Annotated in this window: 49 protein-coding genes (2 of these 49 cut by a window edge); 28 read left to right on the top strand and 21 right to left on the bottom strand. The window is 72.0% G+C overall.

Annotated features, from left to right (window positions below):
* The 4 genes from ACFVTC_RS19695 to ACFVTC_RS19680 form a co-directional block, all read left to right on the top strand.
* Nucleotides 1-594 carry the 3' portion of a LacI family DNA-binding transcriptional regulator gene (locus ACFVTC_RS19695; RefSeq protein ID WP_390128606.1) on the top strand. It extends 432 nt beyond the left edge of the window, so the window shows 594 of its 1,026 coding nt (coding positions 433-1,026); its start codon lies beyond the left edge, outside the window; its stop codon occupies nucleotides 592-594.
* Between the two features lie 121 nt (nucleotides 595-715).
* Nucleotides 716-2,017, top strand: coding sequence for an alpha/beta fold hydrolase (locus tag ACFVTC_RS19690; protein ID WP_390128603.1), 1,302 nt, complete (start codon nucleotides 716-718; stop codon nucleotides 2,015-2,017).
* 150 nt (nucleotides 2,018-2,167) lie between these two features.
* Nucleotides 2,168-3,061, top strand: a complete 894-nt coding sequence (gene sigJ, locus ACFVTC_RS19685; protein WP_390128601.1) for an RNA polymerase sigma factor SigJ — start codon at nucleotides 2,168-2,170, stop codon at nucleotides 3,059-3,061.
* Nucleotides 3,062-3,146: 85 nt separating this feature from the next.
* A complete protein-coding gene (locus ACFVTC_RS19680) occupies nucleotides 3,147-4,001 on the top strand; it encodes a pentapeptide repeat-containing protein (protein WP_390128600.1) in 855 nt (284 codons plus the stop codon).
* On the opposite strand, the gene ACFVTC_RS19675 is transcribed toward ACFVTC_RS19680, so the two are convergent.
* Nucleotides 3,963-5,447 carry a cytochrome P450 gene (locus ACFVTC_RS19675; protein WP_390128598.1) on the bottom strand — a complete coding sequence of 495 codons (1,485 nt, stop codon included), beginning with the start codon at nucleotides 5,445-5,447 and terminating at the stop codon, nucleotides 3,963-3,965. The genes ACFVTC_RS19680 and ACFVTC_RS19675 overlap by 39 nt on opposite strands.
* 108 nt (nucleotides 5,448-5,555) lie before the next feature.
* On the opposite strand from ACFVTC_RS19675, the gene ACFVTC_RS19670 reads away from it, so the two are divergent.
* Both ACFVTC_RS19670 and ACFVTC_RS19665 read left to right on the top strand, forming a co-directional pair.
* Entirely contained in the window at nucleotides 5,556-6,173 is a 618-nt protein-coding gene (locus ACFVTC_RS19670; RefSeq protein ID WP_390128596.1) for a TetR/AcrR family transcriptional regulator, read from the top strand.
* A gap of 98 nt (nucleotides 6,174-6,271) precedes the next feature.
* Nucleotides 6,272-6,997 carry a DUF2470 domain-containing protein gene (locus tag ACFVTC_RS19665; protein ID WP_390128880.1) on the top strand — a complete coding sequence of 242 codons (726 nt, stop codon included), beginning with the start codon at nucleotides 6,272-6,274 and terminating at the stop codon, nucleotides 6,995-6,997.
* On the opposite strand, the gene ACFVTC_RS19660 is transcribed toward ACFVTC_RS19665, so the two are convergent.
* The 4 genes from ACFVTC_RS19660 to ACFVTC_RS19645 form a co-directional block, all read right to left on the bottom strand.
* A complete protein-coding gene (locus tag ACFVTC_RS19660) occupies nucleotides 6,965-8,182 on the bottom strand; it encodes a lactonase family protein (RefSeq protein ID WP_390128594.1) in 1,218 nt (405 codons plus the stop codon). The genes ACFVTC_RS19665 and ACFVTC_RS19660 overlap by 33 nt on opposite strands.
* A gap of 112 nt (nucleotides 8,183-8,294) precedes the next feature.
* Nucleotides 8,295-9,341, bottom strand: coding sequence for a hypothetical protein (locus ACFVTC_RS19655; RefSeq protein ID WP_390128592.1), 1,047 nt, complete (start codon nucleotides 9,339-9,341; stop codon nucleotides 8,295-8,297).
* A gap of 86 nt (nucleotides 9,342-9,427) precedes the next feature.
* Nucleotides 9,428-10,687, bottom strand: a complete 1,260-nt coding sequence (locus tag ACFVTC_RS19650; protein ID WP_390128590.1) for an FUSC family protein — start codon at nucleotides 10,685-10,687, stop codon at nucleotides 9,428-9,430.
* A 240-nt stretch (nucleotides 10,688-10,927) separates the two neighbouring features.
* A complete protein-coding gene (locus ACFVTC_RS19645; protein WP_390128588.1) occupies nucleotides 10,928-11,542 on the bottom strand; it encodes a CGNR zinc finger domain-containing protein in 615 nt (204 codons plus the stop codon).
* 135 nt (nucleotides 11,543-11,677) lie between these two features.
* Here ACFVTC_RS19645 and ACFVTC_RS19640 point away from each other — a divergent pair, with 135 nt between their 5' ends.
* The 5 genes from ACFVTC_RS19640 (at nucleotide 11,678) to ACFVTC_RS19620 (ending at nucleotide 19,323) form a co-directional block, all read left to right on the top strand.
* Entirely contained in the window at nucleotides 11,678-12,679 is a 1,002-nt protein-coding gene (locus ACFVTC_RS19640; protein ID WP_390128586.1) for a zinc-binding alcohol dehydrogenase family protein, read from the top strand.
* A gap of 650 nt (nucleotides 12,680-13,329) precedes the next feature.
* Nucleotides 13,330-13,917, top strand: a complete 588-nt coding sequence (locus tag ACFVTC_RS19635; RefSeq protein ID WP_390128584.1) for a thioredoxin family protein — start codon at nucleotides 13,330-13,332, stop codon at nucleotides 13,915-13,917.
* Nucleotides 13,908-14,453 carry a hypothetical protein gene (locus ACFVTC_RS19630; protein WP_390128583.1) on the top strand — a complete coding sequence of 182 codons (546 nt, stop codon included), beginning with the start codon at nucleotides 13,908-13,910 and terminating at the stop codon, nucleotides 14,451-14,453. The genes ACFVTC_RS19635 and ACFVTC_RS19630 overlap by 10 nt, the downstream gene beginning before the upstream one ends.
* Before the next feature lie 259 nt (nucleotides 14,454-14,712).
* On the top strand, nucleotides 14,713-17,958 hold the full coding sequence (locus ACFVTC_RS19625; protein WP_390128581.1) for a Tat pathway signal protein: 3,246 nt from the start codon (nucleotides 14,713-14,715) through the stop codon (nucleotides 17,956-17,958).
* A 288-nt stretch (nucleotides 17,959-18,246) separates the two neighbouring features.
* Nucleotides 18,247-19,323 (top strand): hypothetical protein, encoded by a 1,077-nt coding sequence (locus ACFVTC_RS19620; RefSeq protein WP_390128579.1) that lies wholly within the window; start codon nucleotides 18,247-18,249, stop codon nucleotides 19,321-19,323.
* 64 nt (nucleotides 19,324-19,387) lie between these two features.
* Here the strand turns inward: ACFVTC_RS19620 and ACFVTC_RS19615 are convergent, their stop codons facing one another.
* The gene (locus ACFVTC_RS19615; RefSeq protein WP_390128576.1) at nucleotides 19,388-19,993 is read right to left on the bottom strand and encodes a TetR/AcrR family transcriptional regulator; all 606 of its coding nucleotides are present in this window, start codon (nucleotides 19,991-19,993) and stop codon (nucleotides 19,388-19,390) included.
* Nucleotides 19,994-20,115: 122 nt separating this feature from the next.
* Between ACFVTC_RS19615 and ACFVTC_RS19610 the strand changes: the two genes are divergently transcribed.
* Entirely contained in the window at nucleotides 20,116-21,153 is a 1,038-nt protein-coding gene (locus ACFVTC_RS19610) for an NAD-dependent epimerase/dehydratase family protein (protein WP_390128573.1), read from the top strand.
* Nucleotides 21,154-21,285: 132 nt separating this feature from the next.
* Here the strand turns inward: ACFVTC_RS19610 and ACFVTC_RS19605 are convergent, their stop codons facing one another.
* Both ACFVTC_RS19605 and ACFVTC_RS19600 read right to left on the bottom strand, forming a co-directional pair.
* Nucleotides 21,286-21,561 carry a hypothetical protein gene (locus tag ACFVTC_RS19605; RefSeq protein WP_390128571.1) on the bottom strand — a complete coding sequence of 92 codons (276 nt, stop codon included), beginning with the start codon at nucleotides 21,559-21,561 and terminating at the stop codon, nucleotides 21,286-21,288.
* 90 nt (nucleotides 21,562-21,651) lie between these two features.
* Nucleotides 21,652-22,419, bottom strand: coding sequence for a TNT domain-containing protein (locus ACFVTC_RS19600; protein WP_390128568.1), 768 nt, complete (start codon nucleotides 22,417-22,419; stop codon nucleotides 21,652-21,654).
* Between the two features lie 311 nt (nucleotides 22,420-22,730).
* Between ACFVTC_RS19600 and ACFVTC_RS19595 the strand changes: the two genes are divergently transcribed.
* The gene (locus tag ACFVTC_RS19595; RefSeq protein WP_390128566.1) at nucleotides 22,731-23,003 is read left to right on the top strand and encodes a hypothetical protein; all 273 of its coding nucleotides are present in this window, start codon (nucleotides 22,731-22,733) and stop codon (nucleotides 23,001-23,003) included.
* Nucleotides 23,004-23,046: 43 nt separating this feature from the next.
* Complete coding sequence (locus tag ACFVTC_RS19590; protein ID WP_390128879.1) at nucleotides 23,047-23,589, top strand: TIGR00730 family Rossman fold protein; 543 nt, start codon at nucleotides 23,047-23,049, stop codon at nucleotides 23,587-23,589.
* 109 nt (nucleotides 23,590-23,698) lie between these two features.
* Here the strand turns inward: ACFVTC_RS19590 and ACFVTC_RS19585 are convergent, their stop codons facing one another.
* Nucleotides 23,699-25,135 (bottom strand): PLP-dependent aminotransferase family protein, encoded by a 1,437-nt coding sequence (locus ACFVTC_RS19585; RefSeq protein ID WP_390128565.1) that lies wholly within the window; start codon nucleotides 25,133-25,135, stop codon nucleotides 23,699-23,701.
* 47 nt (nucleotides 25,136-25,182) lie between these two features.
* On the opposite strand from ACFVTC_RS19585, the gene ACFVTC_RS19580 reads away from it, so the two are divergent.
* The 4 genes from ACFVTC_RS19580 (at nucleotide 25,183) to ACFVTC_RS19565 (ending at nucleotide 28,578) form a co-directional block, all read left to right on the top strand.
* On the top strand, nucleotides 25,183-25,434 hold the full coding sequence (locus ACFVTC_RS19580; RefSeq protein WP_390128563.1) for a hypothetical protein: 252 nt from the start codon (nucleotides 25,183-25,185) through the stop codon (nucleotides 25,432-25,434).
* A gap of 28 nt (nucleotides 25,435-25,462) precedes the next feature.
* Nucleotides 25,463-26,359, top strand: a complete 897-nt coding sequence (locus ACFVTC_RS19575) for an MIP/aquaporin family protein (RefSeq protein ID WP_390128561.1) — start codon at nucleotides 25,463-25,465, stop codon at nucleotides 26,357-26,359.
* A gap of 7 nt (nucleotides 26,360-26,366) precedes the next feature.
* Nucleotides 26,367-27,239 carry an NAD-dependent epimerase/dehydratase family protein gene (locus ACFVTC_RS19570; protein WP_390128559.1) on the top strand — a complete coding sequence of 291 codons (873 nt, stop codon included), beginning with the start codon at nucleotides 26,367-26,369 and terminating at the stop codon, nucleotides 27,237-27,239.
* Between the two features lie 337 nt (nucleotides 27,240-27,576).
* Complete coding sequence (locus tag ACFVTC_RS19565; RefSeq protein ID WP_390128557.1) at nucleotides 27,577-28,578, top strand: hypothetical protein; 1,002 nt, start codon at nucleotides 27,577-27,579, stop codon at nucleotides 28,576-28,578.
* Between the two features lie 114 nt (nucleotides 28,579-28,692).
* On the opposite strand, the gene ACFVTC_RS19560 is transcribed toward ACFVTC_RS19565, so the two are convergent.
* Both ACFVTC_RS19560 and ACFVTC_RS19555 read right to left on the bottom strand, forming a co-directional pair.
* Nucleotides 28,693-29,433 carry a hypothetical protein gene (locus ACFVTC_RS19560; protein WP_390128555.1) on the bottom strand — a complete coding sequence of 247 codons (741 nt, stop codon included), beginning with the start codon at nucleotides 29,431-29,433 and terminating at the stop codon, nucleotides 28,693-28,695.
* Entirely contained in the window at nucleotides 29,430-30,674 is a 1,245-nt protein-coding gene (locus tag ACFVTC_RS19555; protein WP_390128553.1) for a 2-isopropylmalate synthase, read from the bottom strand. Before ACFVTC_RS19555 ends, ACFVTC_RS19560 begins: the two co-directional genes overlap by 4 nt.
* A 291-nt stretch (nucleotides 30,675-30,965) precedes the next feature.
* On the opposite strand from ACFVTC_RS19555, the gene ACFVTC_RS19550 reads away from it, so the two are divergent.
* The 6 genes from ACFVTC_RS19550 to ACFVTC_RS19525 all read left to right on the top strand — a co-directional run bounded on the left by ACFVTC_RS19550 (nucleotide 30,966) and on the right by ACFVTC_RS19525 (nucleotide 40,609).
* Nucleotides 30,966-31,904 (top strand): Ig-like domain-containing protein, encoded by a 939-nt coding sequence (locus ACFVTC_RS19550; protein ID WP_390128877.1) that lies wholly within the window; start codon nucleotides 30,966-30,968, stop codon nucleotides 31,902-31,904.
* Between the two features lie 429 nt (nucleotides 31,905-32,333).
* A complete protein-coding gene (locus ACFVTC_RS19545) occupies nucleotides 32,334-32,993 on the top strand; it encodes a hypothetical protein (RefSeq protein WP_390128552.1) in 660 nt (219 codons plus the stop codon).
* Nucleotides 32,994-32,999: 6 nt separating this feature from the next.
* Nucleotides 33,000-33,659 carry a DUF5987 family protein gene (locus tag ACFVTC_RS19540; RefSeq protein ID WP_390128550.1) on the top strand — a complete coding sequence of 220 codons (660 nt, stop codon included), beginning with the start codon at nucleotides 33,000-33,002 and terminating at the stop codon, nucleotides 33,657-33,659.
* Nucleotides 33,656-35,245 carry an FAD-dependent oxidoreductase gene (locus ACFVTC_RS19535; protein WP_390128548.1) on the top strand — a complete coding sequence of 530 codons (1,590 nt, stop codon included), beginning with the start codon at nucleotides 33,656-33,658 and terminating at the stop codon, nucleotides 35,243-35,245. The genes ACFVTC_RS19540 and ACFVTC_RS19535 overlap by 4 nt, the downstream gene beginning before the upstream one ends.
* 77 nt (nucleotides 35,246-35,322) lie before the next feature.
* Nucleotides 35,323-38,175: a TIGR03767 family metallophosphoesterase gene (locus ACFVTC_RS19530; protein WP_390128546.1), complete on the top strand. Its 2,853-nt coding sequence runs from the start codon at nucleotides 35,323-35,325 to the stop codon at nucleotides 38,173-38,175.
* 211 nt (nucleotides 38,176-38,386) lie between these two features.
* Entirely contained in the window at nucleotides 38,387-40,609 is a 2,223-nt protein-coding gene (locus ACFVTC_RS19525) for a TIGR03767 family metallophosphoesterase (protein ID WP_390128545.1), read from the top strand.
* A gap of 179 nt (nucleotides 40,610-40,788) precedes the next feature.
* On the opposite strand, the gene ACFVTC_RS19520 is transcribed toward ACFVTC_RS19525, so the two are convergent.
* Complete coding sequence (locus ACFVTC_RS19520) at nucleotides 40,789-42,825, bottom strand: hypothetical protein (protein WP_390128542.1); 2,037 nt, start codon at nucleotides 42,823-42,825, stop codon at nucleotides 40,789-40,791.
* A 413-nt stretch (nucleotides 42,826-43,238) separates the two neighbouring features.
* Nucleotides 43,239-44,222, bottom strand: coding sequence for a DUF5937 family protein (locus tag ACFVTC_RS19515; protein ID WP_390128539.1), 984 nt, complete (start codon nucleotides 44,220-44,222; stop codon nucleotides 43,239-43,241).
* Between the two features lie 81 nt (nucleotides 44,223-44,303).
* On the opposite strand from ACFVTC_RS19515, the gene ACFVTC_RS19510 reads away from it, so the two are divergent.
* A complete protein-coding gene (locus ACFVTC_RS19510) occupies nucleotides 44,304-45,584 on the top strand; it encodes an MFS transporter (protein WP_390128537.1) in 1,281 nt (426 codons plus the stop codon).
* On the opposite strand, the gene ACFVTC_RS19505 is transcribed toward ACFVTC_RS19510, so the two are convergent.
* The 3 genes from ACFVTC_RS19505 to ACFVTC_RS19495 are packed head-to-tail and all read right to left on the bottom strand — an operon-like array spanning nucleotide 45,575 to nucleotide 48,530.
* Nucleotides 45,575-46,162, bottom strand: coding sequence for a hypothetical protein (locus ACFVTC_RS19505; protein WP_390128535.1), 588 nt, complete (start codon nucleotides 46,160-46,162; stop codon nucleotides 45,575-45,577). The two genes, ACFVTC_RS19510 and ACFVTC_RS19505, sit on opposite strands and share 10 nt — an antisense overlap.
* Nucleotides 46,159-47,844 carry a sensor histidine kinase gene (locus tag ACFVTC_RS19500; protein ID WP_390128533.1) on the bottom strand — a complete coding sequence of 562 codons (1,686 nt, stop codon included), beginning with the start codon at nucleotides 47,842-47,844 and terminating at the stop codon, nucleotides 46,159-46,161. Before ACFVTC_RS19500 ends, ACFVTC_RS19505 begins: the two co-directional genes overlap by 4 nt.
* Nucleotides 47,841-48,530, bottom strand: a complete 690-nt coding sequence (locus ACFVTC_RS19495) for a response regulator (RefSeq protein ID WP_390128531.1) — start codon at nucleotides 48,528-48,530, stop codon at nucleotides 47,841-47,843. Before ACFVTC_RS19495 ends, ACFVTC_RS19500 begins: the two co-directional genes overlap by 4 nt.
* 213 nt (nucleotides 48,531-48,743) lie before the next feature.
* Here ACFVTC_RS19495 and ACFVTC_RS19490 point away from each other — a divergent pair, with 213 nt between their 5' ends.
* On the top strand, nucleotides 48,744-49,637 hold the full coding sequence (locus ACFVTC_RS19490; RefSeq protein WP_390128528.1) for a DUF3152 domain-containing protein: 894 nt from the start codon (nucleotides 48,744-48,746) through the stop codon (nucleotides 49,635-49,637).
* 3 nt (nucleotides 49,638-49,640) lie between these two features.
* Here ACFVTC_RS19490 and ACFVTC_RS19485 read toward each other — a convergent pair whose 3' ends face one another.
* Nucleotides 49,641-50,546: a helix-turn-helix transcriptional regulator gene (locus ACFVTC_RS19485; RefSeq protein WP_390128525.1), complete on the bottom strand. Its 906-nt coding sequence runs from the start codon at nucleotides 50,544-50,546 to the stop codon at nucleotides 49,641-49,643.
* A 223-nt stretch (nucleotides 50,547-50,769) separates the two neighbouring features.
* On the opposite strand from ACFVTC_RS19485, the gene ACFVTC_RS19480 reads away from it, so the two are divergent.
* Entirely contained in the window at nucleotides 50,770-51,204 is a 435-nt protein-coding gene (locus tag ACFVTC_RS19480) for a nuclear transport factor 2 family protein (protein ID WP_390128522.1), read from the top strand.
* Between the two features lie 147 nt (nucleotides 51,205-51,351).
* Here ACFVTC_RS19480 and ACFVTC_RS19475 read toward each other — a convergent pair whose 3' ends face one another.
* Nucleotides 51,352-52,686 (bottom strand): PLP-dependent aminotransferase family protein, encoded by a 1,335-nt coding sequence (locus tag ACFVTC_RS19475; protein WP_390128520.1) that lies wholly within the window; start codon nucleotides 52,684-52,686, stop codon nucleotides 51,352-51,354.
* Nucleotides 52,687-52,788: 102 nt separating this feature from the next.
* On the opposite strand from ACFVTC_RS19475, the gene ACFVTC_RS19470 reads away from it, so the two are divergent.
* The gene (locus tag ACFVTC_RS19470) at nucleotides 52,789-53,565 is read left to right on the top strand and encodes an enoyl-CoA hydratase-related protein (protein WP_390128518.1); all 777 of its coding nucleotides are present in this window, start codon (nucleotides 52,789-52,791) and stop codon (nucleotides 53,563-53,565) included.
* 126 nt (nucleotides 53,566-53,691) lie between these two features.
* Here ACFVTC_RS19470 and ACFVTC_RS19465 read toward each other — a convergent pair whose 3' ends face one another.
* The 3 genes in view from ACFVTC_RS19465 to ACFVTC_RS19455 are tightly spaced (at most 29 nt apart) and all read right to left on the bottom strand, a layout consistent with a single transcriptional unit that may run on beyond the window.
* Nucleotides 53,692-55,050: a GH1 family beta-glucosidase gene (locus ACFVTC_RS19465; RefSeq protein WP_390128516.1), complete on the bottom strand. Its 1,359-nt coding sequence runs from the start codon at nucleotides 55,048-55,050 to the stop codon at nucleotides 53,692-53,694.
* Between the two features lie 29 nt (nucleotides 55,051-55,079).
* Nucleotides 55,080-55,919, bottom strand: a complete 840-nt coding sequence (locus ACFVTC_RS19460) for a carbohydrate ABC transporter permease (RefSeq protein WP_153292733.1) — start codon at nucleotides 55,917-55,919, stop codon at nucleotides 55,080-55,082.
* Nucleotides 55,920-55,944: 25 nt separating this feature from the next.
* Nucleotides 55,945-56,749, bottom strand: the 3' portion of a protein-coding gene (locus tag ACFVTC_RS19455; protein WP_390128513.1) for a carbohydrate ABC transporter permease. The gene runs 197 nt beyond the window's last position; only the last 805 of its 1,002 coding nucleotides appear in the window; its start codon lies beyond the right edge, outside the window; the stop codon is at nucleotides 55,945-55,947.

Genomic DNA, 56,749 nt, shown 5'->3' with positions numbered 1-56,749 from the left:
GTACTGGTCGACCGGGTCGCCGAGGGCACCACCGAGTGCTCGGTCTCGGTCGACGACGTGGAGGGCGGCGCGCTGGCCGTACGCCACCTCGTGGACGCCGGTCACCGCTCGATCGCGTACGTCAGCGGACCACCGGGACTGAACCAGGTCACCGACCGGCGCACCGGCGCGCTGAACGCGCTGGCCGAGGCCGGGCTGCCGCCCAGCGCGCTCAGGGAGCTGCCGACCCAGCGCCTGGACGTCGCCGCGGGCCGTGACGCAGGCGCCCGGCTGCTCGGCCTGGCCGTGCGCCCGACCGCCGTCTTCTGCGCCAACGACCTGCTCGCACTCGGTGTCCTGCAGGCCATGTACGCGGCGGGCGTCGGCGTCCCCGACGACCTCGCGATCGTGGGCTACGACGACATCGAGTTCGCCGCCGCGGCGGCCGTCCCGCTCACCTCGGTGCGCCAGCCCGCCATGACGATGGGCGCCCTCGCCGCCGAACTGCTGCTGGAGGAGACGGAGGCCGAGACCGCTCCGGTGCCGCACGAACACCGGCGGGTGGTGCTCCAGCCGGAGCTGGTGGTACGCCGCTCCAGCCTCTCGGCACGCTGATCCTCCCCACCCGGTGCTGAGCGGCCATTCAGTACGGTTTCTTGATCCCCGGGCTCGGCCGGGCCGGGACCATGTGTTCAACTGGGACGCAGTCTGGAATCCGTACGCCTGGGGAGTCCCGTTGACCGTCAGCTACCGCCAGCCCGGTGTCGTCCTCACCGACCACCGCTTCACCGTGCCCCTCGACCACGACGAGCCGACGGGGGAGAGCATCCAGCTGTTCGCCCGCGCGGCCGTCGCGAGCGAGAAGGCGCACCAGGACCTCCCGTGGCTGGTCTACCTCCAAGGCGGCCCCGGCTTCGGCGCCAACCGCTTCGTCGGCAAGCAGGCCTGGCTCGGCCGCGCGCTCAAGGAGTTCCGGGTCCTGCTGCTGGACCAGCGCGGCACCGGCCACTCCACGCCGGCCAACCGCCAGACACTCCCGCTGCGCGGTGGCCCGCGCGCGCAGGCGGACTACCTCACCCACTTCCGCGGCGACTCCATCGTCCGCGACTGCGAGGCCATCCGCCCCCGGCTCACCGGCGGCGCGCCCTGGACCGTACTGGGCCAGAGCTTCGGCGGCTTCTGCGCGGTGAACTACCTCTCGACGGCACCCGAAGGACTGCGCGCGGTCCTGATCACCGGCGGACTGCCCTCGCTGGACGCGCACGCCGATGACATCTACCGGGCCGCGTATCCCCGAATCGAACGCAAAGTGGCGGCACACTACGCGCGTTACCCCCAGGACGTGGAGCGGGCCCGGCAGATCGCCGAGTACCTCCTGCGGCACGAACCGGTCCTGAGCGGCGGCTACCGCCTCACCGTCGAGGCCTTCCAGTCGCTCGGCATCCTCCTCGGCGGCGGCGAGGGCAGTCACCGGCTGCACTACCTCCTGGAGGATGCCTTCGTGCGCACCCCGCAGGGGCCGGCCCTCTCCGACGCCTTCCAGGAGGAGGTGCAGGGGCTGCTCTCGTACGCGGGCCACCCGCTGTACGCGCTGATCCACGAGGCGATCTACGGGCAGGACGACCGGCCCACCGCCTGGTCGGCCGAGCGGGTGCGCGGCGAGTTCCCGCAGTTCGACGCGGCCAAGACACTCGCCGACGACGGGCCCCTGCTGTTCACCGGTGAGTCCGTGCATCCCTGGATGTTCGACACCGACCCCGCGCTGCGGCCACTGCGCGAGACCGCCGCCGAACTGGCCGCCCGCACCGACTGGCGGCCGCTGTACGACCCCGCCCGGCTCGCCGCCAACGAGGTCCCGGTGGCCGCTGCCGTCTACCACGACGACATGTACGTCGACACCGGGCACGCGCTGCGCACCGCCCGCGCCATCGGTGGTCTGCGCACCTGGGTGACCGACGAGTTCGAGCACGACGGCGTACGGGCCGGCGGACCCCGCGTCCTGGACCGTCTGCTGGCGTTGACGCGCGACGAGGTCTGAGGACCCCGCGGTCGTGAGCCGCGTCCGGCCCGGCGGACGGCGGACCAGGCACGGTGATGGGGTCGACGCCGCGTCCGGCATCGGCTGACGTCCGGCCCGGCACGGCGTTCGGTTCCGCACGGTGTCGGGTCCGGTGGGGAAGGGGGACGGGTGAGGGACGACGAAGGGCTTCTCGCCGAGCGGTTCGAGGAGCACCGGGGCCGCCTGCGAGCGGTGGCCTACCGGATGCTCGGCTCGCTGAGCGAGGCGGACGACGCCGTGCAGGAGACCTGGCTCAAGCTGAGCCGGACCGACGCGGCCGGCATCAGGAACCTGGCGGCCTGGCTGACCACCGTGGCAGGCCGGGTCTGCCTGGACATCCTGCGCACCCGCGCCGCGCGTCGTGAGGAGCCGATGGACACCTACGTCCCCGATCCGGTCGTGAGTCCCCTGGACCGGGTCGATCCCGAACAGGAGGCGCTGCTGGCCGACTCGGTCGGCCTCGCCCTGCTCGTGGTGCTGGAGACGCTGGAGCCCGTCGAGCGGCTCGCGTTCGTGCTGCACGACATGTTCGCGGTGCCCTTCGAGGACATCGCGCCCGTGGTGGGCCGTTCCCCGGCCGCGACCCGCCAGCTCGCCAGCCGCGCGCGGCGCCGCGTCCAGGGAGCCGCACCGGGGGCCGAGCCGGATCTCGGCCGGCAGAAGGAGGTCCTCGACGCCTTCCTCGCGGCCTCACGCGCGGGGGACTTCGAGGCACTGGTCGCCGTCCTCGACCCCGACGTGGTGCTCCGCGCCGACTCCGGCGCCCTCGTCGGCGGCGCGGCCGCGTCCAAGCTGGTGCGCGGTGCCCGGACCGTCGCCGGGCAGGCGCTCATGTTCCGGCGGTTCGCGGACTCCTCGCGGCTCGCGCTGGTCAACGGCGCCGTCGGCGTCGTCACGGCGCCCGGGGGCCTGCCGCTGGCGGTCATGGGCGTCACCGTAACCGACGGGAGGATCGCCGGGATGTACATCCTGTCCGACCCCGAGCGGCTGGCCCGGCTCGACCTCACCCCGTTCGGCGACTGACCGGCGACCGCCCCGTCCTCCTCGGTTCCCGGTCATGTCATCGGCCCAGTTCAGGGCGTTGTTCCCGGGTCAGTAGGCTGGGGGCATGCGGGAAGAGAGTGGAACAGCCACGGACCGGCTTCTGGAACTGCGGGCCGACTGCGGTGAGTGCTTCGGGCTGTGCTGCGTCGCGCTGCCCTTCGCCCGTTCGGCCGACTTCGCGATCGACAAGGACGCCGGGAAGCCGTGCCCCAACCTGGCGGCCGACTCCCGGTGCGGGATCCATACGGGGTTGCGCCGGAAGGGCTTCACGGGCTGCACGGTGTACGACTGCTTCGGCGCCGGGCAGAAGGTCTCCCAGGCCACCTTCGGCGGCCAGGACTGGCGTTCCGTCCCGCGGGAGCGCGCCCGGCAGATGTTCGACGTGTTCCCGGTCGTCCGCCAGCTCCACGAACTGCTCTGGTACCTGAACGAGGCGCTGACGCTGCCCGCGGCCGCCCCGGTGCATGCCGACGTCCGCCGTGCGCTCGCCACCACCGATCGGCTGACCGGCCTGACCCCCGGCGAGCTGGAGGAACTCGACGTCGGCGCGCACCGGCAGGAGGTCAACGTACTGCTGCTGCGTACCAGCGAACTGGTGCGGGCGGGAGCCGGGCGCGGGAAGAACGGCAGGAAGAAGGACCGCCGGGGCGCCGACCTGATGGGTGCCCGTCTCCAAGGCGCCGACCTGCGGGGTGCGGATCTGCGCGGCGCGTACCTCATCGCCGCCGACCTCACGGGAGCGGATCTGCGCGGCGCGGACCTGATCGGCGCCGACCTGCGGGACACCGATCTCACGGACGCCGACCTGACCGGGGCGTTCTTCCTGACCCAGCCCCAGGTGAACGCGGCCCGGGGCGGCGCGGGCACCAGGCTGCCGCGGTCAGTCGGCCGACCGGATCACTGGTCGGCCGGGCGCTGAGTCCGGTGCGGGCGCCCGGTCTTCGAGGTGCAGCCGCAGCCCTTCCGGCATCAGCGTCAGACGCTCGGCGATCCGCAGCCGGTAGCCGGGCTCGGGGCGCAGTTCGTAGCGGCGCAGCAGCAGCCCGAGGACCAGTGTCGCCTCGTGCAGCGCGAACTGGCGGCCGATGCAGGCGCGGGCGCCGGTCCCGAACGGCTTGAAGGTGTGGCCGGGCCGGGACCGTACCGCCTGTGCGTCGAAGCGGTCCGGGTCGAAGGCCTCCGCGTCGGCTCCCCAGACGTCCGGATCGCGGTGCAGCATCGCCGTCAGGACCAGGGTCCACGCCCCCCGCCGCATCGGGTGGACGCCGCCCAGCACGGTGTCCTCCCGGGCCTCGCGCGCGAAGGCGGGCGCCGTCGGCCACAGCCGCAGCGACTCGTCGAGGATCCGGCGCACGTACCGCAGCTTGGCGACCTGGTCGTAGCCCGGCCGGGGCGTGTCGCCCCAGACGCGGTCCACCTCGGCACGGGCGCGGGCGGCGATGCCGGGGTGCCGCGAGAGGTAGTGCAGGGCGAACGAGAGCGCACCCGAGGTCGTCTCGTGACCCGCGACCAGGAACGTGATGACCTGACGGCGGATGTTCTCGGGCGTCAGCCGCTCCCCGGTCACGGGGTGGGCGGTCTCCAGCATGCGGTCGAGCAGGTCTCCCGCGCCGCCGGATCGCCCACGGGCCGCCACGACACCGTCGACCGTGCGGTTGAGGTACGCCATGTCCGCCGCGTTGCGCCGGGTGGCGCCGCGCAGCACCACGGGTGCCAGGGGCGCGGGGAGCACGTTGAGTCGCTGCGCGTAGGTCAGGGTGCCGACCATCGCCGTCACGAAGGGATGCGGCCGGGAGCGCTCGAAGGAACCGAAGTCGTGGCCGAACCCGGTGCGGGCGATGGTCTCCAGCGTCAGTTTCGTCATGTCGGCGGGCACGTCGACCGCGCGTCCGGCGGCCCGCTCCCGGTCCCATCGGTCGGTCAGCCGCTCCGCGACGGCCAGCATCATCGGGTGGTACCCCTCCATGGCCTCACGGCTGAACCCGGGGGCGAGCACGTCGTGCGCCAGTTGCCAGTTCGGCTCGTGGTTGTAGGCCGTGAACAGCCCGTCCCCGGCGACCGGCCGGAGGTTGGCCACCCCGAGTCCCACGTGCTTGGCGAACCGGGCCTCGTCCGCGAGTTCGGCCGCGAGCTCCGCGCCCCACACGAAGACGATCTCCTTGCCGAAGGCCCTGCGCCGGAAGATCGGCCCGAGTTGACGCCCGAAGCGCATCGAATCCTGCAACGGGGAGCGGACGTTGGAGCCGATCACATCCCCGATCACCGGGATCCGGTACGGCGGGTGCGGGATGCGGTGCAGCTCCGGCCAGCCCAGCTCGGCACTGCGGAACCCCTTGGGCAGGAGGGCTCCTGTCGTCTCCGCCATCACGCGATCTCCCTTGTGCCTGCGGCCGTCCGGCTCTGTTGTACGCGGGTTCAATAGCGGATTCCAGTCTGTTCCCGTTGCTGAACCGACGTCAAGTAAGGTGCGGACATGGCCGGGAGACGGGGGGAGCGGGAGGAGCGAACGCGCCGTCGGCTCAGTACCGCGGAACGCCGGGAACAGCTTCTGTCCGTCGGGGCGCGGCTCTTCTCGGAGAGTCCGTACGACGAGGTGTGGATCGAGCAGGTCGCCGAGATCGCCGGAGTGTCGCGTGGTCTCCTCTACCACTACTTCCCGACCAAACGGGACTTCTTCGCCGCCGTCGTGGAGCGCGAGAGCGAGCGCATGCTCCGTATGACGGCGGCGGCGCCCGGGGTCGCGGTGCGGGAGCAGCTCGTCGCCGGGCTGGACACCTTCCTCGCGTACGTCGAGACGCACGCCCACGGCTTCCGCGCCTTCCACCGCGCCGACGCGGCCGGTGACCAGGCGGTGCGCGCGGTCTACCGGCGGGCGCTGGCCGCCCAGGAGCGGCAGATCCTGGAGACGCTCGCCACGGACCCGGACTTCGGCCGCGCGGCCGTGGAGCGGCCCGAGTTGCGGATCGCCGTGCGCGGCTGGCTCGCCTTCACCACGGCCGTGTGTCTGGAGTGGCTGCGGGGAGCCGAGCTGACGCGGGAACAGCTGCGCGATCTCTGCGCGCGGGCACTGCTGGGAGCGATCGCTCCGTAACCCCTGGGGGTGCTATAGGGGCGGCACGGTTGGCGTGCACCCGGATCTTCGATAGGTTAGGCAAGGCTTACCTAATGGAGGTTGGAATGGGTGACCGAATGGGCGACCGTCATGTCTGGACGGCCGCGCCCTCCGTGGCCGAGCGCGCCCGCTCGGTGCTAGCCGCGGCCTGGTCCTGCGCGGTGACCGCCGAGGGGGGCCGGGAGGAACTCCTCGGCGCGCACAGCGTCACCGCGGACGGCAGGGTCCTCCTGCACGTGCCGGAGGACAGCGCGCTGCTCGCCGCCGCCATCTGCGCGCCCCGCGGCGAGCCGTCGGCCGTCCTGGAGTTCGCGGACGTCGCGCCCGTTCCCGTACGCCGCCGGATCCGCACCCGCCTGTGGATGGCCGGCTGGTTCGTGGTGGGGGAGGGGCATCTGGAGTTCCGGGCCTCGCGTGTCGTGCTGCGTGACGCCTCCGGCGCCGTGGTGGTCGGCCTCGACGAGTTCGCCGACGCCGTCCCCGACCCGCTGGCGACGGCCGAGGCCGCTCTGCTCACCCACCTCGCCGGCGCGCACCCCGACGCCGTCGAGCGGCTGACCCGCCTCGTCGAGCCCGAGAGCCTGCACGGCGCGGTCCGCGTCCAGCCGCTCGCCGTCGACCGGCACGGCCTCACGCTGCGCATCGAGCGGGCGCGGGGCAACGGAGACGTACGCCTGCCCTTCCACGCGCCCGCCGACGACGTGTCCCAGCTCACCGAGCGGATGCATGTGCTGCTCACACAGGCGAGTTCCACCACCTGCCCCCGTGCGCTACAGCGGCAGCGCGCAGACGGCGACGGGTGACGCGAACGGCTTGCCCGCGAGCCGGAGACCGCCGCTCGCGCCGTCGACATGGAAGACGCTGACCGTGCCCGAGCGCTGGTTCGCCGCGAACAGCAGCCGCTCGTCGGGCGAGAAGGCGATCTGGCGCGGGAAGTCGCCGTGGACCGGCACCGTGTCCAGGAGTTTCAGCCGCGCGCCGTCCGCCTCGACCGCGTAGCGCGTCAGGCTGTTGGCGCCGCGATTGGCCAGGAAGGCGTACGCGCCGTCCGACGTCACGAGGAACTGCGCCGGATAGTTGGTGCGGGTCCCGGTCCCCGTGGACTGCGCGTCCCCCAGGGTGAGCCGCCCGCTCGTCCGGTCGTACCCGCAGACCACGACCGTGTTGTCCACCTCGTTCGCGAGATAGGCGAAGCGGCCGCCGGGGTGGAAGGTGAGGTGGCGCGGTCCCGCGCCCGGACGGGTGTGCGCCTGGGAGACCTCGGCGAGAGTGCCCGCGGACTGGTCCAGGCGGTAGCTGTAGACGGTGTCGGTGCCCAGGTCGACGGCGAGGACATGGCTGCCGTCCGGGCCGGTCAGGAACTGGTGGGCGTGCGGTCCCCGCTGGCCGGGGCCGGGAGCGGGGCGGGTGTGCGTGACCAGATCCGTGCGCTCGCCGAGCGCGCCAGAGGTGTCGATGGGATGCACGGCCACACTGCCCGAGCCGTAGTTGGCGCTCAGCAGCCAGCGCCCGCTCGGATGCACGGACAGGTGGCAGGGGCCCGAGCCGCCCGTGCTGCGGGAGCCGAGCACCTTGTCGCCCGCGAGCCGTACGGCCGTCACCCGGCCCTCGGGCTGCTCGTCGACGGCGTACAGGGTGTGCCCGTCCGGATGCACGGCGAGATAGGAGGGATCGGCGACGCCGGTCACGGTGCCGGTGGACGTGATGGCGCCCGTGGCGGAGTCGTACGTGGCCAGTCCGATCCCCTTCCCGCCGCCGTCGACCGAGGTGTACGTGCCGAGGAACAGGCGACGGGCGGTGGGCGCGGGCGAGCGGCCGGTCGGGGGCGAGCCGACGGCGGGCGCGGGCACGGCCCGCGCGTCCTCGGCGCGGGGGGCCGCCGGCGCGGGCAGTGCCGTCGCCGCGACGGCTCCCGTCAGCGCCCCGACGAACCGGCGCCTGCTCCAGCCGCCGCCCGCGCCGCGCTCCGGTTCTGCACCACTGCTCATGCCTGCACCTCGGGTGTCGGTTGCCTCAGCCGTGACACCACCATGGCTTGCGACCCCCGTGCGGCGCAAAGGCGGCGCCTGACGGTGCGGGCCGCGCACCGCGCACCGCTTCCTACCAGTCACCGTCCGTGACCGGTTTGCCCGGCGCGTCACCCAGCTGGATCACCTGGTCGGGCGAGGGCGTCTGCCAGGGCTCATGGTCGGCGCCGAGCCACTCGCCGACGGGCCGAACGGCGCCCAGCGCGTCGGTGGGGGCCACGTCCCCGGCGTCCTCGTCGTAGTACTCGAACCAGGGCAGCCCGGCCCGGGTGTAGGCCGCGCGGTCCACCGGCGACGGCGGGGGAGCCTCGCCCGTGACGCGCCGCCACTCGGGAGGCGTCATGAGGTGGACGAACACACGGCCGGCCGGCTCCGCGGCCCAGGCGTCGAGGGGCCGGTCGGACGGGTGGATCTCCTGGCGCATCGAGCCGCCCACCCCGAGCCCCATGGCCGGCGCGCTTCTCGCACGGCCCGCGGCGGCGGGCGCGGCCGTGGGGGCCGGCATGCCGCCGGGCGCCGGGGGAGGGGCCCCGTAGCCGGACATCAGTGCGGCCGACCGGCTGATCTCGGCCCGGCGGCGCTCCCGCTCGCGCCACTTCGCGAGCTCCGCCGCACGGAGCGTGAACGACTGCAACTGGATGCCGCCCCACACCTCCTCACCGGTCACCTGTCCCTCGACCGTGGCTCCCAGCCCGAGGGGCACGGCCACGAACTGGCGGACCTTCCCCCTGCCGGAGTTGATGCCGTCGAGCCAGGGCTGACGCGGCAGTACCACGTGGTTCTGCGGGGTCAGGGACAGCCGGGGGCTCCACGGCTCGCCCGAGATCGCGCACACCTTGCCCACCCCGACCTGCAACGCGGCCGGTTCCGCCGAGCCCGCGAAGCTCAGCCACATGGCCTCGCGCAGATGAACGGGGAGCATCACACCGCCGCGCGCACGCCACTCGGCGGGCACCGTGTCCGCGTGGTCCTCGACGCGGCGCAGGGGGAACTCCCCGAGGCCGGGCGGCAGTCCGTGCGTACCCGTCTCGGGCAGACGCAGGGTCCGCATGAAGCGGATCCGCACACCCCCCGGCAGCAGCAATGAGTTCCCCTCGATCCGTACGGTGCCCTCGGTCATCCGCTCTCCCCCTCGTCCTCGGTGCCGCGCCTCCTGGGGCGTGCTGCGAAAGTCCCGCCGGCCTCGCGAGGCCCGGCACGGGCTTCCTACAGAGAACGCCGCGAGGCCGCCGATCGGTTCCGGATCCGGCGCGACAGCGGGACGCGCAGGAAATCCCGCACACGGGTGAGGTGCGGCCGGCGCTCGCGCTGCTCGCGCGCGCCGCGGTCGAGTTCCTCCATCAGCCGCCGTGAGCGGTGCTCCGTGTCGAGCTCGTCCAGGATGCGGTTGACCTCCGTGAGGACGGCCCCGTGCAGCTGCCACTGGCGGGCGTCCCGCTGCACCCCTTCGAGCAGCAACTGCGCCAGTTTGTCGCGGGTCGCCGACGCGGTGGCCAGCTCCGCGGCGAGCCGGGTCTCGGCCGACTCGGCGTTGTGGCTGACGTCCGTGGTCACCAGGACGGCGAAACTCACCACGGCGTCGGCGACTTCGCTCAGCAACTGCTCCAGCACCGCACCCACCTGCGGTTCGAACAGGGGCTCGGGATCACGCTCCTTGGCGAGGTCGGTGAGGGTGCGAGCGAGCACCCTCAGCACCACCGTGCAGATCTCCAGCGTGTCGAGTCCGGTGCGCAGCACGATCCGGTGCAGCAGGCCCTCGCGGACGCGGGGATTCAGCTTCAGGCTGTCCTCGGCCTGCCGCAGTGCCGCGTCCACCCCGACGATGTCGTGGTCCAGGCGCCGCGCCTCGTGCAGCCGGGCGGTGGCGTGCTCCACGGGGGTACGGCCCGCCGCCTCCTCTCCCATGCGCAGCATCAACTGCCGTACGCGCCGTGCCAGGTCCTCGATGGACTGGCCGGCCGCGCCCACCCACACCGGGGGAGCGAACAGCAGATTGCAGCCGAGCCCGACCACCGCGCCGATCAGTGTCTCCAGGACCCTGGCCCAGGCCGTGTCCCCGACCCGGGTCACGCCGAGGACGAGCATGGCGCTGATCGCCACCTCGGGCACGAACTCGCTGACCCTGACCAGATGGCCGACGGCCAGTGAGGCGAGGATGAGCAGGGCCAGACTCCACCAGGTCAGCCCCACGAGCAGGCTGAACCCGATGGCGACCATGACGCCGGCCACCACGGAGTTCACCCGGCGGATGCCGGTGGTGAGGGTGGAGTAGAGCGTGACCTGTACGACGAGGAGCGCGGTCAGTGGCGCGGTGAGCGGTGCGGGCTCGGGGCTGAGCCGGACCGCGATCACGTACGCGATGCTCGCCGCCGCGGCCGACCGCACCGACTGGACGACCACGGGTTCCTGGTGCCACTTCCGGAACTGTGGTCCCACCACGGCCCACACACCACGTACGTCTCGCATCCTTGGCCTTTTCCCCTTTCGCCCCTGTACCGAACGTGCCCATTGAGGACCGTAGCTGTCCGCGACGAAGCCACATTTGTCGCCGGGCCCCTTCCCCGTTCGGTCCCGCCGACGCATCGTCCGCCCGGTGCGCGGGTGTCAGCTGACGCGCCGGCTCGCGGGTGTCAGCTGACGCACCGGCTCGCGGGCCCCGCTCTCACCGGACGGAGACGGCATTCGCCTTCGTTCTCGTCCTCGTCCTCATCGGGTGCCGGCGGCGCGGCCGCGGGACCGGTAGCCGGCCACCTTGGCGAGATTGCCGCAGCGGTCCATGGAGCACCAGCGGCGCCGGCGGGCCTGGGAGTCGTCCAGGAAGAGCAGGGAGCACGTGGGGTTCTCGCACTCCTTGACCCTGCCCAGCAGAGGGCCGCCGATCAGGAGGACGGCGTCGCGGGCGACGGTCGCGAGGGCCGCGGGTCCGGGGCGTGCGGCCGTCCAGCGCAGCACCGGGCGCGGCCCGTCGTACGGCTCGGCGAACTGGGGCGCGAGATCGGGCAGGGCCGCCGCCTCGTTCACCCGCGTGACGTCGTCCGGGTCCGGGGCCTCCTCGAGCATCGCCGCGCGTACGAGGCGGTGGACGGCCTCGCGCAGCGTGCGCGCGTGCCGGAGATCGGCCTCGCCGATCCGTACCGGCCCGTCGTCCGCTCCCGTGTGCAGGCCCGCCTCGGTGATCCAGCGGGCGAGGGCCGCGGGGTCCGGGAGCCGCTCGAGCGGCGTGGTGTGCCGTTTGCCGAGCGTGGCGACGAAGTTCAGGGCGGGGCGTCCGCCGATGAAGGGGAACGCCGTCGCGGGCTCGGGGGCGGAGGCTGCGGGCATGGTCCGAGTCTAGCGCCTTGACACCTGTTCATAAGGTGTCGCAGAGTGACACCACTTCAACCGGTGTCACCGCGCACGGCTGTCCGACGCGGGGTGCCCCGGTGTGTCCCGATGTCCCGAGGGAGCAGGTGCGGTATGCGTGCGGTGCGGATCGACGAGTTCGGCGGGCCCGAGGTGCTGGTCCCGGTGGAGGTGCCGGACCCGGTCGCGGGCCCCGGCCAGGTACTGGTGCGGGTCGCGGCGGCGGGGGTGAACCGGGCGGACGCGCTCGTGCGGGCCGGGGTGTACCACCGGGCCGGCCGTCCGCCGCTGATCCCGGGCGTCGAGGCGTCCGGCGTCGTGGTCGCGGTGGGCGAGGGGGTGACCGGGCTCGGGTCCGGACAGCGGGTCATGGCCTTGGACGGGGTGAACGCACCCGGTTTCTACGCCGAGTTGGTCGTCGTACCGGCCGAGCGGGTGACCGTACTCCCGGAGGGTGTCGAGCTGACCCGGGCCGCCACCCTGCCCGTGGCATGGCTGTCCGCCTGGTACTGCCTGCTCCGGCTCGCGAAGGTGACCGAGGGCGACACCGTCCTGGTGAAGGCCGCCGCGAGCGGGGTGGGCAGTGCGGCGGTGCAGATCGCGGCCGGTGCGGGCGCCCGTGTCATCGCGTCGGCGGGTTCGCCGGAGAAGACCGCCTGGGCCGCCGGGTTCGGTGCGCACGACATCGTCGACACCTCTGCGCACCCCGACGACGCCGAGGTCGACGAGGTGCTGCGGCTGACCGGGGGGCGCGGGGCGGACATCGTCCTCGACACGGTCGGGGGCCCCGCCTTCGGACGGAGCCTGCGCGAGGTCGGGCACGGCGGACGGGTGGTCGCCCTCGCCAACGTGGCCCTGGAGCCGAGCGTCGTCGACACCCGTGACTTCTACCCGAAGAACGCGTCCGTCCTCGGCTTCCAGCTCACCAACCTGCAGATCCACGGCTACGACCCCCGCGCGGACCTGCGGGAACTGGCCGAACGGGTGGCGGCGGGCCGTTACCGTGTGCCGGTCGAGGCGGTGTTCCCCCTGGAGCGGGCACGCGCCGCGCACGAGCGTCTCGAGCGGAGGGAACACCGCGGCAAGATCGTGCTCGCCGTCCACGACGAGGAGTGACTCACGGCGGGCGCGTGATCCCGGTCGCACGACAGGACCCGAACAGACACGTCGTCGGCCTCCACCTGGGCGCGTCGGTGAAAGAGCCGAAGTCCACAGGTCGTCGTCGCTTCCGGCGACGGCCATGACCGGGCCGCTGACGTGGCCGAGCGGGAGGAGTGCGACGGGCGGCCGTCCTTGGTCCGGGCCGCGGTCGCGTAGTGCGGGAATCGCCGTTGACCTGGGCTGACGGTGAGCGGACGACCGCGCCGTGGACGAGGCCCGGACAGTCGTCGGCGAGGAGCAGCGCCGCCTCGCTTCCGGGTGAGCAGCCCATGGCCAGGATGTGGCGCGGGTCGACCTCGGGCCGTGCGGCCGGCGGGTGGGCGGCGGTGGCGAACCGCTTGGTCCACCAGTGCCAATGGCCCCGCCGCGTACGGGCGTCGGCCGGGCGGGACCGTGCTGACCTTCGCCTCGCGGATCGACGAGGTGGACACCGCCGTGCACTTGGGTCGCCGCGAGTGGTCGGAGAAACCAGGAGGGCGGAGGGCCGCCCACCAGCCCCTGTGCGAAACTACGCGCGCGCATCCACCGCTTCCGGCAGAACACCCCGGACATCAGCGGCGCCCCCACCTGTGAGGGGTTCCGATGAGAGAACGAAAAGGAGTCACGTGAGACGCCCCCTGCTTCCCGCCGCACTGGCGCTGGCCGCACTCGCCCTGCCCGCACTCAGCGGTTGTGACAGCCAGGCCACCACCTCACGCGGGACCACGGACGGCGTCTCGGCCGCTCCTGCCGTCAGGTCGGCGACACCTGCCCCGAAATCGGCGTCACCGGAAGGGACTTCGCCGGCATCCTCGGCGACGAAGGACGCCCCCGACTACGACCCGAAGGCGAACGCCGCGGCCGACATAGAGACCGCTCTCAGGGTGGCGAGGCAGGACGGCCGTCCGGTGCTCGTCGACTTCGGCGCCGACTGGTGCCTCGACTGCCGTGTCCTGAACGCCCGGTTCAAGGAGTCCGGGCCGTCCGCGCTGCTGGCCAAGTACCACGTGGTGAAGGTGGACGTCGGCGATTTCGACCACAACCTCAACGTGGCCGAACGCTACGTCGACCTGCGGACGAGTGGCATACCCGCCCTGACCGTCCTGGACTCCGCGTCAGGCCGGGTCCAAGTGGCCACGAATCAAGGCGAGTTCGCCAACGCACGCACCATGTCGGCCGCGCAGGTCGAGGAGTTCCTGAAGCGATGGCAGTAGTCGTCCGGCTCCGGGCCCGCCGCGTGAGGGCCGGCTGCGCGCTCGTGGCGGCGGCCGGTGCCGCACTCGCCGGGTGCGCGGGCTCGGGGGAGAGCGGGACCACGGCGCATGCCGCCCCCTTCACGGCCGGCGGCGTGGCCGTCACGGTCCGGACGCAACCGCGCGACGGCACCTTGCGCGTCCTCGCGGAACTGAGGCCGGAGCGGACGGGTTTCCACCTCTACAGCCTGAGTCTTCCGAACGGCGGCATCGACGGGATCGGCATACCGACCCGTATCCGCACCGAAGGCGGCCTGAGGGCCACCGGCCCGGCGGCCACCGACGCGAAACCGCGGGTACTGCGCCCGGCCGGCCTCGACGTCGGGCTGCCGGTCTACGAGGACGGGCTGGTCACCCTCGAACTTCCGGTCCGGCGGGTCGAAGGCACCGACAGCGCCAAGGTGTTCCTCACCTACGGGGCATGCAGCGAGACCGCCGGCTGCCTGCCGCCGGTGCGTGACCAGGAGGTGACCCTGCACCTGGGCACCGCGGACTGAGAACCCCTGGCACATATGGGATGGGTCGGCCGGGCGCCTCCATCAGGGCGATGATCTCCGGTACCCGCGGGCAGGGCCACGCGATGCGCGACGCTCCGACGACGCGGTCGTCGCGCATCGCCACTTCGCAGAGGGCGAGGCCGGCCGCCCGGCGACGGTGGCCCAACTCCCCCTCGCCCCGCCTGGATGCGTGCCCAGCGGGTTGTCACACCCCCGTGCGATCATCCCCTACGACTACCGTTGATCCAGGGGGGATCTCTTGCCCGACGTCGACCTCTGTCCGCGCGCGAGACGGGCGAGGACGGCCGCTGCGGCGGCCGTCCTAGCCGTTGTCCTCTCGCTGTTCGCCTCGTTCCTGACCCTGACCGGGGCGAACCCCGCCGCCGCGGCCGACGCGCAGTGCGCACCGCTCGCTCTCGCGTCCTTCGGTGACCCCGGTGCCGCCGTCGGCACGGCGACCGTCCCGCCCGAAGACAGCGCCTGCTTCACCGTGACGGCCCCGGCGGCAGGCCTGTACCTGGTGTCACTGAAAGACCGGGCCGACGCCTACACGCAGATGTACGCCGAGGACGGCACCGAGGTCGACTGTTACGACGAGCGGTTCTCCGAGAGCGGCCGCTGCCAGGTGTCCGCGCCCGGCAGTTACACCGTCAAGATCGTCAACAACGGCTGGGAGGACCTGGCGAACACTTCCGTCACCGTCGTCCCGCTCGCGTCGTCCACCCGGGGCTGCTCCGAGTCGACCGGCACCGCCTGGGACCAGCCCACGGTGAGCCGGACCGCGGTGAGCTCGGTGGAGGTCGACTGCCAGGTCTTCGAAGGCGGGCCCGGCGAGCGGGTCCGGCTCACCAGCGGCACCAAGGTCTACGGCGGCACGGTCGCGTGGATCACTGACGCGAGCGGGACCCGGATCTGCCCGCGCGTCACGGAGGACGACGAGGACTCCCGCAGTTGCGTACTGCCGGGTGAGGGCCCCTACCGGATGATCTCCCAGGTCACCGACGCGGGCAGCGGATACCCCGCCGAATACGCGGTCAAGGTGCGCTCCCTGAGCGACCCGAAGGGCTGCCGGAAGGCCTCCGTGCGTCCCTTCGGGACACTCAAGGGCCTGGACTTCCAGGCAGACCCCTGCTTCGCCTTCACCGTCGACAAGGCCGGACCCCACCTGGTCCACCGTACCGACGGCCGGTCCGCGGGCCCCGTCCTCGTGTACGACGCGGCCGGGAAGATCGTCTGCCGGGCGACCGACCCCTGTCGGCCGGCAGCCGCGGGCACCTACACCGCGATCCTCGACGACACGTACACCTTCCAGGACTTCGAGGACGACCTGGTCGTCCTCGACCGCGCCTCCGACGCCGGATGCGTGACCACAGGAACGGGCCTCTACCAGGGCGAGCTGAGCACGGCCGGACAGTACGACTGCCTGAAGCTGGACGTTCCGCGGGGTGCCCGGATCGCCGCGCTCACCCCGATCGCCGGCTCCGCCGTGGACGTCGACGTGGAGGTCTTCGACGCGGACGGCACCGCCCAGTGCGACGCCACCGAACTGGCCGCCGGGGACTGCGCGCTGACCGGCACGGCTCCCTATCGGGCGCTGGTGCACACCGATGACACCGGCGATGACGCGACGGGCCCCTACACGATCGCCCTCCACCGTACGGACGAGGCGAACGACTGCCCGGTACTGCCTGCCGGAAGCTTCGCCGCGGACGGCGCGAAGGCCACGTCGGCCACCGGTGACGGCGTCTTCTCGCAGTGCCTGAGCATCCCGGCCGACGCGCACACCGGCGCGGAGGTCTTCCAGCTGATCGCCACCTCCGGCGGCGTACCGGCGAGGTTCTCCGTCCTGGACGCCGCCGGCAAGAAAATCTGCGACCGCGCGGCCACCACCAACGGCTGGACCGTCTGCGGTCTGACCCCAGGCCGGGCCCACACCGTGCTGATCACCGGCCGCGACCAGGCCGCCACGTACACGCTGACCCGGCGTGACGTGACCGCGACCGCCTCCTCGGAGGGCTGCGCGAGGACCACCGCGGTCAAGGTCGGTGGCCCGTCCTTGTCCGCGCCGTACGGTGAACCCGGCACGCTGAACTGCCACCAGGTCACCACCGGCGCGGCCGACGATGTCGTACACGTCAACGTCCGGGACCCGCTGGGCACCGCCAACCTGGCGGTGTTCAACGGTGACGGCGGCGCGGAGTGCTCCTTCAGCAACCGCTCCTGCGTGGTCACGGGATCCACGACCCACCAGGTCCTCGTGCAGACTCCGGCCACCCTGAAGGCCGCGCCCGACTACCACCTGGACGCCCTGCGCATCGCGACCGCCGACGGCCCGGCACCCGAGTGCACCAAGGTGCCGTCGGTGTCCTTCGGATACGGGCCGGTCACCGGCACACTCGACGAGCAGCACAGTGCGGTGTGCGCGGTGCTGCCGACAGCCGGGTTCGACCGCTTCGACGCGCAGATCACGGATACCGACGGCGCCGCCACGACGGCGGTTGCGGCCCTGTACAACAGCAGATGGACCAACGGCTGTTCGCTGTCGACATCAAGCACCCAGTGCTCGGCCGGGGGTTCGTCCTCGGCGGCGAGCCCGAGTCTGTTCCTGCTCGGCCTGCCCGAGAAGGCGTCCAGGACCTCCTACAGCGCCAAGCTGACCTGTTCCTCGACACCCTGCGGCCCGGACAGGACGAGTGTCACCGCGGTGAGTCCCACGACCGGAGTGACCGGGACCAAGGTCGAGCTGACCGTGACCGGCACGGCACTCGGCCCGGACACCGAGGTCCGGCTGACGCAGAGCGGCCGGACGTTGACCGCCACCAGGGACTCGGTCGCTGCCGACAACCGGTCGGTGACGGCGACCGTCGACCTGACGGGCACGGCGGTCGGCACCTGGAACGTCAGCGTGTTCACCCGCTGCTGCGAGTACCCGCGCGGCACGTTCACCGTGACCCAGCCGCGGTTGACGAACACCACCGCGCCCAAGGTGACGGGTACGGCCAAGGTGGGCGCCAAGGTCACGGCGCTGCCGGGCAGTTGGTCGGCGGCCCCGTCCTCGTACACGTACCAGTGGAAGGCGAACGGGCAGGCGATCTCCGGGGCGACCGCGTCGGCGTACACGATGCCGGCGTCGGTGCTCGGCAAGAAGCTCACCGTGACGGTGACGGCGCTCCGGAGCGGATGGCAGAGCGGGTCGGCGGCCTCGGCGGCGGTGACCGTCGCGACGGGAGACGCGCCCAAGCCGGTCAAGCCGCCGGTGATCAGCGGGACCGCGAAGGTCGGAAAGACGCTGAACGCGTCCAAGGGGACGTGGAGCACCAGCCCGACGTCCTGTGCGTACCAGTGGTACGCGAACGGCAAGGCCATCAGCGGGGCCACCAAGTCCTCGCTGGTGCTGAAGTCGGCACAGCGGAGCAAGAAGATCACCGTGAAGGTGATCGCGCACCTCACCGGTCACAAGGACGGTTCAGCGGTGAGCAAGATGACCAAGGCGGTCGTGAAGTGAGCTGCCGCGGTTGATGGACCGGAGGGGGGCGGCCCGGCATTCCGGTGCTGTCCCCCTTTCCGTCGAGGAGGTCCCCGTCTGGTGAAACGGTGTCGGACGTTCGGGGCAGCGTGGCCGGAGCTTCTGCCGGCCGGGGGACACCGCGTCGGGGCGTCAGACCGTCAACGCCGAGCGGGCGGAGTGCCGATCTCGGATGCGCGGTCGGTGCCGCGGACCGGTCGTGGTGTCGATGGCCTCGTCCACTTTCGTGGGCGGCCAAGGTGACGTGTGTTCTGCGGAGGGGCGGCAATGTTGCGGGAGAACGAAGAAGCGGCGTGGGCTGCCAGGGTCCAGCAGCTCGTGGACGCCGGTGACGTGCCGGACCTGGATCGCGGCCTTTATCGCCTGAGCGCTGCCATCGACGGCGACCGGACCTTCGACGGCGGCCGGCTGATCGGCCTGTTGCGCGTCATGCCCGCCCCTACCCGGGTCCTCCTGCTGCGACGGATGACCGAGGGGCTGGAGGAGACGGCCGTGCACGACCCGGGGCGCTGCCGGGGCCTCGCGTCGCTGATCGTTCTGGTGGCACACGGCCTGCCCGTCGAGCAACTGGCCGCCTGGCGCGAGCCGCTGATGGCCATGGCGGCCGGAGAGATGACCCTGTGGGAGGGCTGGCGACTGACCTGTCTGGTCGAGGTGGAGCAGGCGGCGGGGCGAGATGTGCCCGATCCGGTGGTGGCCACGGTCCGTAGGACCGCGTTGACCTCCGAGTCGCCTGGTGGATTGCGCGCCCTCGCCGCGAGGATCGTGGAGCCTGTGCTGAACCCCGGTGAACCGTGGGCCGAGCGGGTGATCACGGATCTGACCGGGGCCGAACCCGCGTGGCACGCGTTGGTCGCCCATGCGCTGACCGCCGCCGGCTCCCGCCCCACCGGCAAGTGGCAACGTCTTGGAGGCGGACTGTTGGCGGACGTGGGACCTGATCGTGCCCGCGAGGCGATGGCGTCCTGGATCTCCCGGGCGGGTGAGCCCCGAACCATGCCGGTGAACTCCCGGTACGGCACCGGTGTCGCCGATCTTGAGCTCGATCCGTTCAACGCGCGTGCGCTGCGGGGTTTCGCGGCACTCCTGGCGCTCACTACGGCGCATCCGCGGTCCGCGGCCGCCTTGGGCGAACTGGTGGAAGCGGCTCTGATACGCCTCCCCGGCATCGGTTGGCGATCACCCAAGACGGCCAGTGCCGCTGTGCAGGCGCTGATCCAACTCGGCGACGAGGACGCCTACGCCGAACTCGGCCGTCTGGCCGGCACCGTGAAGTACCGGCCCACCCTCAAGCTCGTCCTCGCGACCCTCGCCCGCCGGACTCCGCACAGGCCGTTGCCGTAGCGATCAAGGATCCTGCGGATCGAACGGGACTGCCGGGTCGGGCGACCGCGGGGCAGGGAAGCCGTCACCCGGGCGAAGGAGTGTCGGACGGGCCCTGGCTGGATTCCGGCGGCCGGGTGCGGAGGCCGTCTGCGACGAGGTCGAGGATCCGCGTGGCCCGTTCCTGGCTGCCGGCCCCCGGAGGGATCCGCCACAACACGCTGAGCTGCAGGAGCACGTCCTCCGGGTCGGTCCCCGGCTTCAGCGTGCCCGCGGCGGCGCCCGCGTCGAGCAGGGCGGTGATCGCGCCGAGGAAGGGTACGTAGTGCTCGTCGTCGAGCCCGCCGTTGGTCGCCGCGTGGATGACCTCGGCCACGCCGTACTTGAGCTGGCCGTAACGGGCCACCTCCTCGAACCAGCCGCGCAGGGCCACCAGCGGCGGGAGCGAACCGGCCAGGGTGTGGGCGAGGTCGATGAGCTTCTGGATCTCCTGGTGGTAGAGCTCGACGACGAGCGCTTCCCGGGTCGGGAAGTGCCGGTAGAGGGTCCCGACGCCCACGCCTGCCTGCTTGGCGATGGACGTCATGGAGGCGCTGGTGGAGGCCGAGAACGCCTCGGTGGCGGCGGCCAGGATGCGCGCCCGGTTGCTGCGGGCGTCGGAACGTGTCGGCTTCGGTGGCGGCGAGTTCACGGGTGTCGGTGGTCCGTTCAGTGCGGATTGCGAAACGGAAGGGCTTCCGGTACGTTCGGAGCCGTAACGGAGGGGCTTCCGTTTCATTTTCCCACACCCACCTGACGAAGCGGGGAACAGCCATGGCCGAAGTGGTTCTGGTGACCGGTGGCAGCGGCTACATCGCGGGCTGGTGCATCGCCGAGCTACTGCGCGCCGGCTACGAAGTGCGCACCACCGTACGGGACGAGGGGAAGAGGAAGGCCGTTGTCGACGCCGTGTCGAGCGTCGTCGACCCCGCCGGCCGACTGGGCTTCGCCGTCGCGGACCTCACGGCGGACGACGGCTGGGACGCCGCGGTCAAGGGCGTCGACCGTGTGCTGCACGTCGCCTCCCCGCTCGGCGGCGCCGACCCCGGCAACCCGGACGCGATCATCGCCCCGGCCCGCGACGGCGCGCTGCGGGTGCTGCGCGCCGCGACCGGTGCCGGGGTCGGGCGTGTCGTGATGACCTCGGCGGCGAACGCCGCGAGCCCGTCGTCCTACGCGACGGAAGGCGTGACCGACGAGACGCTGTGGACCGACCCCGACGACCCCACGCTGATCCCCTACCGCCGCTCGAAGACGCTCGCCGAGCGGGCGGCGTGGGACTTCATGGACAGCCACCCGGGCCCCACCGAACTGACCACCGTGCTCCCCGGCGCCGTGTTCGGCCCCATCCTCACGACGGGCACCCTCGGTTCCGTCGGCATCGTCGGACGGATGATCTCCGGTGCCATGTCCGGCATACCGCGGATCGGACTCGAGATCGTGGACGTCCGTGATCTCGTGGACATCCACATCCGGGCGATGACGTCGCCGGACGCCGCGGGCCAACGCTTCCTCGCCACCGGTGAGTTCACCTGGATGTCGGAGATGGCCCGCATCCTGCGCGAGGGCCTCGGTGCCGACGGCCGCCGGGTCCCCACCCGGCAGGTCCCGGACTTCGTGGTCCGGCTCGCGGCCCGGTTCCGGGACCCGTCGCTGCGCGAGATCACGCCGGCCCTCGGCCGCCGCAACCGGCACAGCACGGAGAAGGCCTCGAGGGTTCTCGGCTGGCAGCCCCGGCCCGCCCGCGAGACGGTACTCGACTGCGCCAGAAGCCTCATCGAGCACGGCGCCGTCGAGAACGTCCGAGCGTAGGGGCCGGGCCCGGCCGCGCGGCGGAGGCGAGGGCGCCCGTGGCGTCGCGTGGGCGCGATGCCCGCCGCGACTCCGGTGCGGGATCGCCGGCGAACCGCAGTCCGCGGTCCGAGGCCGGCGTGCGTACCGGGCTCATCGCGCCGTACCGTGCGGCCGACCAGATCCGGGCGCGGGCCCCTCGTCGGTGAGACGGTCGTAGATCCAGCCGCACGCCCGTGCCTCCTCGGTGAACCGTTCGAAGACCTCTCGCCGTCCCCGTTCGTGAACGCCCACCAGCCACTCCCCGTCACGTTCCTCGAGGAAGTAACGGTCCGCCGCGCGATGCTCGCCGGGGCAGTCCGGGATCTCGTAGTACGCGGAGGGGACCCCGGCCGCACGCAGGGCCTGGCACAACTCGAACCGGTCCATGCCGTCCGTCCTTCATCAGGGCCGAAGCCGGGCCCGGAGACGACCGGGCCCGGCTTCGGCGGGATCCTGCGCGGTGGCCCGAGGGCGGGACTACTTGTTGACCCGTTCCAGGGTGCCGTTGCGCACCAGGTCCCCCACCGTGGTCCGCGTCGTGTCGCCACAGAACTGGCTCGACGTCACGTACTGGATGCCGAGGCCAGGCTGCTCGAACCCGGGGGCGGTCCTCCCCTCACACACCTTCACCGCCTTGGCCACCTTGTACACGTGGTAGTCGTACCGGTAGCGCGGGTCCATGGTGTTGAGGCTCGACGGCGGGATCGACCGCTTCCCGTACTTGGTGCCCACGGGGGCGAGGAACCGGCCCGCCTCGGCGCCGAATCGGTCCACCTTCTGGCCCACGCGGAGCCAGTGGGGAGCGGCGAGCACCTTCTGGTCCCTGTGCGTGTACCCGTCGTCCGGCGGGTAACGCCAGTCGCCCTGACCCGAGTCGGCGGAGGGGTCCCACCACCGGTCCAGGAAGCGCACGGCCGTGAGGCCGCCGAGCCGGTCGTACCCGTGCAGGACGCGTCCCAGGGCTCCCTGGGTCGGCAGCCAACGGGGACCCAGCCGCCAGTCACCGCAGAAGAAGTACGGGCGCAGCGCGGGCGCGATGGGAGCGGGCACCAGCCCCCTGCACACCCACGGCCGGACGGCCCCGCCGAGTACGGCCGTCGGCCGTGCGGACGAGCCCGCCGCCGGAACCGGTCGGGCGGGCCAGGCGTGCGCGGCAGCACCCGGACGGCCGCCGTCCCTGTCCGCGGGGGCCGCGGACGACGAGACGGAGGCGCCCAGAACCAGGGAGCCGGTCAGGCCTCCCACCGCCGCCAGGCTCGCACACCAATGTGACGATCTCACCAAACCTCCTGCGGGAACGTGTGTCCGGAACACGCCGCCGCGCGCCCTAGGGAGGCGTCGTGGGGCGACCGGAATGTCGGCACTCACACAAGCCAAAGGGATCCAACCGGGCGAGCGGACGTGCCGAAACGCGTCCGAACGGGTCCGGGGCTTCATCCCGATGCTTCAATCACACGGAGCCGTGCGGCCCTACGGACCGGCGCGGCCGAGGGATGTCCGGACCCGCGCCACGTCGGCCAGGCGGCCAGGCGGCCAGGCGGACGTGCGGTGGTCTGGTGCCCTTGGCCGTCACGGAGGCGTACGACCTCACCGCGCCCGGCCATCCGCGCAGCAGACGATTCGTCTGCCTGGCGCTGCCGGAAGGCGCCGCCTGTCGCACCGACGACCACCTCACGGTGCTCCCGGGAATCCGCCTGTCCCAGCTCGCCGCAGTGTCCGGACAGCCGTGCGCACCCCGGCGCACCGCCCTGCCGTGGCGGGCGCGGCGCCGATTGGTCCCGTCCACCACCCGGGAATTGGCCCCCGCGGCCGAGGCGTCCGGTACGTAGGGTCCGGATCATGACAACAGCCCCCACCACCGTTCCCGCCTTGATGAACGTCTGCGTCTTCCTCTCCGCCGCGGACCTGGACGAGCGCTACACCCGGCCGGCCCGCGAACTGGCGGAGCTGCTCGGCAAGGGTGGTCACACCCTGGTGTGGGGCGGATCCGACACCGGTCTGATGAAGGTCGTCGCCGACGGGGTGCGGGAGAGCGGAGGGCGGCTGGTGGGGGTCTCGGTCGCCTTTCTGCGCGAGTGGGCCAGGCGGGACGCCGACGAGATGGTGTTCGCCGACGACCTCGCCGAACGCAAGGCCCTGCTGCTCGCCCGAGCGGACGCGGTGGTCGTGATGGCGGGCGGCCTGGGCACGCTGGACGAGGTGACCGAGGTCCTGGAGCTGAGAAAGCACGGCCTGCACGACAAGCCCGTGGTACTGCTGAACTCGGCCGGGTTCTACGACGGTCTGACACTCCAGCTCCGCCGGATGGAGACGGAGGGATTCCTGCCGGTGCCCCTGAGCAGGTTGTTCTTCCTCGCCGACGAGGCCGCGGACGCCTTCGCCCACCTGGAGGAATCGGTCGTCGGACCACGATGAGCCGGCCGCGGCAGGCCCGTCCGCGGCCGCAACCACTCACGGCAGTGAGCGGCAGGGCGCTCCTGTGCGTGGCGATGTGTGCGGATACATGCTGATACATGGGACACGTCTAGGGCATCACCTCGCACAGGATGTCCAGCGCGCCCTTCCACGCGCTGTCCGAGGGAGCCGCGTAGTTCACCACGAGCGCGTCCTGCCGGGGGAGCGGGCGGCCGGACTCCGGCGTCTCGTAGCGGAACTCCGCGAGACCGCTGACCGCGAGACCCCGCCGCGCCGCCTCCCGGGTCACCGAGTGCTCTGTTCCGTGGGGGAGTTCGAGAACCGCCTGCAGGCCCGCGGCCATACCCCTCAGGTGGACGTGGGGGGCCCTGTGGGCCAGGGCCGTGACGAGTTGCTCTCGGCGGCGCCGGTAGTGCAGTCGCATCGAGCGGACATGACGGTCGTACGCGCCCGACGTCAGGAAGTCGGCCAGCGTGAGCTGTTCGAGCGCACTCGACATGTAGTCGCCGTACCCCTTGGCCGCGACGATGTCCGGGACCAGTTCCCGCGGCAGAACCATCCAGCCCAACCGCACTCCGGGCGCCAGTGACTTGCTCACCGAGCCGAAGTACACCACCCGGTCGGGACCGAGGCCCTGCAGGGCACCCACCGGCTGACGGTCGTATCTGAACTCCCCGTCGTAGTCGTCCTCCAGGATCAGGCCGCCGGTGCGCCGCGCCCATTCGACGGCGGCGGTGCGCCGGTCCGGGCGCAGCGCGACCCCCGTCGGATACTGGTGGGCGGGTGTCATCAGTACCGCGCCGATGTCCTCCAGCCGCTCCAAGTCGTCGGTGCACGCGCCGTGTTCGTCGACGTGGACGGACGGAGTGCGCAGGCCGGCGTCGGTCAGCAGGTCGCGATAGAGATCGAGTCCGTACGACTCGACGGCCACCGCCCGTACCCGCCGGGCCCGGAGTGCCCGCGCCATCAGCGCGAGTCCGTGGTGGAAACCGGAGCAGACGACGATCCGCTCCGGCTCGGCATACACCCCGCGGGCCCGCGCCAGGTAGTCCGCGAGGGCGGTGCGCAGACGGATCTGGCCGAGGGCGTCGCCGTACCCGAAGGCGTCGTGCGGTGCGGCGGTCAGGGCGCGGCGGGCGGCGGTGAGCCACTGCGCGCGGGGGAAGTTCGCGAGGTCCGGTGAACCCGGCCGCAGGCCGTACCTCGGGCGTTTCGGGGCCGGCCGCGCGTGGGGGGTGTCGGGTGCGGCGCGGCTCGGTTCGGCCCGCTCCGCCACCCGGGTCCCGGAGCCCTGCCGGGCGGTGAGCCAGCCCTCCGCGACGAGTTCGGCGTAGGAGTCCGTGACGGTGTTGCGGGAGATGCCGAGATCGGCGGCGAGCGAGCGGGAGGGGGGCAGCCGGGTGCCGGGTGCCAGGCGCCCCGTACGCACGGCGTCCCGGAGCGCGTCGGTGAGGCCGGCGCGCAGCCCGGGGCCGCGCAGTTCCAGATGGAGGTCGGTGCCGGTCCCGGCGGGCGAGTCGGCCGAATTGGTCTGGGAATCTGTCACAGAACTGGACCCTACTTCAGTGCCATTGGATGGGTAGCGTTGCAGTCATGAACACGAACGAAGCCCATCAAATACGTGACAACCCATACAACCTGTACGAGCCAGGCAACCCGCACACCCCATACAACGTCGACAGTCTGAACGGTCTGGTACAACCTCGGCCGTCTTCGCGAGCGCCCGCCCCGCCCGAGCCGGCCAGTCTCGTCGCCGTGATCACGGTGCTCAACGGCTGGAACGGCTGGAACGGCTTCGGGGCGTCCACCTGCCTCGTCCCCGGCCACTGCGCGTCCGCCATCTGACCGGACGACCCATGCGAAGGAGATCCTGGTGAGTACCGTTCCCTCTCACACGCGCGGGGTGTTTCCGGCCCGTGCCGCCGACGAGTTCGTGCTCGTCACCGCCATGCTGTTCCTCGCGGTGACGGCGGTGCGGTGGCTGCGCGATCCGGGCTCCGTGCTCTGCGTCGCCGACCTCGACGTCGCGATCACCGTCATCGGCGCCTTCAGCGGGACCGTCCTCACCGTGCTCATCCTCACCCCGCCGGGGAGGCGCAGCGGGGGCCACATGAATCCGGCCGTGACGGTCTCCCTGTGGCTGATGGGGGCCTTCCCGGGGCGCGGCGTCCTGCCCTATGTGCTGGCGCAACTCGCGGGCTCCGCCGCGGGGACGGGGCTGGCGCGTCTGGCGTGGGGGCGCCCGGTGGCCCTCCCGTCGGTCGACTACGCCGCGATCGGGCCGGCGCCCGCCTGGCAGCCCTCGGTCGTCTTTCTCGCCGAGGCGGGAGGCATGGCGGCCATCGTCCTCGTCGTCGGGTTCCTCATGGCCCGTACCCGCTTCTCACGCCTGCTGCCGTACGCCATCGGACTGTCCGTCGCGCTGGTGATCACCCTGCTCGGGACCCGCAGCGGGGGTTCGGTCAACCCGGCCCGTCAGCTCGGGCCCGCCGTGCTCGCCGGCCGGACCGAGGACCTGTGGATCTATCTGGTGGCGCCGGTCCTGGGAGCCGCGCTCGGCGCCTGGCTCGACCGCCTCCTCGGACGGCTCCGGCGGCGCCTTCCCTCGGGTGGGACGCGGGTGGCGGCGAGTGCCCACCCGTCGGGCGAGGAGGGTGTCCCCGCCTTCGCCGTGAACGGGCACGCCGCCCTTGGCTCGCCGGGCCGGGCTACAGCCTCCCCCCTGCCCATATCAGTACAAGATAGACACTCATTCGACCGAAAGGGCTGATTCCATCATGAACATCCTGGTTGCCGGTGCGACCGGCGCAGTGGGCCGACTCCTCGTCCCCTTGCTGCTGAAAGAAGGACATCAGGTCACAGGAGTCTCCCGTACGCCCGAAGGGCTGGAACGAGTGCGACGGCAGGGCGCGTCAGCCGTCCAGGCGGACGCGTTCGACAGGGACGCCCTGCGGCGGGTGATGGCCGCGACCGCTCCGGACGCGGTGATCCACCAGCTCACCGCCCTGTCGGACGCCGACGGGGAGACGACCAACCGGCTGCGCCGCGAGGGCACACGCAATCTCGTGGACGCGGCCAGGTCCGCCGGAGTGGAACGGATCATCGCTCAGTCGATCTCCTGGGCGTACGTACCGGGGGAGACCCCGGCTGACGAGACCGAACCTCTCGATCTCGGGGCGGCCGAACCGCGACGAGGAATGGTGCACGGCATCCGGGCACTGGAGGAGACCGCGGCCGAGATGGAGACCTGCGTGGCCCTGCGCTACGGCATCCTGTACGGCCCCGGTACCTGGTACGCACCAGGGGGCGCCGTGGCCGCGGCCCTGGCCGGCGACCCGAACGCGCGTCTTCTCGCCAACCTCGAGGCGGATCTCTCGGTGACCTCGTTCGTGCACGTCGCCGATGCTGCGAGGGCCACCGTCGCCGCCCTCGGCTGGCCGTCCGGGCCCGTCAACATCGTGGACGACGAGCCGGCCGAGGGCCGCCAGTGGCTGCCGGTCCTGGCGGCCGCCCTCGGTGTGCCCGCACCCGAGGTACGGACAGGACGGCAGAGCGGGGCCAGGGGCGCGTCCAACGAACGGGCCCGCTCCCGGGGATGGGAACCCGAACACACGACGTGGCGGTACGGCTTCGCCGCGCAGGATGTCTGACGCACAGGTCCGACGCGCATCTGACGCACAGGGGTTCGCCCACGGACTTCGCGGAACCCAGTGCGTCACCGGGTCTTGGCCCGACGCCGCGCGGTCCGATCGGCGCGGGCCGCGGCCCGGCGGACTCCACTGAGCAGGCGTGCCGCGCGAGCCGAAGTGGGAGTACCGGTCGGGGAGATCGGAGATGCGGCCCCTGGCACCGTGACCATCTGACGACCGCCATGACCGCCCTTTCCGATTGCCTTGATCCTGGTCCGGGTTCCGGTCACGTCGGTGGGTGGCGGTGCGGAGGCGCGACCGGCGTCCGGGGCCGGCGGATCCCGGTACGGTTCATCCGGTGAACGTGAACACGAACGTGGACGTGGACGGGTGGGAGTCGGGGCACCGGGCCGCGTACGGGTGCGGCGCATGGGAGCGGGCCTGTCGGCAAGGAGGACTGCTGACCGACTGGTACGAGGAGCAGGAACGCGGCCTCCACGCCCCGGCACCCCGACGGACCCACGCCCGTTCGGGCCGGCATGTCAAGTGGCCGTGGGGAAGCGGCCCGCACACCGTGGGCCTGCTGCTGTGGCGGGCCGCCCACGACGCCGGGATCCTGGTCGATGAGATCCTCCTGGCCGACACCTTGCGCTATTGCGATCCCGAGGCCGTCCCGCTGGCGGCCGGTCCCCTGCCCGACGCCGCCCGGATGGGCGGTATCGGGGTCGGCAGCGCCGAGTCGGTGGCCGGGGTCAGGCACGTACTGCGGGCCCACGTCGCGGCGGAACTCCCCCGACCCCGCCCCGACGGGGTGCGGCTGACGCTCGGATACCGGATCCGGGAAGTCCTGGCGACGCCGGACTGGGATCGCGGCGACTGGCCGGCGACCCTCGTCCTGGCTCGTCAGGCCATGGGGCGCGCGGACGACCTCCGGGAGCGGGGGACATGGCGGCCCACCGCCCGGGAACGGTCCACCTGGGCACGCATCGGCCTGGACCGTGAACCGGCCGGCGAAGGCGCCGCCCCGGGAGGCCGGGCGTCGGGCTGGCCGGCGCGGGCAGCACGCCTGGTCGACCTCGCGGACGCCCTGTCCACCGACGCCGACACGCTGCCGCGCGACGGCCAGGGAAGCCCGGGTCCGCTGGCCCAGGTGCTCGTCGCCACGGCCCGTGCGTGCGACGCGCTGAGGGCGAGCGCCGAGGAGATCGGGCGACTGTGGGCGGCCGAGCCGCACGAGCCCGCGGACCCGGCCTCCTGGGAACTGCTCCACGTGCCGGGCGCGTTGCGGGTCCAGACCGAGGAGACGGACGACCTGGTGCGGGCGGTCGCCGTCTTCCTGTGGGTCCTGACGTACAGCTGACCGGCGGGAGCACGCCCTACCGGGCGGCCGAGGCCCGTCCTCGATCCGGTCACCGCCGTCGACCGCCCAGGGCGTGCCGGGCGTCGCGAGGCGGGCGGGACTCCGCGACACGCCCTAGGTGCACTGACCTGTGAGGCCGGGTCCGCCTGGGCCGGTGGCCCGCAGGTGGTCGAGGTAGGCGGTGGGGTCTGAGCGCATCCCGTCCTGTGCGCCGGAGCGGTGCAGCTCCAGGCGGCCGTCCGGGTGCAGGCGCACGGTGGTGGTCGCCGCGCGTGGCGGAGAGCCCGGGGTGTCCGGGGTGGTGCCGGGAAGCGCGGCCGGGTCGAGGACGGGAACGTGGCCGGGGAACATGGCGCGTGCCCGTGCCGCGGTCGGCGCCGGCGGCCGGCCGGTGCGGTTGGCGCTGCTGACATACAGGACGGGGTACTCGTCCAGGACCGGCCGCAGGGGACTCCAGCGGGCGCCGAACAGCAGGGTCCACCCGTCGTGGGTCGCGGGGGCGAGCCAGTCGGGTGGCGTGTGGTCGTGACGCAACGGCGCCAGCACCGTGACACACTCGACGGTCAGCAGCCGACGGGCGGACTCGGCCGCGTGCGGTGCCAGCTCGAGTGCCCGCAGGACGAGTTCGGTGGTGTGCGGGTGATGGGTCCACAGGGCGACGGGCTGGTCGGCGGGCCGGTCCTTGGCCCGGTTGACCGCGCGCGCCGCGGCCGCGGTGACGACGAAGGTCAGGGGTGCGGGGTTGGGCAGTACCGCGGCGCCGCCCAGGGACAGGCTCGCGTGCACGGCGTCGAGGCCGCCGGTGCGCGGCGTGTTCATCGCGGTGTCGAGGTCGCCTGTGCGCGGTGTGTTCATCGCGGCGTCCGGGCGGTGGGCACGGTCAGGCCGGTGAGGTAGTCGCCGAAGTCCGTGTCCTCGATCACGGCGTGCCCTTGCCGGTAGGCGTGTGACTTCACCCAGGCCAGCGCGGTGCGTGTCTGCTCCGGGTCGAGCCGGTGTCCGAGCCGTGCGGCGACGGCGGTGATCACCCGGGCGCTCGCGAGGTGGGTGAGGATCACGCGGGGCTCGATCCCGAGCAGCGCACGGGGATCGTAGGGTTCGAACAGACGGGGATGGACGAACGGGGTGCCGGTGGAGATCGTGCCGACACCGTCTCCCACGATCGGTGTGGTCACCCCGAGCGGCGCGCCGGTCTCGGCGGCCACCATGCGCGCGATGCCCGGCAGCAGGGTCAGATCGGGGACGGTCCACCACGGGGCGCGGCCGTCGCCGAGGAGTTCGCGGGTGCGGTCGGGGCGGTAGGCGAGCAGGAACAGGAGCTGTTCGGTGGCGACCATCCCGCTGCGTTCGGCGATGCCCAGCCAGGAAGAGGACAGGACGCGGATGCCCGCGCGCAGTGCCTGGAGGGTGTTGGCCAGAGCGAGCCCGAGGTCGTTGTGCAGATGCGAGGCCAGGACCACGTCGTCGCCCGCACGGCGGCGTACGGCGGTGAACATGGCCGCGGCGTCCCGCGGCAGTTGGTCACCGACCGTGTCCGCCAGCACCACCACCCCCGCGCCGGCTTCCGTCATCCGCGCGGCGTGCTCGCCGGTCAGGGAGTGATCGGCCCGGGAGGCGTCGGCCAGGCACACATCGACGGCCACCCTGTCGTCGGTGTCCCTGGCCTGCGCGACCAGAGCGGCACCGGCGGTCAGCGCCCGCTCGGCGGAGCCGTGGGTCATCACCTGGGCCATGGCCTCGGACGCGGGCACGATCACCATGATCCTGGCGTGCGCGCTGCCCCGGACGGCGGCCAGCGCCTGGCGTACGTCACCGGCGGTGCCCCGGCACACCGCGGACACGCTCACCGTCCCGTCGGCCTCCACCGCCACCTGCCGCACCGCTTCGAACTCCTCCGCGCACACCGCGGGGAATCCGGCGGCGAACACCACGTGCCGCGGACCGTCCGTACCGAAGATCCGGCCCTGAGCCCGCGCCAGACGCACCCGGAAGTCACCCGTCATCAGGGTCTTGGCCTGTGCCCCGTCCCGCGGGGACTCCTCCCACAGCACCACCCGGCCCGCCCGCGCGGACTCGCGCACCACATCGACCGCCACCGCCACCCCCTTCGATCACGGGCCGTGGACGGCGGGCCCGTCACGCCCCGGAGAACGATCACCCGGCGCGGGTTCCCGCCGCAGGCGCAGCGGGATGTTTCACACGATCGGGGGCACGCGGACCTGTGCGCACCGAGTCTTGGGACACGTTTTACGCGATGCGTGCAACTGCGGCCCGTGTCGCGGCTGTCTGACAGTGAGGCGGGCCCGGCAGGGCCGTGGGGCGAGAGAGCGGAGCAGGTCGTGGGACGGCGCAAGGGTGGCATAGGGATCGCATTCGTCACGGGTGTGATGCTGCTGGGTGCGAGCGCCTGCGGCGGGGGCGGCAGTGACAAGGCGGGCGGGGACGACGCAAAGGCTCCGGGCAAGCCGAGCGCGAGTGCCTCGCCGTCACCGACGAAGCCCGCCGGTCCGCCGATGCTGCTGGAGACGATCACGCCGCAGACCGGAACCACGGTCGGTGTGGCCATGCCGATCTCGGTGGTCTTCACGAACCCGGTGGCGGCCAAGGCGCGGGCCACGGTCGAGAAGCACATGAAGGTGAGCGCCTCGCAGCCGGTGGCCGGTGCCTGGCACTGGTTCGGCGACAAGCGCGCCGACTGGCGCCCGAAGGCGTACTGGCCCTCCGGGACGACGGTGAGGATCGACGCCGACATGAAGGGCGTCGAGAACGGCAACGGACGCTACGGCGTGCGCAGTTACACGCACACCTTCAAGGTCGGTGACGACGTGCGCGCGAACGTCTCCGTGACCGGCCACACCATGAAGGTGACCCGGAACGGCGCCGCGGTGCGCACCCTGTCGATCAACGCGGGCAGCGCCCAGTATCCGACGTGGAACGGCACGATGGCCGTCATCGACAAGCAGGAGAAGGTCCACATGACCTCCTGCAGTGTCGGTATCAGCTGCGACAAGGGCAGCCCCAACTACTACGACCTGACGCTGCCCTGGGACGTACACCTCACCCAGTCCGGCACCTATGTGCACTACTCGACCGGCGACCCGAATCCGGGCAGCGGCAGCGCCCGCGGCTCGCACGGCTGCGTCCACCTGTCCATGTCCGACGCCAAGTGGTTCTACGGCCAGGTGAAGCAGGGCGACCCCGTCACCATTACCGGCTCGCCCCGTGCCAAGGCGCCCGCCGACAACGGCTACGCCGCCTTCAACCTGGGCTGGGACCAATGGCTCGCGGGCAGCGCCTCCGGCGAGGGGACGACCGTGACGCTGTGACGCGCCGCCGTGCCGCGACATCGGGTCCGCCGATGTCGCGGCACCGTGGTGTCCCCTCCGCGTGCCGGCGGATGAGCGCCGAACCGCATGCGGGGATCCGTCCGGTCCGCCGGACGGCGGGAGCGGGTGCCCGAGTCGGCCGCGGACATCGATCGCGGGCGGCGCGGTGATGCGAAATACGGGTGGGTGAGCCGTCCCCGGGAACGGCCGCGCCGGGACGCCGTCCCAGGTCGGAAGCACAACAACCGGTGAACGTAGCGTAGTTGACGGCACTCCTCGCCGCAGGCCCAGTGGCTGAGTCACTGACCCACCTCTTGTACTGGGCGGTAGGTGTGCCCCATCCTCGGTATGCCCGCCGCCCCGCCCAGCGCGCTGTGACGGCGGTCGGTCCCGCGTGACGTTCACCCTGCTCCACTTACGGGAGGTCCCGTGTTTCCTCTGCGCCTTCGTGTCTCCGCAGCCGGCTGCGCGCTGCTATTGGGAGCGTCCGCCGGGCTGCTCGCGAGCAGCCCCGCCGTCGCGGCACCGTCGAAACCGGTCGTCCGCGAGAGCCCGGACCGGCAGACACCCCGCTCCGCGGGATCCGCCGACACGTCCGTGAGTCCGTTCACCGAGCCGGGGTTCGCAGCCGGCTGCACCTGGCACGAGTTCGGGGAAGGGGAACAGCCGCCGTGGTGGCTGACGTTCGCCGACCCGCTGTGCGTGGAGTACAGCAAGCGGGACATCACCGTCGACGACGGAGGGGCCCTGCGGTTCCTGGTGGCCGAACCCTCCCGGTTCGCCATCGCCATGCTGACCTGCCACTACTACCAGAAGGACCACTGGAGCGTGCAGTCCACCCACGGCGCGACGCCGTGGGTGGCGTGGGACGGTCAGTACTGGTGGGACAAGGCGGCGAGACGGGCCGGAGCCCGCCTGACGAACTTCCGTGTCGACGGACACACGGTGGGCATCGGAGACGCGGTCACGGCCCTCGAACCGGTCTTCCCCGACGTCGCCCGCGCGCTGAGCGACTACGGCCAGGCCGCGGGCGAGACCGGCCTGACCGTGTCGCTGCCCTACGACCTGCGCTGCGCACTGGCCGGGTGAGCCGCCATGACCGGACCCGACCGGAGATCCGTACTCAAGGCACTGGTCGCCACGCTCGCGGCCCTGTCCGTCGGCGGACTGGACTCACCTGTGGCCGCCGCCGCCGCGGCCACCGCCTCCGAGAGCTGGACGACGCAGACGCTCGAGGCGTTCGCCGACACCCTGATCCCTGGCCAGCGCCGCTTTCCCGGTGACGTGGTGGTCGCGGGCGCGGTCACCGGGCCGGGTGCGGTACAGGCCGGCGCCGTCGGCCTCCTCGCGTCGCCCGAACTGCCGGTGGCGCCGCTGCTCCCGGCGATCGCGGCGCTGCTGGACGCACGCGCCGTCGCCTATGCCGCCGTCCGGCTGATCTGGCTGTCACCCACCCGCCCGCCCTTCGTGGGCCTGTCCTTCGCCGACCGCACCGCCCTGGTCGGCGGCCTGTTCGACCCCGACGACCTGGACCGGCCGATCTGGCAGGTGATGAGCCTGCTGGTGGGGGTGGCGTTCGACACCGCGGGACAGCAGGACACCGTCGAGGCCCTCGGCCAGGGCCATCCCGGACTGGCGTGGCTGCGCTTCCCCGAGCCCGACCCGGACGGCCTCTGGCGGTTCCCCGATTTCTCCTACGGCCGCCCGCTGGCGGTACCTCATCCGAACACGACCGCTTCGGGGAGCCCGGCATGACGGTGCAGACCACGGACGTGCTGGTGATCGGCAGCGGCTTCGGCGGCGCGATCCCGGCCTACTATCTCGCGGCGGGCGGAGCGCGCGTCACCGTGCTGGAGCGCGGCCCCCGCGCGTCCGCCGCCGACTTCACGCACTCGATGCGCCTGGGCACCTACAACAAGATCGTGGACGTGATCCAGGGCGACGGAGTCTCGGTGGTCGCGGGCAACTGCGTCGGCGGCGGGAGCGTCGTCTACTTCGCCGCCTCACTGCGCGCGCCGTCCTTCGTCTTCGAACGCCACGGCAGCCTCGGCCGCCGGCTGTGGCCGGCCGCACTGACCCGGGCCGCCCTCGACCCCTGGTACGACCGGGTCGAGGAGGCGCTGCCGGTCACCCGGACCGACTGGCCTGACGTGTCCTACGCCGGCGGGGTCCTGGCCGCCGCCTGCCGGAGGGCCGGACACACCTGCAATCCCGTGCCGGTGGCGGTCGACACGAGCACCTGCACCAACTGCAACTGGATGCTGTCCGGCTGCCGCTTCGACGCCAAACGCTCCCTGCTGCTCAACTACCTGCCGGCGGCGGAGGCCCACGGCGCGGAGATCCGTCCGCTGCACGAGGCGCAGACCATCACCCCGTCGCCGCTGTCCGGCTATCGCTACGCCGTCGGCTACACCGTCCTGGACCCCGACGACTACAGCTGTACCGCGCAGGCCGGCGTCATCCACGCCAAGGTCGTCGTACTCGCCGCCGGTGCCGTGGGCACGCCCGTGATCCTCCAGCGCTCCGCTCTCCTCCTCGGAGGCATCCCGGCCGCCGTGGGGCGCTACTTCTCCGGCAACGGCGACCGCGTCAGTGTCGCCGACATCGTCGAGGACAAGGCGCGCACACTGCTGGGGCTGTCACGTCCCGACGGGTCCGCCTACCAGGGGCTGCCCGTGGGCCGGCCCATCACCGCCGCCACCTACGACCACCTGGACCCGACCGCACCCGAGTACAGCCGCTTCACCCTCCAGCAGATCTACTTCCCTCCGCTGACCAACCTGCTGGCCCAGGCCGCCGGTTCGCCCGGCTGGTTCGGCATCGAGAAGCGGAACATGCGGGCCCGGTGGCGTTCCTGGCTGACCCTGCTGGCCATGACCGAGGACGACAACGAGGGCACCTTCGGCGTCGTCCCGCTCACCGGGAGCTTCACCCGGCTGGCGCCAGGGCTCGGACTGGGCACGATGACCTACCGCCCCACCTCCCGTACCCGCGGGGCATGGGACCGGGCGGACACCGCGCTGCGGGAGATCCTGGAGAAGGACGGCCTGTCCCGGGTCCGCCCATGGAGCGAGGGCGTCGCCGACACCGTCACGGCCCATCCACTCGGTTCCGCGCGGACCGGCGACGACCCCGCCACCAGCGCGCTCACCGACGGTCACGAACTGCGGGGCCACAGCGGGCTGTTCGTCACCGACGGCGCCGCCGTCCCCACCTCGCTCACCGTCAACCCCTCACTGACCATCGCGGCCCTCGCCGAACGCGCCGTCGCCACGATCGTCACCCGCACCGCCGACGCCGGGGTCGCGCTCCGTCGTGGCGTTCCGCTTCCCGGCCGTTGACGGGCCCGTGGAACGGGGCGGAACGGAATGGAACGCCGGAAGTGGAGACGAGTCCGACCTTTCCTGGGAGACATGGCGTGGGTATCTCACGAAGAAGGCTACTGACGACGACCGGAGCGGGCGTGGTGGCGGCAGCCATCGACGCGGGCGGATTCCGTGCTGCCGCCGAGGCCGCGACCTCGGTCGGCACCGGCAAGGCGGCGGCCGCCGCCGCGGCGGACGTACGGGTGGTCACCACGTGGGACCAGACGGTGCAGCGGGCGAGTTACGCCCAGGGCGCCGGCTACCAGCGGATCGTCGCGGGACCGGGGGAGTCGCACACCATCCGCACCGACCTCTGGAACCGCTTCGGCCCTCCGACGCTCGCACTGGCGGCGTTCGCGCAGATGACCGACCTGCACATCGTGGACGACCAGTCACCGGCCCGCCTGGAGTTCATGGACCGCTACGCCGACCCCGGCGCCCCGCACTACGCCTCGTACCCCACCGATTCGGCATACCGGGGCCACGAGTTCCTCTCGACCCAGGTCGTCGACGCGATGTGCCAGGCCATCGCCGGCATCGGCAAGGGCCCGCGGAGCAGGAAGCCGCTGCAGTTCACCATCGTCACCGGCGACGCGATCGACAACTGCCAGCACAACGAGAACCGTTGGTACATCGACCTGCTCGACGGCGGCCAGACCATCGTCCCGGACTCCGGGCTCATCGGCCTGGACCAGAGCTTCGCCAGTGGCGCCCTGACCGACGGCGGCACCGGCGACACCCACTACTACTACCCGTCGGTGCCCCCGCAGCAGGTGCCGGGCAACCGGTACACCGGCACATCGGGGCTGGGATTCCCCTATGTCCCGGGCCTGCTGGACGCGAGCGGCGCGGTGGGCGCGGCCCGCAGGCCGTTCGTCTCCCACGGCCTGGGCATGCCCTGGTACGCGGCGTACGGCAACCACGACGGACTGTGGCAGGGCAACGAGCCCATCGACAACAACCTCGTCGACGTGCAGGGCATGACGGTCGGCACGACCAAGACCACCGGCACTTCCGCCGACCTCCCGGACAACTACAGCGACCTCGGCACCTTCGGCAAGCTGATGGTCGCCTGGGACCTGGAGGGCACCCGGGTGGCCGCCGACCCCAACCGGCGGCTGCTCAGCCGAAAGGCGTTCATCCAGGACCACTTCAACACCGCGGGCCTGCCCGTCGGGCACGGCTTCCAGGGCGTCGGGATCGACAAGGCCTACTATGCGATCCCGTCCGGTTCCAGCGACCTGATCCGCTACATCACCCTGGACTCCACCAACACCAACACCGACGGATTCGGCTCCGGCGCCGCGGGCGGGTCGATCGACACCGACCAGCTCAACTGGCTGGAACAGCAGCTCAGGGCCAACAGCTCCCGCTACATCGACACCAGCAACCACATCGTCACGCAGAGTGGTGTGCAGGACAAGATGTACGTCCTGTTCTGCCACCACACGCTCAACACCATGGACAACCTCGACGACGGCATCTTCGGCGGCATCTTCGGGGACCGGCACACCGGCGACGAACTCAAGTCGCTGCTGCTGCGGTACCCGAACGTGATCGCCATGGTCAACGGGCACACCCACGCCAACAAGATCGTCCCTCACCCGACGCCGTCCAACAGCCCGATCCACGGCGGCTTCTGGGAGATCTCCACGGCCTCGCACATCGACTGGCCCATCCAGAGCCGCATCATCGAGATCATGGCGAGCCCCGACGCGCAGAACGCGGGCGAGTTCGGTTCCGCCGCCGGGCCGGCCACGATCTCGATCTTCACCACCATGGTCGACCCCGCCGCGCCCCTCTCCTTCGGCGGTGACACCAGCACCCCCGCACAACTCGCCTCCCTGGCGAGGGAGCTGGCCACCAACGACCCCCAGGAGGTGAGCCACGGCATCACCAACCGGATGGGCGTCAGCCAGGACCGCAACACACAACTCCTCCTGCCGGCCCCCTTCCCGCTGCACGCGCCACTCCCGTTCGGCTCCCCGATCGCCACGGCCCGCAACAAGGACGGGCGGCTGGAGCTGTTCGGCACGGACGCGCAGGGCAATCTGTGGAACACCAGCCAGCAGACCGTCGGCGGCGGCCTCCAGTCCTGGACGAAGCTCGCCACCGGTCCGGGATGGAGGTGTGTCACCGCCGGCAGTCACCAGGACGGCCGGGTCGAGGTGTTCGCCATCGATCAGAACGGCTTCGTGAACCGTCGTGCGCAGACCGGCGTGGGCGGCAGCACCTACACGGCGCCCCAGCTGTTCGACTCGGCCTTCACCTCGGTGACCGCCGTCCAGGACCAGTGGGGCGGCATGCAGGTCTACGCGACCCGCAACGACAACACCATCCGCCACCGTTGGCAGGACTTCCTCAACGACGACACCCCCTCGAACGGCTGGTTCACACCCTGGACCCAGCTCGGCGGCACCGCGATCCAGCTCGCCGTCGAGACCGGCTCCGACGGGCGCGCCGTGCTGGTCGCGATCAAGGAGGACGGCCTCCTCATCCAGCGCAAGATGAACGTCGCCAACGCGCAGACGGAAAGCGAGTGGGGCGGGGTGCTGCCGGTCGACGGCATCCTCGACTCCATCGACATGGCCCGCAACCTCGACGGACGCCTGGCGATCTTCGGCACCAATCCGGACGGGATGCTCTGGCGCCGCTTCGAGACCGCCCCCGCCGCCGGCACCTGGCAGTCCTGGGCCCAGATGTCGACCCAGTACGGCGGCACCGCGCTGCGGATGCGTCACGTCGCCGCCGAGCGCAACGGGGCCGGGAGGATCGAGCTGTTCGCCGTGGACGACGCGGGCGCGCTCTACCACTGCATCCAGACCGACCCCAGCAGCACCACGTGGTCGGCCTGGGAGTCCTGCCAGTTCCAGCTGCGTCCCACGCACAGCATCATCGGGCTGTGACCGGCCCGGTGACACCTGAACCGTCCCGCTCCGCCGCCTGAACCCAGGTGCCGGCCCCGTCGCCCGGTGGCGGGGCCGGCACCTGCGCGGGTTCCCGTCACCCTCGCGACCATCCCGTGCCGGTCCCCGGAACCCGTCTCGGTCACCGGGGTGCGGGACGGGCGGACGACGACTTCGCAGCACGTCACGCCCCCACACCGAAGGAATCGACATGGCAATCTCCCGTCGCAGGATCCTGACCGCCGCCGGAGTGGCCGTGGTGGCCGCGGCCATCGACGTCGGCGGTCTGCGCGCCGTCGCCGTGGCCGCCTCGCCGCCTGCCGGCACCGGGGCGGCATTCGGGCTCACCACGTTGGACCGGACCGTACGGGTCGGTCCCGACCCGGGGACGGGATACCGCGGTGTCGTCGCCGGCCCCGGCGAACCGCACATCGTCCGCGCCGACTTGGCGCCCGCGGTCACGCCGCGGCTCACCCGGTCGCTGGTCGCCTTCGCCCAGATGTCCGACCTGCATATCGTCGACGACCAGTCGCCGCTGCGCGTCGAGTGCCTGGACCGGCTCGCGGACTACGGGCCCCCGCACTACAACTCGTACCCGACCGAATCGGCGTACCGCGCGCACGAGTTCCTTTCGACACAGACGACCGACGCGATGTGCCGAGCCGTCCGGCAGGTCCTGCGCGGCCCACGGACGAGCGCCCCGCTGGCCTTCACCGTCGTCACGGGCGACGCGGTCGACAACTGCCAGTACAACGAGTCGCGGTGGTACATCGACCTGCTCGACGGCAACCCGGTGCGACCGGACTCCGGTGACCTCACCAAGGACGAGAGCGTGGCCGGCGGCCAGTTCGGGACCGAGACCCACTACTGGCATCCGGAAGCACGGCAGACACCGCCCGACAACAACGCCCTGCACGGCTTTCCGGTTGTGAGCGGGCTGCTGACGGCCGCCCGCAGACCGTTCACGGCGACCGGACTGGGCATGCCCTGGTACGCCGCCTACGGCAATCACGACGCGCTCGTGCAGGGCAACGTCCCGATCGACATCCTGCCCTTCGACCCGCTGAAGGCCGTCGCCACCGGCTCCACCAAACTTACGGAGGTCGAGGGAGTCCCGGACGTCTTCGACAACACCGCGACGTACTACCTGGACCTGCTCAAGGACGTACTGACGGGCGAGTTCACCCTGCGGACCGCCCATGTGACGGCGGACCCGGCCCGGCGGCTGCTCGCGCGGGGCGACTTCATCGCCGAGCACTTCAACACCACGGGAACCCCCCGCGGACACGGCTTCACCTCCGGCGGCGACAAGGGCTACTACGCGATTCCCCCGGGTCCGGACGACATGTTCCAGTTCCTGGTGCTGGACACGACCAACACCGGCGGCGGTGCCGACGGCGCCCTCGACAAGGACCAGTGGAACTGGCTGAACGCCCAGCTCAAGGCCAACAGTTCACGCTACGAACTCGACGACTCGGACGGGTCCCGGGCCCGGACGGTCGTCGAGCAGCCCGGTGTGACCGACAGGCTCATCGTCATCTGCTGCCATCACACGCTCGACTCCATGGACAACACGGACAGCGATTCCCCGTACGGCGGCGCGGAACTCCGCGACCTGCTGCTGCGCTTCCCGAACGTGATCCTGATGGTCGACGGTCACACCCACACCAACAACATCTCGGCCCACAAGGCATCCTGGCCGTCCGCCATCGGCAACGGCTTCTGGGAGGTCAACACGGCCTCGCACGTCGACTGGCCCATCCAGAGCCGGATCGTCGAGATCGCCGAAGGCGGCGGCATCCTGTCCGTCTTCACCACCATGGTCGACTCCGACGCACCGCTGTCGTGCGGCGGGGACACCAGCACCCCCGCCGCACTGGCCTCGCTGGGACGCGAGCTGGCGGCCAACGACCTGCAGGCGGTGGCGGCCGGTATCGACAGGCGCCGTGGCACAGCCGACGCCCGCAACACACAGCTTCTCCTCCCGATGCCGTTCTCCCTGCCCGCCGGACGCGGCACCCCGCTGCCGAGCGCCGGCTGGCCGGTGGTTCAGCAGGGGGCGAGCGGAGAGCGGGTCAGGACCGCGCAGTACCTGCTCAACGCCCGGGGAAGCGCGTTGAGCGTGGACGGGTCCTTCGGCTCGTCCACCGGCAGCGCGGTGCGGTCCTTCCAGACGAGCCGCGGCCTGTCCGCCGACGGGATCGTCGGACCCGCGACGTGGCGGGCCCTCGCCGTCACCGTGCAGCAGGGCGGCGACGGGCCCGCCGTCACCGCCTTGCAGCGTCAACTCAACTCCCACGGCGCCGCGTTGAGCGTGGACGGGTCCTTCGGCTCGTCCACCGGCAGCGCGGTGCGGACCTTCCAGTCCGCGCACAGCCTGCCGGCCGACGGGGTCGTCGCGTCCACGACCTGGCAGACGCTGACCGCCCTGTGACGATGACCGCGCCGTGACACCGGCCGTCCACGGGACCGCCGACCGGCGTTCCGCGCTACGAGGCCGAGCCGGCCCGTCCGCACGCGCACCGGAAGGTGTCCGGGAACGGGCCCGTCGGCGCCGGGTGCGGCGTGCCGGGCGGGCGGCCCTTCGGTCCGGGTGGCGCGGTCGGGCACGCGTCAAGCGGGCCAGTACGAGCACCGCACCCCGGTGTGCACCGCGTGCCGCAGGTGTTCACCGATCACCGGGTCGGCTGCGGCGATCCGGTCCAGTGCCCGGCGGACGGCCTTGCTCACCGCGACCCGGGAGCGTTCCTCGCCCTCGGGGAAGCGGCGGGCGCGTCCGCCCAATCCCGTGGCACCCGCCAACTGGCGTACCAGCCAGTCGTGTTCGGCCTGAGCGACGGCGGCCCGTCGATGGTCGTCCGCCGCCTCGAACTCGTCCAGTTCGAGGCGCAGCCGGGCCAGCCGGCTGCGGTACTCCTGCGTCGCCACCCGGTCCAGTGTCCGCTGCCCGGACAGGGCCGTGTGTTCGGCGGCCCCGTTGAGCGCGGTCAGCCCCGCCACGAGGTCGACGGCCCGGATCTCCTGGCGCGGGTTGGCGATCAGCACCACCAGATGGAGCATCCCCACGCTGTGGTCCACCAGGACACTGCGGCCGCCGAACCCGATCCGCCACTTACGGCCCAGCCGGGTGCAGAACGCCGCGGGCTGTCCCTGCCCGTCGTCGCTCTGTGCGCCCTCGCTCTGTCCGTCGTTGCTCTGTGCGCCCTCGCTCTTTTCATCCGCGCTCTGTTCATCCGCGCCGCCAAGTACTTCGGTCTTCGGCGGCGGCGCCACGGCCTCCTCGGCGGCCGCGGCCATCTCCTGCCGGACGACGTCGGCCTCGGCCTGCCGCCCGGCCCGTACGAGCGCCACCGCGAGCCGCTCCCAGGAAGCGGTGACCGCGGGCCAGTGCGCGAGGGCGAGGTTCTGCCGTACCGCCTCCCGCAGATGGGTCACGGCCCGGTCGACGTCTCCCGTGGTCAGCGCGGCGACACCCAGTGCGTGGTGGGCCGAACCGAAGCAGGCGACGGCGAGACTGCCCACGATGGGCAGATGACCGTACGGGCGCAGCAGTTCGTAGACCCGGGCGGCCGTGGCGGAGTCGTCGAGGAGATAGGCGGCCTCCGCGACACCGTGCATCGTCACCATCCAGCTGCTCGACCGAGGCAGGTCGCCGAGGTCGTGGCCGCACAGGGTGGCCAGCGCGCCGACGGCCTTCCGCCGGTCCCCGGCCGTCACCGCGGCGACCGCCAGTGCGGCCAGGACGTGATCGTCCACGGCGCTCAACGTGGGGGAGTTGACCACTTCGCTGAGCAGCGGCACGAGTTCGACCACCCGGCCCTGGTACCAGCGGATGGTGACCAGCTGTGCGGCCTGCCACACCGTGGCGTTGACGTCACCGGCGGCGATCCCGCGCTCGGTGCAGGCCCTGGCCAGGGCCTCGGCCTCGTCGAGGCGGCCCGCGCGGACGGCGAGCATGACCTCCATCGCGCTCACGACGAAGCCCACGGCGAGATGGTCCTGCTCGGCCAACAGGCCGCGCAGCTCCGACAGACAGCGTTCGGCGTGCGGGTCGCCGGCCAGGAACATGTCGACCGTCTGCCACAGCAGACCCATCAGCAGATCGCTGCGGCGGGAGGTACGGAAGCTCTCCGCGACCAGTTCGGCGGCCAGTTGACGGCGCAGTGCGCCGTGCTCCGGGCCGACCAGGCAGTGATGGGCCAGGCTCAAGGCCTCCGCACGCGCCATCGGGTTCCGCCGTGCCCGCGCCTGCTGGAGCAGGGCCAGTACCGCCGTGTTGTCGCTGTTGCGGTAGTCGCCCTCCCCGGCCAGCCGGATCCGCAGCCGCAGCGCCAGCGAGGACTGGGGGTCCAGCAACTCCAGGGCCCGGCGTATCCGCGATTCCAGGAGTACCGAGCCGGCGACGGTGCGGTGCTCGTGCACCCACAGGCCGCCGAAGCCGAGGGCGGCCACCGCCATCGCCCGTTCGTCGCCCACCGACTCGGCGATCCGGAAGGCGCGTTCGAAGCGGTCCCGGCCCGTGCGCAGATCGCCGTCGTCGACTACGGCACGGGTCCCCTCGTCGAGCAGCGTCTGAAGTTCACCGGGCGGGCGTGCGTCCGGTCCGGCCGGACCGGACGTGTTCCGAACGGGCGCATCCACATTGTTCACGGCTGTCTTTCTCTCCTGGGTGCACTCGACAACGCCAGGTGAAGCCGGCCGGACCGCCGCGTCGGTCGTGATCGATGGCCTTGCCACAGGCGGGGGACGGCGAGTGAGCCTATCGCAGAGGCCGTGGCGGGGGAACAGCCGCAAGCCGCACGGGAGGTGGACACGGAATGAGAACCGGACGCGGCGGGACGACCCTGGAGTTCGCGGAGGTCGGGAGCGGCGGCCGGGTGGCGGAGGCCGGCCACCGCCCGGGGCCTCCAAGGCCATTTCTTTCCGCACGCCCCGGCCACGACGGCAGAGCGGCGTCGACACCTGCCCTTAGTGTGTCCGCCTGCCGCCTGCCGCCTGCCGCCTGCCGCCTGCCGCCTGCCGCCTGCCGTCTGTCCTTAGACCGGTGAGGCCGGTGAGGCCGGTCAGGCTGGTCCGGCGTCCGCGAGCGCGGTGCCCAGCGGCGTGCGCTCGTAGAGCACTTGATGGCCGTAGCGGCGCGAGGTGAGCAGGCCCGCCTCACGGAGTACCGACAGGTGGGCCGAGACGGACGACAGGGCGAGCCCGTGCCGGTGGGCGAGCGAGCTGGTCGTCGCCGGTTCGCCGAGACCGCCGAGGATGGCGGCCCGGTTGGCGCCCAGAAGTCGGACGAGGGCGTCGGAGCCGGCCGGCGGGGCCTGCCACAGGCCGCCTATGCCGCGTGCCGGATAGACGATGGTGCCCTGCCAGGGCGGGTCGAACCCCGCCGCCACGTCCGGCCACACGAAGACGCTGGGCGCGAGGACCAGGCCGTCGCCGCCGAGGTCCCGGTCGTGCTCCGTCCGCCTGTGCAGCGTCAGCGTGCCGTTCGCCCAGCTCAGCGAGGGATGGAGATCGGCGAAGAGCCCGGTCAGTCCGTCGTCCGCGAGCCGGCGCGCGCGGAAGGCGATGTCGGCCTCCAGCACGGCGCGCAGCCGGGGCCAGTACGGGGCGACCAGAGCGTGCCAGACCTGTTCGCAGAGATCCGCCAACTCCCGTACGGCGCGCGCCGGATCGGCGAGCATGGCACGGCCCCGCGGGGTTTCCGCCGCGCCCGGGGTGTCGGCGAGGGAGCGTGCCAGGTCGTCGCGGGCGGTGTCGGGGTCGGTGGCACGTACGCGGGCCAGGTCCTCCTCGATGGAGGTCAGCGGCCCGTCCGGTGGCGGGCAGAGGAAGTCCGGGGTGTGACCGGGGTACGGCATCAGCAGCCACAGCGGCGTGAGGTCGAGTTCACGCGCCGCCGCCTCCGTCTGCCGTACCCAGGGCAGGTGGTAGCCCTGCAGCCGTACCTGCTTGAGGGCGCGGACCGCGCCCTGCGTCTCCCAGAGCGGGGATATCCCGAACCGGCAGCGCAGCAGGTCGTCCGGCCCGAAGCGCATGTGGACGGGCACAGGGGACCTCCTCTGGGGTGGGACTTTCGGCCACAGCCGAAACACTACGGGCCGCGGCCCCGGGCCGCCAGGCTGCGGTCCATGACGCTGAAAGCCGACGCCGATGCCGCCCCCGACGCCGACCCGGCCCCCTCCGTCGCCGCCGCCTCCGTCGCCTCCGTCGGCGTCCGGTCCGGGGGCTATCGCGCGGTCTTCGCCGTCCGGGAGTTCCGGGCCGTCTTCGCGGCGCACGTACTGTCGTTGCAGGGCACCGTCGTGGCCCAGATCGCGCTGGCGGTGCTGGTGTTCCGGCTCACCGCCTCGCCGCTGCTGTCGGCACTCACCTTCGCGCTGGGCTTCGTGCCGTACGCGCTCAGCGGGACGCTGCTGGCCGGGATCGCGGACCGCCTTCCGCCGCGCCGGGTGCTGGTGGTCTGCGACCTGCTGTGCGCGGTGTGCGCCGCCGGGATGGTGCTGCCCGGTACACCGATCGCCGTCCTGCTCGTCCTGCGCGGCCTCATGGCGACGGTCGGCCCGGTCTTCACCGGGACGCGTGCGGCGAGCCTGGCCGACATCCTCCCCGGCGACGCCTTCGTGCTCGGGCGTTCCCTGATCCGGATCGTGGCACAGGGGGCGCAGGTCGTCGGATTCGGCGTCGGCGGGCTGCTGTTGATCGTGGTGCCGCCGCGCGGCGCGCTGCTGTTCACCGTGGCGGCCTTCCTCGGCTCGGCCTTGCTGCTGCGGCTGGGCACCCGTCGGCGCCCCGCACGCGGTACCCGGGACCGCGCGGGCGGTGGCGGCACGGGCCGGCTGCTGGCGGACCGCCGGGTGCGGTCGCTCCTGCTGCTCGGGTGGGTGCCGTCGTTCTTCTCCGTCGTGCCGGAGGCGCTGGCGGCGCCGTACGCGGATTCGGCCGGCGCGGGGACGACGGGGCTCGGCCTCTTCATGGCCGCGATGCCGGTCGGCATGATCCTCGGGGAGTCCCTGGCGGGCGGGTGTCTGAGCCCGGTGGTCCGCGGCCGGATCGCCGGACCGCTGGTGGCCTGCACCCTGCTGCCCTACGCCGTCTTCCTGCTGCGGCCCTCGCTGCCCTGGTCCCTCGCCGCGATGTTCGTGGCGGGCCTCACCGGCGCCTACACCCTGGGCGTGGACCAGTGGTTCGTCGACGCCGTGCCGGAGGAGGTGCGCGGGCGGGCGATGACGGTGCAGTCGGCGGGTCTGATGACGATCCAGGGCGCGGGGATGGCGGCGGCCGGCGCGGCCGCGGAGTTCGTGCCGGTCCATCTGGTGAGCGGCTGGTCCTGCGTGATCGGCACCCTGTGCGTCCTCGCGGTACTGCGGACCGTACGGGGGAGGCGCGGCCGGGCGGACGATCAGCCCTGAGAGCCGGGGCACGACGCGGCCGACTGCGTCATCGCCCATCCGTCCCCGAGCACCTGGACGCTTCTGTCCACGAGGGAGTGTTGCGCCGTGGGGGGAAGGGCCGAAGCGACGCTTCCCCGGCTCGTGTCCGTGGGCGCCGGGGCGGACGGCGGCTTCACCCGGGCCAGCGTGCACGCCAACTGCCGCATGGCGAGGTGGCTGAAGGGAGGGACGTTCTTCGGGAGCTGGACGGAGAAGACCTTGCCGTCGTCGAACGTCACGTTCGGTGTGTCCGTCAGACGGGGCAGTTCCGTGGTGGCCGTCTCGGCCTCGCTCCCGGTCGGTCCGTCGGACAGCAGACGTACGACGGCTCCGAGGTTGCCGGGGTCGTAGACCTTGCGGGGATAGGACGCCAGATCACCGTCGCGCAGGAAGTAGAGGGGGATCGCGACGGACGCCCGGGGCGTCGCGCTGGGAGAGGTCATGCCGCTCGCCGGTACGCCGGCCTGGATGACGTCGGACGGCGGGACTCCGCACGCCGCGAGCGTGAGCGCGGCCGTGAGACCGACCAGCAGCGCGCCCGCGCGCGAGCCCTTCACCGGGCACCCGGGGTGGTCTCGCCGGTGTCCGCGGACTCACGGCGCAAGGGGAGTTCGACCGTGAACACCGATCCGCCCTCCGGCCGGTTCGCCGCACTCACACGCCCTCCGTGCAGGTACACGTTCTCCGCCGTGATGGCCAGGCCAAGACCGCTGCTCTCACTCCTGGTCCGCGCGGTGCCCGCCTTGTAGAAGCGTTCGAAGATGTGCGGCATGGCTTCCTCGGCGATCCCCGGTCCGCTGTCGGTCACCTCGATCACGGCCCACGACACGTCCGCCCGGTCCTCCCTCACCCTCATGGTCAGCCGGACAGGCGGCGCCCCGTGCCGCAGCGCGTTGCCGACCAGGTTGGCCATCACCACGTCGAGCCGGCGCGGATCCACGCGCGTCCTGAGTGCGCCGGGCCGGGGCAGCCGGGTCTCCACCCGGCCCTGCCACCCCCGAGCGGCGAGGGTGCGCCGGACGGACTCGGCCAGATCGACCTCGTCCAGGTTGAGCCGGACGGCGCCGGCGTCGAAGCGGGAGATCTCCATCAGGTCCTCCACCAGCACGCTCAGCCGACTGGTTCCCTCGCTGACGAGCCGCAGCGCGTCGCCGGTCTCCCGGTCCAGGTGCGGCGCGTTCTCGTCCAGTACGTCCGTGACCGCCGACATCGCCGCCAGCGGCGTCCGCAGTTCGTGGGAGACGTCCGCGGCGAAACGGCGCGCCCGCGCCTCCATGCGGCGCAACTCCGCGACCGACCGCTCCAGCGCGGCCGCCGTGTCGTTGAAGGACCGTGAGAGGTCGGCGAGTTCGTCGGAACCGTTGACGGCCAGCCGGATGTCGAGGTGCCCCTCCGCCATCCGACGCGTCGCCCCGCGCAACGCGCGCACGGGACGGAGTACACCGCCCGCGGCCAGCAGCGCGAGGACGACGGCGAGGCACAGTGCCACCAGCGTGGCGCGCTCGATACCGCCGACCATCGCCTGGACGTAGGCCTGTTCGGTGTTCTGCGGCACCACCAGGTACATCGCGAACCCCGAGAGCCCGGCATCCGTGCCCTCGCCGGAGTTGTACATGACCGGCATCCCGACGACGAGATAGGGATGCCCGTCGGCGTTCACCCGCTGGAACACCGCGGCGCGGCGGGTTCCCACGGACCGGCGCAGTTCCGGGCTCAGCTTGTCGGAGATGTCACCCGACGTGAAGGCGCGGAGACCGCCGTACGTGGCCATGACCTGCCAGCCTTGTGACTGGTTGGCGCGGAGCACCTGGCGCGCCGCCGCCTCCAGGTCCGACTGCCGCGGTGGCAGCGGAGTGTAGACGGCGACGGTGTCGACGCTGGTCCGGAACTGCCGGATGACGGAGTCCTGGCTCTGCTGCAACACCCCGGTGCGCGCCTCCCGGAAGGCGAGGGCTCCGGTGCTCAGGGCACTGACCACGGCCACCAGGGCGAAGGCCACCACCAGGCGGGGGCGCAGGCCCCGCAGCGGAAGCGGGGTCTTCGCCAGGAACGCCCGGAGCAGCCGCACCGGCCCGCGGCCCTCCGCGGCCGTGACGGCCTCGTGTTCCCGTAGCACCTCGTGTTCTCGTAGCACCTCGTGACCCCCCACCACCTCGTGATCCCGTACGGCATCGCGATCCCGTACGGCATCGCGTTTGCGTACGCTCTGTCGCGCCCGCGCGGTTCTCGGGCCGCTCATGAGGAACCGAAGCGGTAGCCGAAGCCACGTACGGTCTGGATGTACCGGGGATCGCCGCCGAGCTCACCGAGTTTGCCGCGCAGTCGCTTCACGCAGGCGTCCACCAGTCGTATGTCGCCGTGGTAGCTGTGCTCCCATACCGCTTCCAGCAGTTGCTGGCGGCTGAACACCTGGCCGGGCGAGGCCGACAGGGTCAGCAGCAGCCGAAGCTCGGAGGGGGCGAGCGCGACGCGTTCACCCCGATGTGACACGAGGAGTCCGGCCCGGTCGATGACCAGCTCGCCGTGCGCCTCCGCGCGGGGGCGGACCGCGACGGACACCGACGCGTCCTGCCTGCGCAGTACGGCCCGTATGCGCGCGTCGAGGACCCGGGCCTGTACGGGCTTGACCACATAGTCGTCCGCGCCGGCCTCCAGCCCCACGACCACGTCGATGTCGTCGCCCTTGGCGGTCACCATGATGATCGGCACCTGGTCGTGGTCCCTGATCCGGCGGCACACGTCGAGGCCGGAGATGCCGGGCAGCATGAGGTCGAGAACGACGACGTCCGGACGGAAGGGCCGGAGGTGTTCCAGCCCCTCTTCACCCGTTGCGGCGGCGAAGACCTCGTGCCCCTGATGTCGCAGCGCCAGCTGGACGGCCTTAAGGACATCTGGGTCGTCTTCGACAAGTAGGACTCGTGGCACTTCGACAGTATGCACGGAACGTGTTCGGTGACTGTTCGAGAGGAGGGGCGCTGCCGGGAGCTGTTACAGAAGGGTCACAACGGACGGGTGTGCGCCGCCGGTCCCCGGTCCGCGTGCCGCCGGGCGGCCGGCCCTCCGGGGGAAACCACTCGTTACTCTTTCGTCATGGTCCGAACCCATGGTCATCATCTGACGTGACCAGTCTCGGCTGCCATGCATTCCGCACGAGAGCCGGCATCCGCACCACCCACGGACATCGACCCCGCCCCCCGGCGCGCCGGCCGGCCGTACCGGTCCTCGCACCGCCGGTGCCGTCCGCGACGCCGGGGTCCGGGCCTCCTCGTCGGCACGCTGCTGGCCGCCGGCCTGCTCGGCTCCGCGACGTTCCTGCTCGACGGCGGACGGAGCGTCGCGTCGGGCGAGGCGCCGAGCGGTACGCCGCGTCCACCGAGCACGGTGCGCGTCACGCCTACCCCGACCCCGTCACTGAGCCCGTCCTCGAGCCCGACGCGGACCGCCACGAAGATCGACGTCCCGTCGACGGGCACCGGCACGTTCGTCGCCGCGCACGCCACCGGCGCGAAGGTGGGCCACGGTGCGCGGCCGCTGCGCTACGCGGTGGAGGTCGAGACCGGGATCGACATCTCGCCCGCCCGAGCGGCGAACGAGATCGCCGACATCCTTGCCGCGCCCCGAGGCTGGACCCGCGACGACGCCCACTCGTTCCAGCTGGTGAGCGCGGAGGCGCCGCACGACCTCACGGTGAGGATCGCGACACCGGGCACGGCGGACGCCCTGTGCTGGGCGGGCATCCACCAGGACACCGGAGGCGAGTACAACTGCGAGACCCCGGGTGGGGTGGTGGTGAACCTCAGGCGCTGGGTCATGGGCTCGCCCACGTTCGACGGTCCGATCCACGACTACCGGGCCCTGATCGTCAACCACGAGATGGGGCACTTCCTGGGCTACACGCACATGACGTGCGCGGGCCCCGGTCGACTCGCTCCCGTCATGATGCAACAGATCAAGGGACTGCACGGATGCGTCGCCAACGCCTGGCCCTACGACCGGAACGGTCACTTCGTCTCCGGGCCGCACGTGCTGTGAACGTCAGCCGTGCTCTTCCCCCCGCCGCGAGACGACCGTGGAGGGCGCGCCGTGCTCCCGTCCGGTCGTGGCGGACCAGGTGGCGAGCAGCTTCAGGCCGTCCTCGGCGGGGGTCCCGGGCGGCGCGCTGTAGACGACGACGCTCAGACCGCTCTCGTCCGGCAGGCCCATGGTCTCCTGATCGAGCACCAGGTCACCGACGAGCGGATGGTTGAGACGCTTGGTGCTGTCGCGGAAGACGTGCACGTCGTGGGAGGCCCACAGCACGCGGAAGGTGTCGCTGCGGGTGGAGAGTTCACCGATCAGGTTCGTCAGCTCCCGGTCGTAGGGTCTTCTCCCCGCCTCGACCCGCAGCGCGCCGACGGCGAAGCGGGCCATGCGCTCCCAGTCGGCGTAGAACCGCCTGGCCGCGGGGCTGAGGAACGCGAACCGGGCGACGTTCCCTCCGCAGGCCGGGTCGGCGAACATCTCCGAGTACAGCGCCCGGCCGATCGGGTTGGCGGCCAGCGTGTCGAGGCGGTTGTTCATCACGTACGCCGGCAGCTCCGGCATGGCCTCCACCATCCGCGTCACGCTCGGCCGGACCGTGGGCCGGACCGCCCGCTGCCGCGCCCGGGTCCCGGACGCCGGTCCGGCGGCGCGGGCGAGGTCGTACAGGTACATGCGCTCGGTGTCGTCGAGCCGCAGGGCATGGGCGAGTGCGTCCAGCACGCTCTCGGAGACCCCTCCGAGGCTGCCGCGCTCCAGGCGCGTGTAGTACTCGACGCTCACCCCGGCGAGCGCGGCGATCTCGCCCCTGCGCAGTCCGGGCACCCGCCGCTGACCGTACGTCGGCAGACCCGCCTGCTCGGGGGTGATCCTGTCGCGCCGGGAGCGGAGGAATGCGCTGACTGCGTCCCGGTTGTCCATGAGGACAGGGTAGGCAGTCCGCCCGGCGGGTGGGGGTCCCTGTCGGTACCCCTCACGGCGAGGACTCCCCCGGCACGGTCGTCTCCCGTTGCATGGTGCCTGTCCCGATCCGCTCGGGGCACGACCGGTGCGAGGTCCCACGAGCCCCGGCCGGACGATTTTCTCGGTGCCGGGTTCCGGATGAGGAGCTCGAGTACATGAACAGGACTGAAGGGGAAGACAGATGAGCCACGAGAGCGAGACGGTCCAGGAGAGCCGCGCGGACGTCGTGCGCGGGCTGTACGACGCGCTGGGCAAGGGTGACGTGCCGGGCGTCCTGGCCAGGCTCGCCCCCGAGGTGATCGTCGACGAGCCGGACCAACTCCCCTACGGCGGCGTGCACCAGGGCCGAGAGGCGTTCGTGCGGTCGGTCCTGGGCGCGATGACGGGCCACGCCGACATCGCCATCACCGCCGCCGAGGTGTTCGAGGGCCCCACCGGCGTAGTCGGAACCCTCACCGGAACGCTCACGGCCCACACCACCGGCGAGGTGTTCCCGCTGACCATGGTCGAGCTCCACCAGGTCGAGGACGGCGCGGTGCGCAAGATCGACGTCTACACCAAGAACCCGCACGAACTGGCCGCGTTCTACGCACGTGCCGGGGCGGCCACCCGCTGACGCCGACCTGGTTCCGAGCCCGGCCGTGGGTCGCCCCACGGGGGGTCCGCGGCCGGGTCGCCCCGCGGAAGGTCCGGCCGGGTCGCCCCACGGCAGCGCGAGCGACTCGGCTCCTGCCCGGGCACTCGCCCCGACGGCCCCGGTCGCTCACGGGGGGATCGCGTCCAGTACGTCCCGCAGGTTCCGCAACACCGTCCCGAGTTCGCTTCGGGGCGGTGTGGCGAGTGCCAGCCGGAGCGCCCGGGGGCGGTGGGTGCCCGTGGCGAAGGCGTCCGCGGTGGACACGAGGATGCCTGCTCGGGCGAGTTGAGCCGCGACGTGATCCGGGCGCTGGTGCGGCTCGAGACCGAGCCAGACCATGTACGAGACCGGATGCGCCGTGAAGGGCATCCCTGCCAGCGCGGAGCGGGCGATGTCCTGCCGGGCGGCGGCGTCGCGGCGGCGGTCCTCCTCCCAGCGGGCGACCGTGCCGTCGGCCAGCCAGCCCGTGGCGAGCGCCGTGATCAGCCCCGGTGCGCCCCAGGCCGCCAGACGAAGGCTCCTGATGACGGTCTCCACGAGACGGCCGGGCAGGACGGTGAAACCGAACCGCAGTCCGGGAGCCGCGTTCTTGGACAGGCCGGCCACGTAGCAGGTGCGTTCGGGGGAGAGTGCCTGAAGGGGAGGTGGCGGGGACGGGTCGAGGAAGGCGTAGGTGCCGTCCTCGATGATCAGGCAGTCGTGTGCGCGGGCGATGGCGACAAGACGGTCACGCCGTTCCTGGTCGAGGACCCAGCCGAGCGGGTTGTGCAGGGTGGGAATCGCGTAGATCGCGCGGACGGGGCGTGTGCGGCAGAGGCGGTCGAGCGCGTCGAGGTCGGGCCCGGTCGCCGTGACCGGGGTCGGGGCCAGGTCGAGTCCGTGGGCCGAGGCGAGCAGTCTGACACCGGGGTAGCTGAGCGCGTCGACCGCGAGGACGTCACCGGGCCTGGTGAGAGAACGCAGCACGCAGTCCAGACCCTGCTGCGTGCCACTTGTCAGCAGGACGTTCGCCGGCGCCGTGTCGATTCCCCGCCCCAGCAGGTAGGTGGCCACGACCGCCCGCTCGTGCGGGCGGCCGCCCGGCGGGTCCTGCCGGAGCAGCGCCTCGGCCCCGCCCGAGACGGAAAGGGCACGCAGGGCCACGCGCAGCCGGTCGGACTGGCCCTCGCCCAGCGGCTGGTTGAACGACAGGTCCGCGACCCTCGGCACCGGCAGGGACCGGGAGGGCTCGAGGCCGTCGTAGCCCGATCGCACCCGTACGAACGTCCCGCGTCCCGGTTCCCCCACCACCAGGCCCATGGCGGCGAGTTCGGCGTAGACCCGGGTGGCCGTGGCCAGCGCGATCCGTCGTTCGCGCGCGAGAGCGCGGTGCGTCGGCAGGCGGGTGCCCGCAGGGAGCCTCCCGGACCTGATCGACGCCGCGAACTCGTCGACGACGGCCTTGTAGGAGGGTGGCCGCATAGGCACCTGCGCTGACCTGTATCTAGGACAATGAGTGGATCGTCACAGGTTACGGCTCCTAGCCTCGACACGTCCGAACACAGGCGGAACGGAGCAGGTGGGATGACCGTACGGATCGACCGGGACGAGTTCGTCGTCACGATCACCATCGACAGGGAACGCAAGCTCAACGCCCTCGACTACCCGACGATCGACGCGCTGCTCGCGAGCCTCGACCGGGTCGAAGCCGACGACTCCGTCCGGGCGGTCGTCCTCACCGGCGCCGGGCAACGGGCGTTCAGCGCGGGCGCGGACATTCCGTCCCTGGCCGGGAGCATCGCGGGCGGCCCCGAACGGGCGCTGCGCGAGATCGTGCGACGGGGACACACACTGACCCGGCGCATCGAGGAGTTCCCCAAGCCCGTCATCGTCGCGGTCAACGGACTCGCGTACGGGGGCGGTTGCGAGATCACGGAGGCAGCCCCGCTGGCGATCGCCGCCGAACACGCCACGTTCGCCAAACCCGAGATCTCCCTGGGTTTCCCACCGCCCTTCGGCGGCTCGCAGCGGCTGCCGCGCCACGTCGGCCGCAAGCGCGCCCTCGAGATGATCCTGACCGGCGACCCGGTTGCCGCCTCACGCGCCGAGCAGACCGGACTCGTCAACGCCGTCGTCCCGGCCGCCGAACTCATGGACGCCGCCTGGCACTTGGCCCGACGGATCATCCGGCACGCACCGACGGCCGTGGCGGCCTGCCCGCGCGCGGTCACCCGCGGTGTCGACCTGCCCATCGACGAGGGACTCGCGTTCGAGGCGGCGTGCTTCGCGGCCACCGTGCCCACCGAGGGCGTACGGACCGGGCTGCGGCGGTTCCTCGACCGCACGACCGAGGTCCGCTGAAAGGGCTGCGCCGCGAGGTCCGACCCGGTGACCGCCAGGCCCCGTTGGCATCGCGCACCGCGTTCGCGTGAGCGCGTCCGGCGGCCTCCCGAGGGGAACATCCCCGGGGAGGCCGCCGGGTCCCTGTCACGCCGCGTTGCGTCCCCGCTCCGCGTACTGGCGGATGATGTCCGCGTACCGGTGCCCGCTGCCCTTCACCGTGCGCTTCTGCGTCTTGTAGTCGACGTGCACGAGTCCGAAGCGCTTGTCGTAGCCGTAGGCCCACTCGAAGTTGTCGAGAAGGGACCAGGCGAAGTAGCCCGCGAGGGGGACACCCTTGCGGGCCGCCGACGCGCAGGCGGCGAGGTGGCGCTCCAGATAGTCCGTGCGCTCCGGGTCGTGGACCGTTCCGTCGGGCCGGACGACGTCGGGGTAGGCGGAGCCGTTCTCCGTGACGTACAGCTTGCGGGCGCCGTAGTCGTCCGTCAGACGGTGCAGGAGGCGCTCGATGCCGGAGGCCTCCACCTCCCAGTCCATGGCGGTGCGGGGCACTCCGGGGCGGCGGAGCGCGCTGACCTGGGGGATCGGTCCGGTGGGGTCGTCGACGACACTGGAGGGGAAGTAGTAGTTGAGGCCCAGCCAGTCCAACGGCTCCGCCATCGTCTCCAAGTCGCCGGGCTGCTCGGGGAGTTCGACCCCGTACACCTCGCGCATGTCGGCCGGGAAGCCACGGCCGTGCACCGGGTCGAGCCACCAGCGGTTGGTGTGCCCGTCGAGCCGGTGGGCCGCCGCGACGTCCTCGGGGCGGTCGGTGGCCGCCTCCACGCTGGCCAGGTTGTTCACGATGCCGACCTGGGCGTCCGGGACCGCCGCGCGGATCGCCTGGGTGGCCAGTCCGTGCCCGAGGAGGAGGTGGTACGAGGCGGGGACCGCGGCCGTGATGTCCGCCAGGCCGGGGGCCATCCGCCCTTCCAGGTGACCGATCCAGGCCGAGCACAGGGGCTCGTTGAGGGTGGTCCAGTGCTTGACGCGGTCACCCAGACGTTCCGCGACGACGGCCGCGTACGAGGCGAAGTGCAGTGCCGTCTCGCGGGCCGGCCAGCCACCGCGGTCCTGGAGCACCTGTGGCAGGTCCCAGTGGTAGAGGGTGACCGACGGGGTGATGCCCGCCTCCAGCAGGCCGTCGATCAGGGAGTCGTAGAAGTCGAGGCCCTTGGTGTTGACCCGGCCGTCACCGCCCGGCACGACGCGGGGCCAGGCGACGGACAACCGGTAGGCGTTGGTGCCGAGTTGGCGCATCAGAGCGATGTCCTCGCGCCAGCGGTGGTAGTGATCGCAGGCGAGGTCCCCGTCGTCACCGTTGTCGATCTTGCCGGGGGTGTGCGAGAAGGTGTCCCAGATGGAGGGTGAGCGGCCGTCCTCGGTGACGGCGCCCTCGATCTGGTAGGCCGACGTGGCCGTGCCCCACAGGAAGCCCTCGGGAAGTGCGGCAAGGTCGATGGTCACGGAAGTCCCTTCGGGGGTGGTGGAGTGGGTCACTTGACGGCTCCGGCCGTCAGCCCGGCGACGAGATAGCGCTGGAGCAGCAGGAACCCGGCGACCACCGGGACGCTGACCACGAGCGACGCGGCCATGATCTGGTTCCAGTACACGTTGTTGAGCGTGGAGTAGCCCTGGAGCCCGACGGCGAGTGTGCGCGTGGTGTCGTTGGTCATCACCGACGCGAACAGCACCTCGCCCCAGGCGGTCATGAAGGCGTAGACGGCGACCGCGACGATGCCGGGGATCGCGGCCGGCACGACGACCCGGAACAGCGCGCCCAGCGGACCGCAGCCGTCCACCAGCGCCGCCTCGTCCAGATCGCGCGGCACCGAGTCGAAGTACCCGATCAGCATCCAGATCGAGAACGGCAGCGAGAAGGTGAGGTACGTCAGGATCAGCCCGCCGCGGGAGCCGAACAGGGCGATGCCCGTCGCGTTGCCGATGTTGACGTAAATGAGGAACAGCGGGAGCAGGAAGAGGATGCCGGGGAACATCTGCGTGGACAGCACGGTGACCGTGAAGGTCCGCTTGCCCCGGAACTCGTAACGGCTGACGGCGTACGCCGCGAAGACCGCGATCACCACCGAGCAGACCGTCGCCGCGCCCGCCACGATCAGCGAGTTGACGAAGTACCTCGCCAGCGGGACCGTCGACCAGATGTCGATGTACGGGCGGATGGTCAGACCGCTCGGCACCCAGCGGAACTTGCCCGAGACGTCCGCGAGCGGCTTCAGGGAGCTGGAGACCATCACGTAGACCGGCACCAGGACGAAGCCCGTGAGCAGTGTCAGGAAGATCCGCCGGGACCAGAGGAAGGAGTTCGGCGGAGCCATCGGCGAGCGGTGTGCCTGCGAGGTGCTAGACATCGGCGGTCTTCCTTCCCCGGGAGGTCAGCAGCAGGTAGGTGCCGGTCACCACGAGCAGGAAGAGCAGCAGCAGGACCGACATGGCGGATCCGGTGCCGAAGTTCCAGGTGACGAAGGACGCCTGGTAGATGTGGACCGAGATGAGGTCCGCGGACTCCGGGGCCGTCCTGCCGAACAGGACGAACGGTGTGTTGAAGTCGTTGAACGTCCACAGGAACAGCACCAGGATCAGGACCTGGTTGACCGCGCGCAGCGACGGCAGGGTGATCCGGCGCAGCTGCTGCCACAGGCCCGCGCCGTCGAGGGCGGCCGCTTCGTACAGCTCGCCCGGGATGTTCTGCAGGCCGGCCATGATGATCAGGAAGGCGAACGGCCAGCCCTTCCACACGGAGACGACGAGCAGCGCGTAGAAGCTGTTGTCGCCGATGAGCCAGAAGGACGGCTTGTCGGTGAGGTGCAGCTGGTCGTGCAGCACGTGGTTCACCAGGCCGTTGTCGTGCTGGAACATGAACACCCAGGTGATGACCGCCGCGTACACCGGAAGGGCGTACGGGACGAGGAACAGCGCGCGCAGCAGGCCGCGCCCGCGGAAGGTGTCCTGCATGTAGATCGCGGCCGCGGTGCCGATCAGCCAGCACAGGCCGACCGAGAGCAGGGTGAAGCCGACGGTGACCATGAACGAGTGGAGCAGCGCCTTGCCGACGGGCGCGCTGAAGTCCACCGAGACCTTGTAGTTGTCGAGGCCGGACCAGGGCGCGGTGCCCCAGTCACGGATGTAGAACTGGGTGAGCTCCTTG

Origin of the sequence: Streptomyces sp. NPDC057950, from assembly GCF_042887295.1 — a bacterium.
Lineage (GTDB): Bacteria > Actinomycetota > Actinomycetes > Streptomycetales > Streptomycetaceae > Streptomyces > Streptomyces kaempferi.
The sequence above is the reverse complement of the archived record's forward strand: the minus strand, read 5'-3'. Positions and strand labels throughout refer to the sequence as shown.

What these genes read in the sequence shown, in the direction of transcription:
- ACFVTC_RS19570 (WP_390128559.1), top strand. Translation starts at nt 26,367, where the DNA reads ATGAACATCCTGGTTGCCGGTGCGACCGGCGCAGTGGGCCGACTCCTC.
- ACFVTC_RS19480 (WP_390128522.1), top strand. Translation starts at nt 50,770, where the DNA reads ATGAGCCACGAGAGCGAGACGGTCCAGGAGAGCCGCGCGGACGTCGTG.
- ACFVTC_RS19655 (WP_390128592.1), bottom strand. Translation starts at nt 9,341, where the DNA reads ATGACCGAGGGCACCGTACGGATCGAGGGGAACTCATTGCTGCTGCCG.
- ACFVTC_RS19665 (WP_390128880.1), top strand. Translation starts at nt 6,272, where the DNA reads ATGGGCGACCGTCATGTCTGGACGGCCGCGCCCTCCGTGGCCGAGCGC.
- ACFVTC_RS19475 (WP_390128520.1), bottom strand. Translation starts at nt 52,686, where the DNA reads ATGCGGCCACCCTCCTACAAGGCCGTCGTCGACGAGTTCGCGGCGTCG.
- ACFVTC_RS19590 (WP_390128879.1), top strand. Translation starts at nt 23,047, where the DNA reads ATGAACGTCTGCGTCTTCCTCTCCGCCGCGGACCTGGACGAGCGCTAC.
- ACFVTC_RS19660 (WP_390128594.1), bottom strand. Translation starts at nt 8,182, where the DNA reads ATGAGCAGTGGTGCAGAACCGGAGCGCGGCGCGGGCGGCGGCTGGAGC.
- ACFVTC_RS19680 (WP_390128600.1), top strand. Translation starts at nt 3,147, where the DNA reads ATGCGGGAAGAGAGTGGAACAGCCACGGACCGGCTTCTGGAACTGCGG.
- ACFVTC_RS19650 (WP_390128590.1), bottom strand. Translation starts at nt 10,687, where the DNA reads ATGCGAGACGTACGTGGTGTGTGGGCCGTGGTGGGACCACAGTTCCGG.
- ACFVTC_RS19640 (WP_390128586.1), top strand. Translation starts at nt 11,678, where the DNA reads ATGCGTGCGGTGCGGATCGACGAGTTCGGCGGGCCCGAGGTGCTGGTC.
- ACFVTC_RS19620 (WP_390128579.1), top strand. Translation starts at nt 18,247, where the DNA reads ATGTTGCGGGAGAACGAAGAAGCGGCGTGGGCTGCCAGGGTCCAGCAG.
- ACFVTC_RS19540 (WP_390128550.1), top strand. Translation starts at nt 33,000, where the DNA reads ATGACCGGACCCGACCGGAGATCCGTACTCAAGGCACTGGTCGCCACG.
- ACFVTC_RS19470 (WP_390128518.1), top strand. Translation starts at nt 52,789, where the DNA reads ATGACCGTACGGATCGACCGGGACGAGTTCGTCGTCACGATCACCATC.
- ACFVTC_RS19675 (WP_390128598.1), bottom strand. Translation starts at nt 5,447, where the DNA reads ATGGCGGAGACGACAGGAGCCCTCCTGCCCAAGGGGTTCCGCAGTGCC.
- ACFVTC_RS19645 (WP_390128588.1), bottom strand. Translation starts at nt 11,542, where the DNA reads ATGCCCGCAGCCTCCGCCCCCGAGCCCGCGACGGCGTTCCCCTTCATC.
- ACFVTC_RS19510 (WP_390128537.1), top strand. Translation starts at nt 44,304, where the DNA reads ATGACGCTGAAAGCCGACGCCGATGCCGCCCCCGACGCCGACCCGGCC.
- ACFVTC_RS19490 (WP_390128528.1), top strand. Translation starts at nt 48,744, where the DNA reads ATGCATTCCGCACGAGAGCCGGCATCCGCACCACCCACGGACATCGAC.
- ACFVTC_RS19525 (WP_390128545.1), top strand. Translation starts at nt 38,387, where the DNA reads ATGGCAATCTCCCGTCGCAGGATCCTGACCGCCGCCGGAGTGGCCGTG.
- ACFVTC_RS19550 (WP_390128877.1), top strand. Translation starts at nt 30,966, where the DNA reads ATGCTGCTGGGTGCGAGCGCCTGCGGCGGGGGCGGCAGTGACAAGGCG.
- ACFVTC_RS19460 (WP_153292733.1), bottom strand. Translation starts at nt 55,919, where the DNA reads ATGGCTCCGCCGAACTCCTTCCTCTGGTCCCGGCGGATCTTCCTGACA.
- ACFVTC_RS19500 (WP_390128533.1), bottom strand. Translation starts at nt 47,844, where the DNA reads ATGAGCGGCCCGAGAACCGCGCGGGCGCGACAGAGCGTACGCAAACGC.
- ACFVTC_RS19605 (WP_390128571.1), bottom strand. Translation starts at nt 21,561, where the DNA reads ATGGACCGGTTCGAGTTGTGCCAGGCCCTGCGTGCGGCCGGGGTCCCC.
- ACFVTC_RS19580 (WP_390128563.1), top strand. Translation starts at nt 25,183, where the DNA reads ATGAACACGAACGAAGCCCATCAAATACGTGACAACCCATACAACCTG.
- ACFVTC_RS19630 (WP_390128583.1), top strand. Translation starts at nt 13,908, where the DNA reads ATGGCAGTAGTCGTCCGGCTCCGGGCCCGCCGCGTGAGGGCCGGCTGC.
- ACFVTC_RS19535 (WP_390128548.1), top strand. Translation starts at nt 33,656, where the DNA reads ATGACGGTGCAGACCACGGACGTGCTGGTGATCGGCAGCGGCTTCGGC.
- ACFVTC_RS19670 (WP_390128596.1), top strand. Translation starts at nt 5,556, where the DNA reads ATGGCCGGGAGACGGGGGGAGCGGGAGGAGCGAACGCGCCGTCGGCTC.
- ACFVTC_RS19610 (WP_390128573.1), top strand. Translation starts at nt 20,116, where the DNA reads ATGGCCGAAGTGGTTCTGGTGACCGGTGGCAGCGGCTACATCGCGGGC.
- ACFVTC_RS19560 (WP_390128555.1), bottom strand. Translation starts at nt 29,433, where the DNA reads ATGAACACACCGCGCACAGGCGACCTCGACACCGCGATGAACACGCCG.
- ACFVTC_RS19485 (WP_390128525.1), bottom strand. Translation starts at nt 50,546, where the DNA reads ATGGACAACCGGGACGCAGTCAGCGCATTCCTCCGCTCCCGGCGCGAC.